This is a genomic window from Microbacterium karelineae (genome assembly GCF_009745985.1).
Taxonomy (GTDB): domain Bacteria; phylum Actinomycetota; class Actinomycetes; order Actinomycetales; family Microbacteriaceae; genus Microbacterium; species Microbacterium karelineae.
This window is the reverse complement of record NZ_WFIX01000178.1, coordinates 1-49682: the sequence shown is the minus strand read 5'-3', so window position 1 is coordinate 49682 and position 49682 is coordinate 1. Positions and strand designations below refer to the sequence as shown.

Annotated in this window: 46 protein-coding genes; 14 read left to right on the top strand and 32 right to left on the bottom strand. The window is 71.0% G+C overall.

Features of this window, described 5'->3' with window-relative positions; genetic code table 11:
• Positions 1-35: 35 nt before the first annotated feature.
• The 5 genes from GB932_RS07930 to GB932_RS07910 form a co-directional block, all read right to left on the bottom strand.
• A complete protein-coding gene (locus GB932_RS07930) occupies positions 36-1169 on the bottom strand; it encodes an IS30 family transposase (RefSeq protein ID WP_156760168.1) in 1134 nt (377 codons plus the stop codon).
• A gap of 324 nt (positions 1170-1493) precedes the next feature.
• Positions 1494-2786: a M50 family metallopeptidase gene (locus tag GB932_RS07925; RefSeq protein ID WP_156760162.1), complete on the bottom strand. Its 1293-nt coding sequence runs from the start codon at positions 2784-2786 to the stop codon at positions 1494-1496.
• 7 nt (positions 2787-2793) lie between these two features.
• Positions 2794-4377, bottom strand: coding sequence for a Mur ligase family protein (locus tag GB932_RS07920; RefSeq protein WP_156760167.1), 1584 nt, complete (start codon positions 4375-4377; stop codon positions 2794-2796).
• 70 nt (positions 4378-4447) lie between these two features.
• Positions 4448-5533 (bottom strand): 1-deoxy-D-xylulose-5-phosphate reductoisomerase, encoded by a 1086-nt coding sequence (locus tag GB932_RS07915; RefSeq protein ID WP_156760161.1) that lies wholly within the window; start codon positions 5531-5533, stop codon positions 4448-4450.
• Positions 5534-5537: 4 nt separating this feature from the next.
• Entirely contained in the window at positions 5538-6500 is a 963-nt protein-coding gene (locus GB932_RS07910) for an FKBP-type peptidyl-prolyl cis-trans isomerase (RefSeq protein WP_156760160.1), read from the bottom strand.
• A 143-nt stretch (positions 6501-6643) separates the two neighbouring features.
• Here GB932_RS07910 and GB932_RS07905 point away from each other — a divergent pair, with 143 nt between their 5' ends.
• Complete coding sequence (locus tag GB932_RS07905) at positions 6644-7396, top strand: lysophospholipid acyltransferase family protein (protein ID WP_156760159.1); 753 nt, start codon at positions 6644-6646, stop codon at positions 7394-7396.
• A gap of 6 nt (positions 7397-7402) precedes the next feature.
• Here GB932_RS07905 and GB932_RS07900 read toward each other — a convergent pair whose 3' ends face one another.
• Positions 7403-7867 carry an OsmC family protein gene (locus GB932_RS07900; protein ID WP_156760158.1) on the bottom strand — a complete coding sequence of 155 codons (465 nt, stop codon included), beginning with the start codon at positions 7865-7867 and terminating at the stop codon, positions 7403-7405.
• A gap of 23 nt (positions 7868-7890) precedes the next feature.
• Between GB932_RS07900 and GB932_RS07895 the strand changes: the two genes are divergently transcribed.
• Complete coding sequence (locus GB932_RS07895) at positions 7891-8889, top strand: asparaginase (protein WP_156760157.1); 999 nt, start codon at positions 7891-7893, stop codon at positions 8887-8889.
• A gap of 4 nt (positions 8890-8893) precedes the next feature.
• Here the strand turns inward: GB932_RS07895 and GB932_RS07890 are convergent, their stop codons facing one another.
• The 17 genes from GB932_RS07890 to prmC form a co-directional block, all read right to left on the bottom strand.
• Positions 8894-11731 (bottom strand): FtsK/SpoIIIE domain-containing protein, encoded by a 2838-nt coding sequence (locus tag GB932_RS07890; RefSeq protein WP_156760156.1) that lies wholly within the window; start codon positions 11729-11731, stop codon positions 8894-8896.
• A 108-nt stretch (positions 11732-11839) separates the two neighbouring features.
• The gene (locus GB932_RS07885; RefSeq protein WP_197517386.1) at positions 11840-12673 is read right to left on the bottom strand and encodes a PP2C family protein-serine/threonine phosphatase; all 834 of its coding nucleotides are present in this window, start codon (positions 12671-12673) and stop codon (positions 11840-11842) included.
• A 144-nt stretch (positions 12674-12817) separates the two neighbouring features.
• Positions 12818-13537 (bottom strand): DUF5684 domain-containing protein, encoded by a 720-nt coding sequence (locus GB932_RS07880; RefSeq protein ID WP_156760155.1) that lies wholly within the window; start codon positions 13535-13537, stop codon positions 12818-12820.
• 109 nt (positions 13538-13646) lie between these two features.
• Entirely contained in the window at positions 13647-14402 is a 756-nt protein-coding gene (locus tag GB932_RS07875; RefSeq protein ID WP_156760154.1) for a YaaA family protein, read from the bottom strand.
• A 77-nt stretch (positions 14403-14479) separates the two neighbouring features.
• On the bottom strand, positions 14480-14743 hold the full coding sequence (locus GB932_RS07870) for a F0F1 ATP synthase subunit epsilon (RefSeq protein WP_156760153.1): 264 nt from the start codon (positions 14741-14743) through the stop codon (positions 14480-14482).
• Between the two features lie 2 nt (positions 14744-14745).
• On the bottom strand, positions 14746-16191 hold the full coding sequence (gene atpD, locus GB932_RS07865; protein WP_156760152.1) for a F0F1 ATP synthase subunit beta: 1446 nt from the start codon (positions 16189-16191) through the stop codon (positions 14746-14748).
• 26 nt (positions 16192-16217) lie between these two features.
• The gene (locus GB932_RS07860; protein WP_156760151.1) at positions 16218-17120 is read right to left on the bottom strand and encodes a F0F1 ATP synthase subunit gamma; all 903 of its coding nucleotides are present in this window, start codon (positions 17118-17120) and stop codon (positions 16218-16220) included.
• Between the two features lie 21 nt (positions 17121-17141).
• Positions 17142-18785: a F0F1 ATP synthase subunit alpha gene (gene atpA / locus GB932_RS07855; RefSeq protein ID WP_156760150.1), complete on the bottom strand. Its 1644-nt coding sequence runs from the start codon at positions 18783-18785 to the stop codon at positions 17142-17144.
• A gap of 55 nt (positions 18786-18840) precedes the next feature.
• On the bottom strand, positions 18841-19623 hold the full coding sequence (locus GB932_RS07850) for a F0F1 ATP synthase subunit delta (RefSeq protein WP_156760149.1): 783 nt from the start codon (positions 19621-19623) through the stop codon (positions 18841-18843).
• Positions 19623-20171 (bottom strand): F0F1 ATP synthase subunit B, encoded by a 549-nt coding sequence (locus tag GB932_RS07845; RefSeq protein WP_156760148.1) that lies wholly within the window; start codon positions 20169-20171, stop codon positions 19623-19625. The genes GB932_RS07850 and GB932_RS07845 overlap by 1 nt, the downstream gene beginning before the upstream one ends.
• 31 nt (positions 20172-20202) lie before the next feature.
• Complete coding sequence (gene atpE / locus GB932_RS07840; protein WP_197517385.1) at positions 20203-20427, bottom strand: ATP synthase F0 subunit C; 225 nt, start codon at positions 20425-20427, stop codon at positions 20203-20205.
• 54 nt (positions 20428-20481) lie between these two features.
• A complete protein-coding gene (gene atpB, locus GB932_RS07835; RefSeq protein ID WP_497755955.1) occupies positions 20482-21288 on the bottom strand; it encodes a F0F1 ATP synthase subunit A in 807 nt (268 codons plus the stop codon).
• A gap of 175 nt (positions 21289-21463) precedes the next feature.
• The gene (locus tag GB932_RS07830) at positions 21464-21958 is read right to left on the bottom strand and encodes a Cg1360 family ATP-synthase-associated protein (protein WP_156760147.1); all 495 of its coding nucleotides are present in this window, start codon (positions 21956-21958) and stop codon (positions 21464-21466) included.
• A 104-nt stretch (positions 21959-22062) separates the two neighbouring features.
• The gene (locus GB932_RS07825; RefSeq protein ID WP_156760146.1) at positions 22063-22476 is read right to left on the bottom strand and encodes a hypothetical protein; all 414 of its coding nucleotides are present in this window, start codon (positions 22474-22476) and stop codon (positions 22063-22065) included.
• A gap of 8 nt (positions 22477-22484) precedes the next feature.
• On the bottom strand, positions 22485-23660 hold the full coding sequence (locus tag GB932_RS07820) for an MraY family glycosyltransferase (RefSeq protein WP_156760145.1): 1176 nt from the start codon (positions 23658-23660) through the stop codon (positions 22485-22487).
• Complete coding sequence (locus GB932_RS07815) at positions 23657-24346, bottom strand: L-threonylcarbamoyladenylate synthase (protein ID WP_156760164.1); 690 nt, start codon at positions 24344-24346, stop codon at positions 23657-23659. Before GB932_RS07815 ends, GB932_RS07820 begins: the two co-directional genes overlap by 4 nt.
• A 67-nt stretch (positions 24347-24413) precedes the next feature.
• Positions 24414-25295 (bottom strand): peptide chain release factor N(5)-glutamine methyltransferase, encoded by an 882-nt coding sequence (gene prmC / locus GB932_RS07810; RefSeq protein ID WP_231916073.1) that lies wholly within the window; start codon positions 25293-25295, stop codon positions 24414-24416.
• Positions 25296-25434: 139 nt separating this feature from the next.
• Here prmC and cysK point away from each other — a divergent pair, with 139 nt between their 5' ends.
• Together cysK and epsC are read left to right on the top strand one after the other, a co-directional pair.
• Positions 25435-26373, top strand: coding sequence for a cysteine synthase A (cysK, locus tag GB932_RS07805; protein ID WP_156760143.1), 939 nt, complete (start codon positions 25435-25437; stop codon positions 26371-26373).
• A gap of 111 nt (positions 26374-26484) precedes the next feature.
• Complete coding sequence (gene epsC, locus GB932_RS07800) at positions 26485-27048, top strand: serine O-acetyltransferase EpsC (protein ID WP_156760142.1); 564 nt, start codon at positions 26485-26487, stop codon at positions 27046-27048.
• Positions 27049-27201: 153 nt separating this feature from the next.
• Here epsC and GB932_RS07795 read toward each other — a convergent pair whose 3' ends face one another.
• Positions 27202-28602 (bottom strand): amidase, encoded by a 1401-nt coding sequence (locus GB932_RS07795; RefSeq protein WP_156760141.1) that lies wholly within the window; start codon positions 28600-28602, stop codon positions 27202-27204.
• Positions 28603-28784: 182 nt separating this feature from the next.
• Between GB932_RS07795 and GB932_RS07790 the strand changes: the two genes are divergently transcribed.
• From GB932_RS07790 to GB932_RS07775, 4 genes are read left to right on the top strand one after another with little or no spacing between them, the layout of a single operon-like run.
• Entirely contained in the window at positions 28785-29114 is a 330-nt protein-coding gene (locus GB932_RS07790) for a PadR family transcriptional regulator (RefSeq protein WP_156760140.1), read from the top strand.
• 2 nt (positions 29115-29116) lie between these two features.
• Positions 29117-29488: a DUF1048 domain-containing protein gene (locus GB932_RS07785; RefSeq protein WP_156760139.1), complete on the top strand. Its 372-nt coding sequence runs from the start codon at positions 29117-29119 to the stop codon at positions 29486-29488.
• The gene (locus GB932_RS07780) at positions 29485-30279 is read left to right on the top strand and encodes an ABC transporter ATP-binding protein (RefSeq protein WP_156760138.1); all 795 of its coding nucleotides are present in this window, start codon (positions 29485-29487) and stop codon (positions 30277-30279) included. Before GB932_RS07785 ends, GB932_RS07780 begins: the two co-directional genes overlap by 4 nt.
• Positions 30276-31040: an ABC transporter permease gene (locus tag GB932_RS07775; protein ID WP_156760137.1), complete on the top strand. Its 765-nt coding sequence runs from the start codon at positions 30276-30278 to the stop codon at positions 31038-31040. Before GB932_RS07780 ends, GB932_RS07775 begins: the two co-directional genes overlap by 4 nt.
• Positions 31041-31113: 73 nt before the next feature.
• Here GB932_RS07775 and thrC read toward each other — a convergent pair whose 3' ends face one another.
• From thrC to argS, 7 genes are all read right to left on the bottom strand, one after another.
• Positions 31114-32517 carry a threonine synthase gene (gene thrC / locus GB932_RS07770; protein WP_156760136.1) on the bottom strand — a complete coding sequence of 468 codons (1404 nt, stop codon included), beginning with the start codon at positions 32515-32517 and terminating at the stop codon, positions 31114-31116.
• 127 nt (positions 32518-32644) lie between these two features.
• On the bottom strand, positions 32645-33718 hold the full coding sequence (prfA, locus tag GB932_RS07765) for a peptide chain release factor 1 (protein ID WP_156760135.1): 1074 nt from the start codon (positions 33716-33718) through the stop codon (positions 32645-32647).
• A gap of 13 nt (positions 33719-33731) precedes the next feature.
• Positions 33732-36029: a transcription termination factor Rho gene (gene rho / locus GB932_RS07760; protein ID WP_438616704.1), complete on the bottom strand. Its 2298-nt coding sequence runs from the start codon at positions 36027-36029 to the stop codon at positions 33732-33734.
• Positions 36030-36183: 154 nt separating this feature from the next.
• Positions 36184-37134, bottom strand: coding sequence for a homoserine kinase (gene thrB, locus GB932_RS07755; protein ID WP_156760134.1), 951 nt, complete (start codon positions 37132-37134; stop codon positions 36184-36186).
• A 2-nt stretch (positions 37135-37136) separates the two neighbouring features.
• Complete coding sequence (locus tag GB932_RS07750) at positions 37137-38453, bottom strand: homoserine dehydrogenase (RefSeq protein WP_156760133.1); 1317 nt, start codon at positions 38451-38453, stop codon at positions 37137-37139.
• Complete coding sequence (gene lysA, locus GB932_RS07745) at positions 38450-39883, bottom strand: diaminopimelate decarboxylase (protein ID WP_156760132.1); 1434 nt, start codon at positions 39881-39883, stop codon at positions 38450-38452. Before lysA ends, GB932_RS07750 begins: the two co-directional genes overlap by 4 nt.
• A gap of 120 nt (positions 39884-40003) precedes the next feature.
• Positions 40004-41659, bottom strand: coding sequence for an arginine--tRNA ligase (gene argS, locus GB932_RS07740; protein ID WP_156760131.1), 1656 nt, complete (start codon positions 41657-41659; stop codon positions 40004-40006).
• A gap of 35 nt (positions 41660-41694) precedes the next feature.
• Here argS and GB932_RS07735 point away from each other — a divergent pair, with 35 nt between their 5' ends.
• Positions 41695-42468, top strand: coding sequence for an SGNH/GDSL hydrolase family protein (locus tag GB932_RS07735; RefSeq protein WP_156760130.1), 774 nt, complete (start codon positions 41695-41697; stop codon positions 42466-42468).
• A 5-nt stretch (positions 42469-42473) separates the two neighbouring features.
• Positions 42474-43253, top strand: coding sequence for an SGNH/GDSL hydrolase family protein (locus GB932_RS07730; protein ID WP_197517384.1), 780 nt, complete (start codon positions 42474-42476; stop codon positions 43251-43253).
• A 7-nt stretch (positions 43254-43260) separates the two neighbouring features.
• On the opposite strand, the gene GB932_RS19410 is transcribed toward GB932_RS07730, so the two are convergent.
• Positions 43261-44865: a tannase/feruloyl esterase family alpha/beta hydrolase gene (locus GB932_RS19410; RefSeq protein ID WP_156760128.1), complete on the bottom strand. Its 1605-nt coding sequence runs from the start codon at positions 44863-44865 to the stop codon at positions 43261-43263.
• A 181-nt stretch (positions 44866-45046) separates the two neighbouring features.
• Between GB932_RS19410 and GB932_RS07720 the strand changes: the two genes are divergently transcribed.
• The 4 genes from GB932_RS07720 to GB932_RS07705 all read left to right on the top strand — a co-directional run.
• Positions 45047-45922: a CPBP family glutamic-type intramembrane protease gene (locus tag GB932_RS07720; RefSeq protein ID WP_231916072.1), complete on the top strand. Its 876-nt coding sequence runs from the start codon at positions 45047-45049 to the stop codon at positions 45920-45922.
• A gap of 117 nt (positions 45923-46039) precedes the next feature.
• On the top strand, positions 46040-47437 hold the full coding sequence (locus GB932_RS07715) for an SNIPE associated domain-containing protein (RefSeq protein ID WP_231916070.1): 1398 nt from the start codon (positions 46040-46042) through the stop codon (positions 47435-47437).
• A 425-nt stretch (positions 47438-47862) separates the two neighbouring features.
• The gene (locus GB932_RS07710; RefSeq protein ID WP_156760126.1) at positions 47863-48087 is read left to right on the top strand and encodes a hypothetical protein; all 225 of its coding nucleotides are present in this window, start codon (positions 47863-47865) and stop codon (positions 48085-48087) included.
• A 66-nt stretch (positions 48088-48153) separates the two neighbouring features.
• Positions 48154-49682: HNH endonuclease signature motif containing protein (locus GB932_RS07705; protein ID WP_156760125.1), on the top strand; the 1529-nt coding region annotated here is incomplete at its 3' end.

Here is a 49682-nt window from a genome sequence, read left to right as displayed (position 1 = left end):
GGCGGATTCCAGTGGTGGTCGCAACACCGGGTGTTTTATACGAGTTGTAGCAGACGCTCGGCTGGGGTGTCCCAACCGAGTGTCTTGCGGGGACGGCCGTTGAGTTTCTGCGCGACGTGCTCGAGATCTTCCGGACCGTGGATCGACAGATCGGTGCCCTTCGGGAAGTACTGCCGCAGCAGCCCGTTGGTGTTCTCGTTCGAGCCGCGTTGCCAGGGCGCGGCGGGATCACAGAAGTAGACCGGGACGTTCGTGGCGATCCGGAATGCCTTGTGGTCGGCCATCTCCGATCCCTGGTCCCAGGTCAGCGACCCGCGCAGATGCGCAGGCAACGAACCGATCAGGGGGACGAGAACATCCCGGACAGCCTCGGCGGTATGGTCGCTAGGCAGATGCCCGAGCATCACGTAACGCGTGGACCGTTCGACGAGGGTGACGATCGCGGACTGGTTGCCCGCCCCGACGATCAGGTCCCCTTCCCAGTGCCCGGGGACGGCGCGGTCTTCGACGTCCGCGGGGCGGTCGCTGATCATGATCATCGGATCGACGAACCGGCTCGTGCGGTGTCCCGGCGATCGGTGCGGCTTACGACGGGTCCGTCCGGTGCGCAGCGCGTCGACGACGGCGCGTTTCAGGCCGCCGCGGGCCTGGACATAGATCGCCTGGTAGATCGTCTCCGTGCTCACCTGCATGCTCTCGTCGCCGGCGTGATCACGCGACAAGACGCCGCTGATCTGCTCCGGAGACCATTGTTGCGCCAACCGGTCCGACACGAACTCCCGCAGCCGTCCCGGCTGGGCGAGCTTCGCTGGCTTCGGGCGCGCCCGTTTCACGGCCGCGTCACGATGCGCGCCATACGGCAGATAGACGCCGCCGGTGGTCCGGGCGTCGAGCTCGCGTTTGATCGTCGATGCCGACCTTCCCAGGTCCCGGCCGATCGCCCGCAACGACCAACCGAGTCGGGTCAGATCCGCGATCTTCTCCCGTTCTGGAAGCGACAGCAGACGAGAACCCGTCTGCTCGGGAACCTGTGATGGTGGTGGAGTCGTCATGGACTCCATCGTGACCTGACCGGTGGAGTAATTCACGCGGCGCCCGTCGGGATGAAACCGCGAGTTCCGCGAGTGATGGACACCGTGGTCCCAGTCCTGGGCGGTGCGTTCGTGGATCCCGACCCGCTGGGCCGCGTCTCGTCGAGACGCTCCCTCTTCCCGGAGCCGCTTGTACTCGCCCTGGCGCGAATCCGGACGCGGCTGGCGGACCGATCGCTTTCCCGCTTTCCGCGCCCAATTGCGGGCGGTGTAGTAGTTCACGCCCAGCTCGCGAGCGGCGATCCCCACGTTGCCGACCTCGTCGAGCAGGACGAGGAACTGTTGACGCTTCTCCGAAAACGACACGATGGCCGCGACCTCCTGAAAGTCAGGGCGTTGCGACCACCGCTAGAACCCAACGCGCACGTTGGGGCGTGTCGTGGCTAGTGGGGATCCCGTTGGCTACCCCCCGAAGAGGTCCACCGGGTTGAAGATGTCCGCCGCGAACAGCAGCGCGCCCATGCCGATCATGAGCACGACGACGACGAGCGTCAGCGGAACGAGGCGGGTCGCGTCGGCGGGCCTCGGCGCGGGGCGGCCCGTGAGCTTCGCGACCGCCCGCTTGATGCCGTCCCACAGCGCGACGACGACGTGGCCGCCGTCGAGCGGCAGCAGCGGGATCAGGTTGAACACCATGAGCGCGATGTTGAGGGATCCGATGAGGCTCAGCATCACGGCGACACGGTCGAGGATGGGCGCCTCGGTCGCCGCGACCTCGCCGGCGATCCTCCCGACGCCGATCACGCTGATCGGGCCGTCGGCGTCGCGCTCGCCGCCCGTGAACAGGTCTACGGCGGTGTCGTAGAGGCGCACGGGCAGCTCGACGATGATCCCGGCGACCGCCGTCGTGTTGTCGATCGCCTGCTCGGCGCCGGTCCAGATCGGCTGCCGCACGCGCTCCGATGTGGGGCCGAAGCCCACGAAGCCCACCTCGTCGGTGACCTGCTCGCCGGCCTCGTCGGTGTACGTGTTCGTCGCGAGCACGGGCGTGATCCGCAGGTTCTGCTCGGATCCGTCGCGGTCGACGACGACGTCGAGCGTCTCGTCGGGGTGCGCCCGGATGATGGCCGAGGCCTCCGCGAAGGTCGACACATCCGTCCCGTCGACGGCGACGATCACATCCCCGGGTGCGAGGCCCGCGGCCGCGGCGGGAGAGGTGGGATCGTCGGCGCCGCACTCGGTCTGCGCGGATCCGGCGGGCAGCACGCACTCGGAGACCGACGCGACCGTCGTCGTCGACTGCTGCATGCCGATGCCGCTGAACAGCACCGAGAAGGTGACGATCGCGAGCACGAGGTTCATGAACGGGCCGCCGAGCATCACGACGACGCGCTTCCACGTCGCCTGCCGGTACAGGGTGCGGTCGCCCGCCTCCGTGATGGTCTCGTCGTTCGCGAGGCGTGCGTCCTGCACGAGCGTCGACCAGATCCGCTTCCGGCGCCCCTCCGTCTCGGGGCTCGGCGGATACATGCCCGCGATCGAGATGAATCCGCCGAGCGGCAGCGCCTTGAATCCGTACTCGGTCTCGCCGATCTGCTTCGACCACAGCGTCGGACCGAAGCCGATCATGTACTGCCCGACGCGCACCCCGAAGGCCTTCGCGGGCAGGATGTGCCCGAGCTCGTGCAGCGCGATCGACACGGCGAGCCCGACGAGCATGACGAGCACGCCCACGAGGAACGCGACGGCGGTCATCGGCAGATCATTCGTCGCCGTACGGGTTCGGCCACACGCGGTCGGGCGCGGGCCAGCCTGCCGCGATGAGGGCGCGGCGCGCCAGCTCGCGCGCCGAGTACCCCCACTGCACGCCCGCGATGTCGCGATAGTTCTGGTGGCCGGGGCCGGCCCAGAGGATCGCGTCGCCGGGGCCGGCGAGGCTCACGGCCCGCACGATCGCCCGCTCGGGCGGCGAGACCTCGTAGACCTCGTGGGTGGGATCCGCGACCGCGGCCCCGTCGAGGAGGGTGCGGCGGATCGATGCCGCGTCCTCGTGGCGCGGATGGTGGTCGGTGATGACGACGACATCGCTGCCCTCGACGGCCGCGCGGGCCATGTCGCGGCGCTTGGTCGCGTCACGGTCGCCGTCGGCGCCGAAGAGCATGATGACGCGGCCCGGCGTGACGCGGCGGACCGCGGCGAGCGTCTTCTCGAACGCGTCGGGCGTGTGCCCGAAGTCGACGTACACGGCGGGCCCCTCGGGGCCCGAGACGAGCTGCGTGCGGCCCGGCACCCAGGCGATGAGGCCGCCGTCGCGCGTGAGGGCGTCGCGGATCCGCTCCCACCCGTATCCCGCCTCGAGCAGCATCACGACGCAGAGGCCCGCGTTCGAGGCCATGTGGGCGCCGATGACGGGGACGGTCGTCTCGAGCGTGCGGCCGCCGCGCCCGGTGAGGCGGAACGACGTGCCGCGCTGCTCCTCCACCGTGACCTCGACGATCCAGTCGGCGGCCTCTGCGGCTGCGCGGTCGGCCGCGATCTCGGGCGTGGCGATGGTCGTCACGGGCACCTCGGCGTCGCGGACGATGCGGGATCCCGCGGCCGAGTCGAGCGAGACCACGGCGCGCTTCGCGTGCGCCGCCGAGAAGAGCGGCGCCTTCGCGGCGTAGTACTCGTCCATGTCGGCGTAGTCGTCGAGGTGATCGTGGCTGAGGTTCGTGAACGACATGACGTCGAAGACGACCCCGTCGACGCGGTGGCGCGTGACGGCCTGCGCGCTCACCTCGATGCCCACCGCCTCGACGCCCGCCTCGCGCATGCGCGCGAGCTGCGCGTGGAACTCGGTGGCCTCGGGGCTCGTGAGCCCCGCGACGACGCGCTCGCCCGCGACGACGCGCTCGGCGGACGTCGATGCCCCGGCGACGGCGCCGATCTGAGTGAGCATCCCCTCGAGGAGGTGGGTGACGCTCGTCTTGCCGTTGGTGCCGGTCGTGCCCAGCAGCAGCGGGAGCTCGTCGCCGGGCGCCGTGCGGTTCACCCATGCGGCGGCGGCGGGCAGCGCGAGGCGCGGATCCGGGACGATGACGATCGGGAGCCCGCTGCGGGAGGCGAGGTCCGCCCCGTCCTCGTCGGTGAGCACCGCGACCGCGCCGCTGTCGGCGGCGGCCGATGCGAATGCCGCCCCGTGGCGGTGGGCGCCGCGGATCCCCACGAAGATCTCCCCCGGCACCAGGTCGCTCGACGACAGGGTGACGCCGATCACGGCCGCGTCGTCGCCCCGCAGCTCGCCCCCGAGGTGCCGCGCGAGGTCGGCGAGGCGCCGCGGCACCGGCCGCTCGGGGCGGAGCATCGTGGGCGCCGTCCGGCGGAGGCGCGGGAGGTGGGTGAGGTCGATCTCGTCGGTCACGTCGTCGATTCTCTCAGCGCGATCCCGAGATCAGCTGATCCGCGGCCCCGCGCGCCCAGCGTTCGGCGTCGGCGAGCGTCTCGAGGCTCAGCTCGCCGGGCGCGTCGTGCAGGTCCACGACGCGCTCGACGGTGTCGACGATGTCGGTGAAGCCGATCGCGCCGTCGTGGAAGGCGTCGACAGCCTGCTCGTTCGCGGCGTTGTATACGGCGGGGAATGTCGCGCCCGCCGCCCCGACCTGGCGCGCGAGGCGCACGGCGGGGAACGCGTCGTCGTCGAGAGGCTCGAACTCCCACGCCTGCGCCGCGGTCCAGTCGATCGGGACGTCGACGTCGTCGAGGCGATCCGGCCAAGAGAGGCCGAGCGCGATCGGCACGAGCATGCGCGGCGGTCCGGCCTGAGCGATCGTGGATCCGTCGCGGAACTCGACCATCGAGTGGATCATCTGCTGGGGGTGCACCACGACGTCGATCGCCGCGAACGGGACGTCGAACAGCAGGTGCGCCTCGATGACCTCGAGTCCCTTGTTGACGAGCGTCGCGGAGTTCGTCGTGATGACCCGCCCCATGGCGAAGTTCGGGTGGCGCAGCGCGTCCGCGGGCGTCACGCGCGCGAGCTCGGTCCGCGTGCGGCCGCGGAACGGGCCGCCCGATGCCGTGACGACGAGGCGGCGCACCTCGTCGCGGCGTCCGGAGCGCAGCGCCTGCGCGATCGCGGAATGCTCCGAGTCGACGGGGACGATCTGCCCGGGCCGCGCGAGCCGTGTGACGAGCGCGCCGCCGACGATGAGTGACTCCTTGTTCGCGAGCGCGAGCGTGCGGCCGGCCTCGAGCGCCGCGAGGGTCGGCCCGAGGCCGACGGATCCCGTGATGCCGTTCAGCACGACATCGGCCTCGACGTCGCGCACCAGCTGCGCCGCCTCGTCCGCGCCGAGGGCCGTCGCGCCGACGCCGAACTCGGCCGCCTGCTCGGCCAGCAGCGGGGCGTTGGAGCCCGTGGCCAGGCCGACGAGGTCGAATCGGTCGGGGTGGCGCCGGATCACGTCGAGCGCCTGCGTCCCGATGGATCCGCTCGACCCGAGGACGATGACCCTGCGCATGTCGTCAGCCCGCGGCGTGCATCGAGTCGAGGATGTCGACGACGAAGACGAGCGTCTCGTCCTGCAGGTCGTGCCCCTCGCTCGCCCCGTAGCCCTCGTCGGCGGGGATCACGGCGATCACCTGCGAGCCGATCTTCTGCCCGACGAGCGCCTTCGTGAAGCCCTCGATGACGGCGTCCGTCGCGAACGAGGTGGGGGCGCCGCGCGACCAGCTCGAGTCGAACTCGGATCCGTCCGAGCCCTGCACGCCGAGATACTGAACGAAGACCGTATCGCCGTCTTCGACGACATCGCCGTCGCCCTCCTTGAGGGTGGCGATCTCGGTCTCATCGGGCGCCGAGAAGTCGTCGGGAAGCGTCACGCTCGGCGTGCCATCGTCTGCGACCTCGACGGCCGGCAGTCCCTCGGGGGCGTCCTGGTCCTCGCCCCACGCGGCGGTCGGCGTCGTCTCGACGAAGTCGAGCACGTAGACCTGACCGGCGGTCGCGGTGCCGTCCTCCGCCGTCTGGCCCGGGTAGGTGAAGGCCACGCGCGTGCCGGGCGTCGCACATCCGAGGACCTGGCCGAAGACGTTCTCGGCCTCGACGGCCGCGGGGAGGGCCGATCCTTCGTCGTAGCCCTCGGTGCCCAGCTTCTCGCCCGTCTCGGCGTCGAAGACCGTCGCGGCGTACTGGACGTATTCGCCCGCCTCGAGCTCGTCGCCCTCTCCCTCGATGATCACCTTGCGCTCGATCTCGGTCGCCTCGAGCGGCGAGTCGAACGTCGCCTTCGCCTCGGCGCCGAAATCGCCCGACACCTCGACGGCATCGATGGCGTCGCCCGCGGAGACCGCCGCCGCGCAGAGGTCGGCGCCGCCCGCGTCCGCGCTGGGATCCGCCGCCTCGTCGGCGCCGTCGGAGGAGCATCCCGCGAGGGCGAGAGCCGCGACGGCGGCGGTGGACAGGATCGCGAGTGAGCGATGACGCACGAGGGGACCTCTCTTCGATGACCGAACTCGCCCATCCTGCCGCATTTCCGCTATGGATGGGCTGACCCGCGCGGCCCGGCATCGCGATCGGTCGCCACCCGGCGGATTCCCGTCACGGCATGTGCGCACCGTATCCTGGAACGATGACCGAACCGGCCTCGGAGCGCCCGCACTCACCGAGCTGGGCGTACACCCTCGGACGCATCATCCTCGCGCCGCTCGCCCGCGCCCTGTATCGCCCCCGTGTGGAGGGCAAGGGCAACATCCCGCGTGAGGGCGCCGTGATCTTCGCGAGCAACCACCTCTCGGTCATCGACTCGTTCGCGATCCCGATCGCCGCCGCCCCGCGCCCCGTCCACTTCCTCGCGAAGTCCGAGTACTTCGAGGGATCCGGATTCGGCGGCTGGCTGTCGAGGACGTTCTTCACCGCCATCGGCGCCGTCTCCGTGCGCCGCGGCGCCGGGCAGGCGGCGATGGACGCGCTCGACCGGCAGAAGGAGATCCTCGCCACCGGCGCGGCCGTCGCCCTGCACCCCGAGGGCACGCGCTCGCGCGACGGGCGCCTCTACAAGGGCCGCACGGGCATCGCGTATCTGGCGCTCGAGACCGGTGCGCCCGTCGTCCCGATCGGCCTCATCGGGACCGACAAGGTCATGCCCGTCGGGGCGAAGATGCCGTCATTCAAGGAACGCGTCGTCGTGAAGTTCGGCGAGCCCCTCGACCTGTCCCACCACGGCCCCGCGACATCCGGACGCGCGCGCCGCACCGCGACGGACGAGATCATGTCGGCCATCCACGCGCTCTCCGGCCAGGAGCTCGCGGGGACCTACAACGAGCTGCCCGCGCAGGGCGCCGTCGAGAAGATCAGGCGCGCGCTCCCCCACGAACGCAAGTAGTGCCGATCAGCCGGCCTCGACGATCGGATCCACCTCGACGGGGAAGCTCACGCTGTTCGCGATGAAGCACCATTCGTGCGCATCGTGATGCGCGTCGAGGCCCGCGTCGATCATCGCCGGATCCGCGACCGTCACGCGCGGCCGCAGCACGACCCGCTCGAAGCGGCCCGCGCTCCCCTCGACGATCAGCGCCCCCTCGGCCGCGTCGACGTACTGCGTGACGACGACGCCGCGGGTCGTGCACGCGTGCAGGTACGACAGCAGGTGGCACTCGCTCAGCGCCGCGAGGAGCATGTCCTCCGGATTCCAGCGCGACGCGTCGCCGCGGAAGGCGCGGTCGGCCGACGCGAGCAGCTCGGGTTTGCCCTCGACGCGGATCGTCACGTCCCTCGCATAGTCGCGATAGGCGCTCGTCCCCGTGCCGCGATCGCCCGTCCACGTGGTCGTCAGCGCGTATCGGTGGCTCGTCATGTCGCCGAGTCTAAAGTGGTCAGGTGACACACGCAGCGACCTTCCCCGCATCCCAGGCCGTCGAGCTCGCCGTCGTCGAGCGCGGCGGCTTCGTCGAGTCGCGACACATCGGATCCGCGATCGCGATCGCGCCCGACGGCGAGATCGTGCAGTCGCACGGCGACCCGTCGGCGCTGATCCTGCCGCGGTCGTCGCTCAAGCCGCTGCAGGCGATCGCCTGCGTCACGGCTGGCGCGAATCTGCAGGGCGAGCGGCTCGCGATCGCGACCGCGAGCCACGACGGCACCGACCGCCACGCCGCTCTCGTGCGCGACATGCTCGCGGAGGTCGGCCTCGGCGAGGACGACCTGCTCTGTCCGCCGTCGTGGCCGGGCAGCTCCGCGACCCGCCACGAGCTCGTGCGCGACGGCTTCGACCAGGCGCGGATCCGGCACAACTGCTCGGGAAAGCACGCCGCGATGCTCACGGCCTGCCGCGTCAACGGATGGGACACGACGACCTACCTCGATCCGTCCCACCCGCTGCAGCTGCACATCCGCGAGGTCGTGGAGCGGCTCACGGGCACGAGGATCGCGGCCACCGTGACCGACGGGTGCGGCGCCCCCGTGCACGCGATGTCGCTCGAGTCGCTCGCCCGCGGGCTGCACCGCGCGGGCGCGTCGTCGGAGCAGTCGCCGTTCGCCCTGCACCGCTCGGCGGCCGCGCTCCTGCGGGCGGTGCGCGAGAACCCGTGGGTCGTCGAGGGCCCCGGCGGCGACGACACCGTCACGGTCGAGCGCTTCGGCGTCTTCTCGAAGAAGGGCGCAGAAGGCGTGCAGGTGATCGTGGCGCCCGATGGCACGACCGTCGCGGTCAAGATGCTCGACGGGTCGAACCGCGCGGGGTCGCTCGTGGCCCTGGCCATCCTGGCCCGCGCCGGCGCCGTGTCGGTGCAGGACGTCGCGGAGGCGGCGGCCGAGCGTCCTGGCCTGCGCGTGCTCGGCGGCGGCGAGCCCGTCGGGCACATCCGCGCCGTCGTCTGACGGATCACGGCAGCACCACGCGCTCGGGCGCGCCGCCCGCCGGCACGAGCCACGCGCGGGCGGCGCGCGGGCGCGCATAGGGCGGCAGCTCGCGCTCGCCGAGCAGCGTGCGCAGCTCGCTCGGGCAGTCGGCGCCGACGACCATGTCCCCCGCGGAGCGCACGCGCTGCAGCAGGGCGTACTGGCGCTGCCAGGCGTCCGCCTCGCCGACGAGCGCAAGGCGAGCCCCGCCGGCGAGCGCCTCGAGGCCCGTGCCCGGCGCGACGTCGTCGACGAGCACGACGCGGACGGCGTCGCCCCAGGCCGCGCGGAGCGATGCCGCACGGCGAGCGGCCGCGCGCAGAACGAGGCCCGTGACGGCGCCGCGCGGTTCCCATCGCTCATCGTCTCCGAGCTCTCGGGGCTCGTCCGCCGGAGCGGGCGGCAGGGCGAGCTGGGTCTCGTATCCGTCGAGCACCGCGCGGCCGGGCGGGCGCCGCGCATCGAACAGCTCGCGATCGGCCCCCGCGGCCGTATGGTCGTGGATGGTCGGGACCGCGAGCACGACTCGTCGGGGCAGGACGTCGGCGATCTTCGACAGCGCACCGGCGAGCCGGGCACAGGTCAGCACGACCATCGTCCCCGTGGATCCGGCGTCGCGGACGATGCCCTCGAGTCGCTCCGCCGCCTCCCGTGCGTAGTCCGCGGGGAAGCGACCGAGCAGCGCGTCGGCGTCGTCGACGACGAACAGCTCGGGCGGGTCCGCCTCGGCGGCCGCGAGCGCGTCCCAGACCCCCTCGCTGTCGCGCGGGACCGCGATCACGCGGCGGCCGCTCTCGCTCGCCGCGCCCGCGATCCGGCGCGCGAGCGACGTCTTCCCCGAGCCGGCGCCGCCGACGACGAGGAGCCCCCTGTCGACCGCGGGCCGCAGGAGCGCGGCGTCCTGGACCTGCTCCGCTGGCCGGTCGCGCAGGCCGAGCACGATCGCGCCGTCGCCGGTCGCGTCCTCGTCGGGACGCCAGGCGTCCGGCAGCGGCGGCAGGAGCGGGCCGCGGGCGGGAGCGACATCGGCATGGGCGCGCGCGATGCGCTCCACGTCCACGGATCGCGTCAGCGCGAATCGCGCCGCCCCCGCCACGGTGTCGCCCGCCCGTCGCACGTATCCGACGCCTCGATGCGACGCGTCGCCCGGGATCCTGGCGGCGTCGTCGGATCCGATGAGCTGCGCGCTCTCGCGCTCCTCGGCGACACGGAGGGCGACGCGCAACGGGCTGTTGGCGAGCAGCGCGTCGCGCAGGATGCCGGACGCCCGCTGCGTGCCGAGCACGAGGTGCATGCCGAGGGCACGCCCGCGCGCCGCGACGTCCGTGAACACGGCGTGCAGGTCGGGGTGCTCCTGCAGGAGGGCCGCGAACTCATCGATCACGATCACGAGCCGCGCGAGGCCGACCCGCGGGTCTCCGACATCACGGGCGCCGGCGCCGGCGATCGCGCGCTCGCGGCGATGGATCTCTGCGCGCAGGCCCTCGACCGCGCGCCGCGCGCCGCCGCCGTCGAGATCCGTGAGCACCCCCGTGACGTGCGGCAGGTCGCGCAGGTGATCGAACGCTGTCCCGCCCTTGAAGTCGCCGAGGAGGAAGACCACGTCGGAGGGCGGCCGCGTCGCCGCGAGGGCCGCGATCCACGTCGTGAGGAACTCGCTCTTGCCCGACCCCGTCGTGCCCACGACGACGGCGTGAGGGCCGTCGGAGACCAGGTCGAGCGCGACGAGGGGCGCCGGCTCGTCGGGTGCGTGCGGCCCGGCGCCGACGACGGCCCGCAGCCCCGACGGCGCCCGGTCGCTGTCGTGCTCGGCCGCCTCCCGCCCGAGCACGTGCGCGAGAGGGATCGGCCCGTCGGGCAGCGCGTCCGCGGCCTGCTGCTCGTGCGCCGCCATCCCGCCCGCGATCTCACGCGCCTGGGCGAGGGAGACGGCCTCGAGGGCGAGCGCGACGTCTCCCCCATCGGCGACGAGCCGGCCGCGGAGGCCCTCATCGACCTCGACGAGAGCATGGCACTCGTGCGGGATCGGCTCGCCGGGGGCCGCGAGCGCGATCACGGCGGTCGCCGGGGCGGGGACGCGGTCGCCCGCGCGGACGACGGCGACGAACGCCGCTTCGGCCGCCACATCCGCCGCCGCGTGCGGGAGTCCCGTGGCCCACCCCTCGCCCAGCGGCGCCCCGACGAGTCGCACTGCGGTCGGCGGGTGGCGCGCGACGAGCTGCGCGACGAGCGCGCGCACGACGGCTCGGCCCGCCACGTCGTCGCCGCGCACGCAGATCCCGCGCTGCCACTCGACGGTCACCGGCGCGTCGGCGAGGACCTCCGCGTCGGCTCGCAGGCGCTCGGCCTCCTCGCCCTCGCCGCCCGTGACGCGGACGATGCTCGCGGCCTCACCGGTTCCCACCACGAGCGGCCCGCGCCGGCGCCACGTCCAGCCATCGTGGGCGACGAGCGCGGCGACATCGGGCGCGGCCGCCCGGCGCAGCCCGCGCTCCTCGTCGTGGCGCCGCTCCACCTCGCCGCGCAGCCGCGCACACGCGGCCCGCAGCTCCTCCTCCGCGCGCCTGCGCTCGCGCCGGGCGCTGCGCGCGCGGTCGAGGATCGACGCGACCGCCATGAACGGCCCGAGCGCGGCGAACCAGAGCATGAACACGGATCCCGTCACCTGCCACATGACGAGCGCGCCGACCACGGGCACGAGCGACGCGAGGATCGGGAAGGGGCGCCGGGAGGGCGCCTCGGGCAGGTCGGGGAGCTCGATCGGCTCCGCGAGGCGCCGGGTGGCGGGCGCCGCGCTGGTCTCGGCGGGGGCGAAGGTCATGCCGCCATGCAAGCGGATCCGCGACGGCCCCGCACCCCGCGGGATGCCGATTGTGGAGGGATTCGCGCGATTCGCCGAATGTGAGCACGCTGCCCGGCGGCGCGCGGGTCAGATCTCGGTCGGCTGCGTCCTCGGCGCCGTCGATGGCGCGCTCACGATGTCGACGACGACGATCGACACGTTGTCGCGACCGCCGTTCTCGAGGGCGGCGACCATCATGGCCGCCGTCGCGTCGGCGGGGTCGTCGTTCGCGTGCAGGAAGTGCAGGATCCCGTAGTCGGTGAGCTCCTTCGTGAGCCCGTCCGAGCAGATCACGTATCGATCGCCCGCCTGCACGTCGATGCGCACGTAGTCGGGTGTGACGGCCTCCGTCGGCCCCACGGCGCGCGTGATGACGTTGCTGTACGGGTGCGTCTCGGCCTCGTCTTCGCTGAGACGCCCCGCCGCGACGAGCTCCTGCACGAGCGAGTGGTCGGTCGTGACCTGCATGAGCTGGTCGCCGCGCTGGAGGTACACGCGGGAGTCGCCGATGTTGAGCGCGACGATCGAGGGCCCGTCGTCGGTGACGTCGAGGTAGATGCCCGTGATCGTCGTCCCGGTGCCCTCGTCGGTCGTGTCCGGGTGATCGGAGATGTCGCTGACGGCGAGCGTCAGCGCCCGATCGATGTCGTGCGGCGACACCGTGCCGTGCTCGGCGAGCTCCTCGAGCCGGTTCACGACGCTCTGGCTGGCGATCTCGCCGCCGATGTGCCCGCCCATGCCGTCGGCGACGACGAACAGCGGGTACGCGGTGAGAAACGAGTCCTGGTTGTTCTCACGCTTGCGCCCGCGGTCGGTGCTACCGGCCCAGCGCACGGAGAGCGAGCCGCCGTCCGCCAACGGGACGTCACGGCTGTGCGTCTCGGGCCGCGGTGTCGTCGCGGGGGTGGTGTCGTCGGTCACGTGGCCGACCTGCCTTTCGGGCCGTTCTGCGCCGCCGGCTGCGCGGAGCACATGCCGACCAGTCTATGGGGAGTTGCGCGCCTCGATGCGCAGGACCCCGGTCGAGGGCTCGACCGGGGTCCTGTGCGAGGCGATGCGCGGGCGTCAGACCTGCGGCGGTCGCGGCTGGTTCGGGTCCGCGGGCGGCTGCGGCGGCTGGTTCGGATCCGCCGGCGGCTGCGGCGGCATGGGCTGTCCGCCAGAGGGCTGCTCCGGCTGCTGCGGCATCTGGGGCGGGTAGCCGGGCTGCGACGGCTGGCCGTACGGGTCCTGGCCGTACGGCGCCTGGCCGTAGCCGGGCGCGGCGTAGCCTGCGGGCGCCGAGGCGGGGATGCCGGCCCACACCTGCTTGTCGCCGATGAAGCCGTTGCCCGACCAGCTCGGCGCGGGCACCTGGTGGTTCCAGCGCGAGGAGTCGAACGCGCAGATGCCGAGCCACACGATCGGGAGGAAGATGTAGAGGACGACCCAGGCGCCCTCCTTCTGCAGCTTGAGGCCCACGCGGTAGGCGGCGATGATGACCATCACGCTGGCGAAGATCGAGCCGATCCAGCCGATGTACGGAATGACGCCCGCGAACGCGAAGAACAGCAGCCACGGGTTCACGTCGCCGAGCTTCATGAACACCATCGTGTTGTAGAACGGGATCCACGCCCGCCACTTGCCCTCGACGCCGGCCTTGTCGAAGACCTTCATGAGGAACCATGCGGTGAGGACGTATCCGCCGATCGCCACGATGAAGATCACCACGCCGAAGATGGCGAGGAACGCCATGACGGCGGCGTATCCTCCCGCGCCGTCCATGTATGAGTAGTCGTCGTACATCAGGATCCTTCCCTCCACCCGGTGGTGTGCGGCATCGGCCGCCCGTTGCCAGCGTAGCGATAGACCCGCTCCGGGCGCACGCGTGGCGCGCGGGGACTCCTCCCCTGCCTCAGCCGTGTGAGACGAGCAGCAGCTCCCCCGCTGCATCGCCCGGCCGCATGTCGACGCCGGCGGATCGCGCCCACGAGACGAGCTCCTCCGTCGAGCGGATCTCCGGCGCCGCGAGCGCGAGCGCCCGGGTGAAGGCGCCCTTCGTCTTCTTGTTGAAGTGGTTCAGCGCGCGCACCGCGCCGTCGGCGCCCGCCTCCACGACCCGCACATAGGCCTGCGGGGTCCCGTCGGGGATCGGCCCGAGGTCGCGATAGGCCTCCGAGCGCAGGTCGACGATCGGACCCGTCGCCGCCGAGAGCGCGTCGCGCGTCGGCGCCGCCCAGTGCCGCTTGAGGGGTGGGATCCCCGGGATCCTCTGACCCGCCGAGAGGCGGAAGGCCGGGACCGGATCGAGCGCTCCGACGGGGCCGAGGAGCGCCGTCTGGACGGCCGCGTGCGCGCCCAGCCAGCGTCGCGCGTCAGCGGGCAGCGTCTCGGCGTCGAGCGCGTCGTACAGCACGCCCGTGAACCGGTCGATCGCGGGCATCGTCGGGGCGGAGCGCACGGCCGCGTTCACCGCGACCTCGCCGCGCTGCCGTTCCGACAGCTTCAGGGCGCGCGACATCGCGTCGGCATCCGCGGCGAGCGAGGTCAGCGCGTCGAGGGCCGCCTCGCGCTGCGGCGCGAGCGCCTCGAAGGCGAGCGACGGCACCGCGAGCGGTGCGCCGGCTCCGCCGGGGCGCTTCGTCTCGGACGGCGGGAGGAGCAGGAGCACGGAGGAATCCCTTCCTGAAGACACGAGACGGGGCGGGGATCACGATGATCCCCGCCCCGCTTCGCTGCTGGTTCGTGTCAGGCCGCGAGCTGCGCCCGTCCCGCCACGATGTTGATGGCGTCGCCGACCTCCATCGAGACGAAGCCATCGCTCGCGTCGGCGATCACCTTCGTGCCGTCGGCCTGGGTGATGCGCACCTGGCCGTCGGCGAGGACCGCGAGCGTGGGCTCGTGACCGGCCATGAAGCCGATCTCGCCCTCGACCGTCTTCGCGACGACGAGCGTGGCCTCACCCGACCAGATCTCCGCCTCGGCGGAGACGAGGTTGACCTGGAGTGCCATGATCAGCCGTTCTCCTTCTGGATCCGCGCCCAGTTCGCCTCGACGTCGCTGATGCCGCCGACGTTGAAGAACGCCTGCTCGGCGACGTGGTCGAACTCGCCCTTGACGATCGCGTCGAACGACTCGATCGTCTCCTTGAGCGGAACCGTCGAGCCCTCGACGCCCGTGAACTTCTTCGCCATGTAGGTGTTCTGCGAGAGGAACTGCTCGATGCGGCGCGCGCGGGCGACGACGATCTTGTCCTCCTCCGACAGCTCGTCGACACCGAGGATCGCGATGATCTCCTGCAGCTCCTTGTTCTTCTGCAGGATCTGCTTCACGCTCGTCGCGACGCGATAGTGGTCCTCGCCGAGGTAGCGGGGGTCCATGATGCGGCTCGTCGAGGTGAGCGGGTCGATCGCGGGGTACAGACCGCGCGACGCGATCTCACGCGACAGCTCGGTCGTCGCATCGAGGTGGGCGAACGTCGTCGCGGGGGCCGGGTCGGTGTAGTCGTCGGCGGGGACGTAGATCGCCTGCATCGACGTGATCGAGTGGCCACGCGTCGACGTGATGCGCTCCTGGAGCACACCCATCTCGTCCGCCAGGTTGGGCTGGTAGCCCACGGCCGAGGGCATGCGGCCCAGCAGGGTCGACACCTCGGAACCGGCCTGCGTGAAGCGGAAGATGTTGTCGATGAAGAGCAGCACGTCCTGCTTCTTGACGTCGCGGAAGTACTCCGCCATCGTCAGCGCCGACAGGGCCACACGCAGGCGCGTCCCCGGCGGCTCGTCCATCTGGCCGAAGACCAGGGCGGTCTTGTCGAAGACGCCCGCCTCGTCCATCTCGTCGATGAGGTCGTTGCCCTCACGGGTGCGCTCGCCGACGCCTGCGAACACCGACACACCGCCGTGGTCCTGCGCGACGCGCTGGATCATCTCCTGGATGAGGACGGTCTTGCCGACGCCCGCGCCGCCGAACAGGCCGATCTTCCCGCCCTGCACGTACGGCGTGAGGAGGTCGATCGATTTGATGCCGGTCTCGAACATCGAGGTCTTGGACTCGAGCTGGTCGAAGTTCGGCGCCTTGCGGTGGATGGGCCACCGCTCGGTGGCCTCGAACGTCTCGCCCTCGCCGAGGTTGAGGACGTCGCCCGTGACGTTGAAGACCTTGCCCTTGGTGACGTCGCCCACGGGGACCGAGATGGCCTCGCCCGTGTCGCGCACCTCCTGGCCGCGGACCATGCCGTCGGTGGGCTTGAGCGAGATGGCGCGGACCATGTCGTCGCCGAGGTGCTGGGCGACCTCGAGGGTGATCTCCGTGGACTGCTCGCCCATCGTGATCGTCGTCTTCAGCGCGTTGTAGATGCCGGGGAGCGAGTCGTGGGGGAACTCGATGTCGACAACGGGGCCCGTGACGCGGGCGACGCGTCCGACGACCGCGGTGGTGGTGTCAACCGTGGTGGTCATGTGTTTCGTCTCTTTCTGCGAGGTTCTTAGGACGCGAGAGCGTCCGCGCCGCCGACGATCTCGGCGATCTGCTGAGTGATCTCGGCCTGGCGCGCGTTGTTGCGCAGGCGGGTGTAGTCGGTGATGAGCTTGTCGGCGTTGTCGCTGGCCGCCTTCATCGCCTTCTGGGTCGCCGCCTGCTTCGCGGCGGCCGACTGCAGAAGCGCGTTGAAGATGCGGCTCTGGATGTACACCGGCAGGAGCGCATCGAGCACCTCGGAGGCCTCGGGCTCGAACTCGTACAGCGGGTACGCCTCTGTGCTCTGGCTCTCGCCCGCCGTCTCATCGGCGTCGACGACCTCGAGCGGAAGCAGGCGGACCGACTCCGGCTCCTGGATCATCATGCTGACGAAGCGGTTGTATACGACGTGGATCTCGTCGACCCCGTCCTCCGTCGCGTCCAGCTCGTAGGCCGAGATGAGCGCGTCGGAGATCTCCTTCGCCGTGTCGAACGAGGGCGTGTCTGCCTCGCCCGTCCACTCGTCCGCGGCCGCCATCTGGCGGAACTGGAAGTAGCCGACGGCCTTGCGGCCGAAGAGGTAGAAGACGACCTCCTTGCCCTCCCCGCGCAGCAGCTCCGCGAGCTCCAGTGCCTCCTTGATGACCTGCGAGTTGAACGCGCCGGCGAGGCCGCGGTCGCTCGTGAGCAGCAGGATCGCCGACCGGGTGACCGTCTCCGGTTCCCGCGTCAGCGGGTGGTCGATCGTCGTGTGCGTCGCGACGGCCGAGACAGCTCGCGTGACCGCGCGGGAGAAGGGCGACGACGCGCGCACGCGCGCCATCGCCTTCTGGATCCGCGAAGCAGCGATGAGCTCCATCGCCTTCGTGATCTTCTTCGTGGTCTGAGCAGAAGAGATCTTCTGCTTGTACTCCCTGAGTTGTGCGCCCATGATGCGTCGTCCTCGCGGGGGTTACGCCTTGCGGCCCTTGACGATTCGCTCCTGGCCGATCTCTTCCTGGTGCGCGGCGGCGTGCTCCTCGTGACCCGGGTCGGTGAGGTGGTGCCCCTCGCCCTTCTGGAACTCGAGGACGAACTTGTCGACTGCCTGCTCCATCTCGGCGAGGACGTCGTCCTCCAGCTTGCCGGAGTCGCGCAGCTTCTCGAGCACCTGCGTGTTGCGACGCACGTAGTCGAGCAGCTCGCGCTCGAAGCGGAGGACGTCCTCGACCTCGATCGTGTCGAGCTTGCCGTTCGTGCCCGCCCAGATCGAGACGACCTGCTCCTCGGCCGAGTACGGCGAGTACTGCGGCTGCTTCAGGAGCTCGGTGAGGCGGGCACCGCGCGCGAGCTGGCGACGCGAGGCCGGGTCGAGGTCGGACGCGAACATCGCGAAGGCCTGCAGCGAACGGTACTGGGCGAGCTCGAGCTTGAGCGTTCCCGAGACCTTCTTGACGTGCTTCTGCTGGGCGTCGCCGCCGACGCGCGAGACCGAGATGCCCACGTCGACCGCGGGGCGCTGGTTCGCGTTGAAGAGGTCGGACTGCAGGAAGATCTGGCCGTCGGTGATCGAGATCACGTTGGTCGGAACGTACGCCGAGACGTCGTTGGCCTTCGTCTCGATGATCGGCAGGCCCGTCATGGAGCCGGCTCCGAGCGCGTCCGAGAGCTTCGCGCAGCGCTCGAGCAGACGGGAGTGCAGGTAGAAGACGTCACCGGGGTACGCCTCGCGTCCCGGCGGACGGCGCAGGAGGAGCGACACGGCGCGGTAGGCCTCGGCCTGCTTCGTGAGGTCGTCGAAGACGATCAGCACGTGCTTGCCCTGGTACATCCAGTGCTGGCCGATGGCCGAGCCCGTGTAGGGAGCGAGGTACTTGAAGCCAGCGGGGTCGGAGGCGGGGGCCGCGACGATCGTCGTGTACTCCATCGCTCCGGCGTCTTCGAGCGCGCCCTTGACGGACGCGATCGTCGAGCCCTTCTGGCCGACCGCGACGTAGATGCAGCGCACCTGCTTGTTGACGTCGCCCGACTCCCAGTTGTCCTTCTGGTTGATGATCGTGTCGATCGCGATCGCCGTCTTGCCGGTCTGGCGGTCGCCGATGATCAGCTGGCGCTGACCGCGGCCGACGGGGATCATCGAGTCGATCGCCTTGATGCCGGTCTGCATCGGCTCGTGGACGCTCTTGCGGTCCATGACGCCGGCGGCCTGCAGCTCGAGCTCGCGGTCGCCCTCGATGCCGGTGATCTCGCCGAGTCCGTCGATGGGGGTGCCGAGCGGGTCGACGACGCGGCCGAGGTAGCCCTCGCCGACCGGGACCGAGAGGACCTTGCCGGTGCGGGTGACCTGCTGTCCCTCCTCGACGCCGGAGAACTCGCCGAGGATGACCGTGCCGATCTCGTGCTCGTCGAGGTTCTGCGCGAGGCCGAGCGTGCCGTCCTCGAAGCGGATGAGCTCGTTCGCCATGACGCCGGGGAGGCCCTCGACGTGGGCGATGCCGTCGGCCGCGTCCGTGACGGTGCCGACCTCGTTCGCGCCAGAACCGGTGGGCTCGTAGGCGGAGACGAAGTCCTTCAGCGCGTCACGGATGACGTCGGGGCTGATGGTGATGTCTGCCATTGTCTTCCTTCGTTGTGCGGGCCCAGCGGCCCCAATTGCTTCCGCAGGGAAGCGTTCAGCCTGCGAGCCTCGACCGGAGATCGGCGAGGCGGGACGAGATGCTGCCGTCGATGACGTCGTCGGCGATCTGCACGCGGATGCCGCCCACGACCTCGGGGTCGATGACCTCGTTGATCGAGACGGGGGTTCCATACGTGCGCGAGAGCGAGTCGGCGAGGCGCTGCCGCTGTGCAGCGGCGAGCGGCTTCGCGGCGTGCACCGTGGCCACGGTGCGCCCGCGCTCCGCGGCCACGACCGAGATCGCGTGCTGCAGCGCGGCGCGCACGCGACGGCCGTGCGGCTGCTGGACGAGCGAGCTGACGATCAGCAGCGTGCCCTCGCTGATCGACGAGCCGAGGATCCGCGCGACGAGGTCGCCCTTCTTCGACGCGTCGCCGAGACGGGCGCCCAGCGCGAGCTCGAGCTCCGGGTTGGTCGCGACCACGCGCGTCACCTGGAACAGCTCGCCCTCGACATCCGCGGCCTCGGCCTTCGCCGTGGCGCGGATCGCGATCTCCTCGATCCCGGAGACGAGGTCGGCGGCGCCGGACCAGCGCTGCTCGGTGATCGTCGTGAGGATCTGCCGCGCGGCGGGCGACAGCGAGCCGAAGACCCGGCCCACGAGCGTCGTGCGCGCGGAGACCTCGGCGGCGTGATCGGCGAGCGCGCCGCTCAGCGCCGGCGAGTCGCCCGTCGCACGCGCGACGGAGAACAGCTCGCGCGCGGTCTCGAGATCGACCTGAGCCGAGGCGAGCGCCGCGGCGCTCGCCTTCAGAGCCTGAGTCGTCGCGCTGCCCACTACTTCGCCGCCTTCTCGGATGCCTCGAGGTCGGCGAGGAAGCGGTCGACGACGCTCTGAGCCTTCTGGTCGTCGCTCACCGACTCTCCGATCACGTTGCCGGCGAGGTCGAGCGCGAGCGTGCCCACATCGCTGCGCAGCGAGACCATGGCCGACTGGCGCTCGGCCTCGATCTGCGCGTGCGCGGTCTGCGCGATGCGGTCGGCCTCGGTCTGCGCCGTGGCCTTCGCCTCGTCGACGATCTTCTTGCCGTCTGCGCGGGCGCCCTCGCGGATCTCGCCCGCCTCGCGGCGAGCGTCGGCGAGCTGCTGCGTGTACTCGGCGAGCGCGGCCTCGGCCTTACGCTGCGCCTCGTCGGCCTTCTCGATGTTCCCCTCGATGGCCGCCGAACGCGCGTCGAGCATGGTCGTCAGGCGCGGCAGAGCGTACTTCCACACCACCAGGAGGATGACGACGAAGCACACCAGCGACCAGACGATGTCGTAGACCGCCGGGAGCAGCGGATTCGGATCCTCTTCCGCGGCAACCGTGACAAGAGCGTTCAGCATCCTGTCTCCTTACGTGTCAGCAGCGAATGAATCAGTATCCGAAGATGAAGCCGGTGGCGATGCCGATGAAGGCGAGCGCCTCGGTGAAGGCGATGCCGATCCACATCAGGACCTGGAGGCGGCCGGCGAGCTCGGGCTGGCGGGCGACCGACTCGATCGTCTTGCCGACGACGATGCCCACACCGATGGCCGGGCCGATGGCGGCGAGACCGTAGCCGACCGTGGCGATCGAACCGTTGACCTCAGCGAGAACCATAGAAGCGTCCACTGGATATTTCCTTTCGTAGGGCGGCGCGCGTGGAGCGAGCCGTCAGTGCTCTTCCGCGACCGCGAGCTGGATGTAGACCGCGGTGAGGATCGTGAAGACGTAGGCCTGGAGGAACGCCACCAGGACCTCGAACAGGGTGAAGGCGAAACCGAACGCGAGCGTGCCCGCGCCGAGGGGGATCCATCCCCCGCCGATTCCGAAGAAGAAGAAGTGCGTCGCCGAGAAGAACAGCACGAGCATGAGGTGCCCGACGATCATGTTCATCAGCAGTCGCAACGTCAGCGTGACGGGCCGGATGATGAAGGTCGAGAGGAACTCGAGCGGCGTCACGATGAGGTAGAGCACCGGCGGGACGCCCGACGGGAACAGCGCGTTCTTGAAGAATCCCGCGGGGCTCTTCTTGATGCCGGCGTAGATGAACGTCACATACGAGATCACGGCGAGGATCAGCGGCACCGCGATGACGCTCGTGCCGGCGATGTTGATGCCGGGGATGATGCCCGTGAGGTTCATGCACAGGATCATGAAGAACATCGTCATGAGCAGCGGGACGAACCGGTCGCCGTCCTTGCGGCCGAGGATGTCGTGCGCGATGCTCACGCGGACGAAGTCCATGCCCATCTCGATGATGCTCTGGAACCGCCCCGGCACGACGCGCATGCGACGCGTGCCGATGACGAGGAGGATCACGAGGATCGCGGTCGCGATGAACTGCGCGAGGTTGATGCGCGTGAACTCGAGCGGCCCGATGTGGAAGAGCGCCGGAGGGAAGAAGTCGAGGATCGACGGCGGGTGGAATGCGCCATCACCGTTCTCGGCAGAGGCGATCAGCGTCACGGCGTGTGTCAACGTGTGGCTCCGGCTTCGTCGCTCCGGCACGTCGGCCGGCTGGGGAAGGAAGTCGCACCTGCCGCGCTCGATGTCACCATCGGCATCCAAGAGGAGGTATTGGCAGGAACGAAGCCCAGCCTATCAAAAGATCTGCGGCTTCTACCACGCGTCGAACTCGCGCGAGCCGCGAGCGTCAGCGCTCGTCCGCGTCGACGCCGCCGTCGGCGGATCCGCTCTTCTCCTCGCCCTCTCCCGGCAGCGTCACATCGGTGTACGGGACGCGCGTGCGGAGCATCGCGATCGCGTCGATCGCGAGCGATGCGACGACGCTCGCGACCACCGCGAGGAAGAAGACCATCGGCACGACCCACGGCTGGCCGCGCAGCACGAGCATCGCGACGATGAACAGCACGAGCTTGACGATCCAGCCGCCGAGCACGATGCCGAAGAAGATCGGGACATAGAGATCGTCGCCGAACCACCGGTTGGCGATGAGGATGCTCACGGCTGTGAGCAGCATCAGCACGGCCGTGATGCCGGCGCCCGCCAGGGCGCTGACCGCGCCGTCCTGCCCGGCGACGGCGTATCCGATGATCCCGCCGATCACCGCGATCGCGGCTGTCGCGACCGCCCCCCAGACGAGGGCCGTGCGCAGAACCGGTGTGCTCGAGAGTGCGGGGCGGGACATCGTGTGGCTCCTGAGGTCGCGCGCCGTGGCGGCGCGGGGCGGGGCATGACCGACGCGGTCATCCCGCGCGATCGTTCGAGCGTATCCTCCCCGCCTGAGCGAGCTCACTCCGCGGAGGGCGCGACGCGGATCCCGTTCGCGAGGACGAGGTCGATCGCGAGCGACACGACGCCCGCGACCGCCAGCGCGCCGTACGCGATCCCGGCGTGCGTCCATCCCGGAGCCAGCAGGAGCAGGAGGCAGGCGACGAACACGACGACCTTCACGAGGAACAGCGCGAGGAAGCTCACCCAGGCGATCGCCGCAAAGTCGGGAGCGGAGAACCGTCGGCGCAGGATCGCGAGCACGACGGCGGTCAGCCCGGGGAAGGCGAGGCCCACGGCGCCGGCCAGCGCGCCCGTTCCCGCGCCCGACGGGCCCGCCACGACGGCGCCGATCAGGGCCGCGACGAGTGCGACCGCCCCGCAGACGGCGGCGCCCGCGAAGACGGCGCGGAGCACGGGGATTCGTCGACTCATGGCGCCCCTCAGCCCGCGGCGCTCTCGGAGTCGCCCGCGCGCGGGCGCGGGGCCGTGGACGGCACGAGGGCGAGCACGAGACACGCCGCGATCCCGACGACGCCGTAGGCGACGGCGAACCAGTATTCGCCGAACCAGTGGCCGCCGAACCAGTTCGCGCCCGTGAACAGGTACATCAGCAGGACCGTCAGGGACGCGATCGCCGTCCAGGCGTAGAAGATGAGCGTCGCGTCGCGATCGGAGTGCCCCATGTCGAGCATCCGGTGGTGGAGGTGCTCGCGGTCGGGCGAGAACGGCGACTTGCCGCGGCTCATCCGCCGGATCACCGCGAGCCCGAAGTCGAGCAGCGGCAGCATCACGACGATGATCGGCAGGAGCACGGGGATGAGCGTGCCGAGGATCTGGGAGCGCCCCGTCACATCCGGCTCGAGTGCGGCAGGCGGGAGCTGCCCCGTGATCGCGATGCCGCTCGTCGCCATCAGCAGGCCGAGCACGAGCGCGCCCGTGTCGCCCATGAACATCTTCGCGGGGTTCCAGTTGATCGGCAGGAACCCGGCGCACGCGCCGATGATGACGGCCGCGATGAACGTGCCGAGGTTCGCGTAGGTCGTCGCCCCGACATCGCGCACGAGGATGTACGAGTAGACGAAGAACACGCCGTTCGCGATGAGGCACACGCCCGCGACGAGCCCGTCGAGGCCGTCGATGAAGTTGACGGCGTTCATCACGATGACGATCGAGAACATCGTGAGGATGATGCTCACCCAGCCGGACCAGATCGTGATGCCGCCGATCGGCAGCGCGTAGATCTGCACGCCGCCGCCGATGGCGATGATGCCGGCAGCGAGGAACTGCGCCCCGAGCTTGATCATCCAGTCGAGGTCCCACAGGTCGTCCGCGATGCCGATGACCGCGATCAGCAGCGTCGCGCCGAGGATCGCCCACACGACGCGCGGCTCGACCCAGAAGATGTCGAAGTAGTCCAGCGTCCGCGAGATGAGGAACGCGACGACGATCCCGAGGAACATCGCGACCCCGCCGAGCCGTGGCGTCGGTCGCGTGTGCACGTCGCGCTCGCGGACGGCGGGATGCAGCCGGTATCGGAGCGCGAGCCGCCAGATGACCCACGACAGGACGAAGGTGATCGCCGCCGTGATGAGGATCGTGAGGAGGTAGAGCCTCACCCCGACGGATCCTCGTCGTGCGGATTCTCGAGGAGATCGCCGAGGACCTCGCGCAGCCGGTCGCGGCGGATCGCCCCCTCGCGCAGCACGCGCACGACGGGGTCGCCGCGCCCGCTCGCGAGCGAGGTCGCGTCGACGATGGTCGAGGCGACGCCCGTCGACACGGGGCCGTCGTCGAGGTAGAGGGCGACCGTCTCGCCGAGCATGCGCTGCGCGGCCGTCACATCGACAGCGGCGGCCTCCCCCGTGCGGTTCGCGCTCGAGACCGCCAGGGGGCCGGTCTCGGCGAGCAGCTCGAGCGCGATCGGGTGGTCCGGCTGCCGCACGGCCACCGTGCCCTGCGTCTCGCCGAGATCCCACGTGAGCGAGGGCTGGGCGGGGAGGATGATCGTGAGGCCGCCGGGCCAGAAGGCCTCGACGAGCTTCGTGACGGCCTCGGGAACGCTCTCGACGAGCGCGTGCAGCGCGTCGGTCGAGCCGACGAGCACGGGCGGCGGCTGCTGGCGCGAGCGCCCCTTCGCGTCGAGGAGCTTCTGCACGGCGGCCGGGCTGAACGCATCGGCCGCGACGCCGTAGACGGTGTCGGTGGGCAGGACGATCACGTCTCCGCGCGCGATCGCCTGGCGCGCCTGGCGCATTCCTGAGAGCATCTGCTCGCGATCGCGGCAGTCGAAGACGGGAGGCATCACGCCGATGATTCTACGGATCCGATCCCCGGGAACCATGGCAGGGCGCGCGCCCGGGGTCGGATGATCACGGGCGGATCGCCGTGGTCGCGCGATCGCGCGTCGTCAGATCCGGGTGGGTCGTCGCGCCGAGCCAGCCGTCGACCTCGAGGATCTCGCGGATCGGCGCGCCCTGCCACTCGCCGTGCTCGAGGACGAGCACGCCGCCCGGCCGGGCGAGGCGCAGCGCGACGCGGCTGATGACGCGCACGACGTCGAGCCCGTCGGCCCCGCCGTAGAGCGCGGCCTCCGGATCGTGCAGACGCACCTCGTCGTCGCGCGGGATCGCGTCGTCCGGCACATACGGAGGGTTCGACGCGACGACGGTGACGCTCCCGTCGAGGTCGCCGAGGGCCTCGGCGAGGTCGCCGTGGCGCAGATCCACGCCGGGCGCGATCTCGGCGACGTTGCGACGGGTCCACGCGATCGCCTCATCGGACCGCTCGACGGCGTGCACGCGCGCGTGCGGCACCTCGGTCGCCATCGCGAGCGCGATCGCACCGCTGCCCGTTCCGAGGTCGACCGCGATGGGGTCCGGATCCGCCGCCGCGGCGAGTGCGTCGATCGCGAGCTGGGCGACGATCTCCGTCTCGGGCCGCGGCACGAAGACGCCGGGACCGACGCGGAGAGCCAGCCGCCGGAAGTGCGCGATGCCCGTGATGTGCTGCAGAGGCTCGCGCGCCGCACGGCGGGCGATCAGGGCGCGGTGCTCCTCGTGGACCGCCGCGTCGAGCGCATCGCCGCGGATGACGCCCGCCTGCACCTCTCCCCTGCTCACGGCCGGGCCGAGAACCCAGGCGAGCAGCAGCTCGGCGTCGACGACGGGATCGGGCACGCCCGCCTGCGCGAGCACGTCCGACGCGCCGCGCAGGGCGTCGCGAAACGGGATCCGGGGAGAGTCGTCTGGCACGGGAGACGACCCTACTCGGCGCGCGCCGATGAAATCCTCCGTCACAGACCTGTCCCGGCCTCCGCACGGCCCCCTAGGCTGATCGGCAGGGCCGCCGGGGTTCCCGACGGTCGCTCGACCCGATCTGAAAGGCATATCGATGTCCGCGATCCACAATGACATCTCCAGCGCATTCGGCAGGACCCCGCTCGTCAAGCTCAACCGCGTGACCGACGGAGCCGGCGCCGAGGTCTACGGCAAGCTCGAGTTCTTCAACCCCGGTTCGAGCGTCAAGGACCGCCTGGGCGTCGCGATCGTCGACGCGGCCGAGGCATCGGGCGAGCTGCCCGCGGGCGGCACGATCGTCGAGGGCACGTCGGGCAACACCGGCATCGCGCTCGCGCTCGTCGGTGCGGCGCGCGGCTACAAGGTCATCCTGACGATGCCGTCGTCGATGTCGAAGGAGCGCCGCGTGTTGCTGCGCGCGTTCGGCGCCGAGCTCGTGCTCACCGACCCCGCGAAGGGCATGAACGGGGCCGTCGAGGAGGCGAAGCGCATCGTCTCGGAGACGCCCGGCGCCGTCCTCGCCCGCCAGTTCGAGAACGAGGCGAACGTCAAGATCCACCGCGAGACGACGGCGGAGGAGATCCTCGCCGACACCGACGGCGACGTCGACATCTTCGTCGCCGGCATCGGCACGGGCGGCACGATCTCGGGCGTCGGCCAGGTGCTCAAGGAGAAGAAGCCCGGCGTGCAGATCGTCGCCGTCGAGCCCGCCGACTCGCCTCTCCTCAGCGAGGGCACGGCGGCGCCGCACAAGATCCAGGGCCTCGGAGCGAACTTCGTCCCGGCGATCCTCGACCGCTCGGTCATCGACGAGATCCTCCCCGCGCCCCTCGACAAGGCCGTCGACACGGCCCGCGACCTCGCCGCGAAGGAGGGCATCCTCGCCGGCATCTCGTCGGGCGCGGCCGTCTGGGCCGCCGTCGAGGTCGCGAAGCGCCCCGAGAACGCGGGCAAGAAGATCGTCGTCATCGTCCCCGACACGGGCGAGCGCTACGTGTCGACGTTCCTCTGGGAGCACCTCCGCGACGACTGATCGCACCCCTCGCGAGCGGCGCAGGTCTCGCCGAGCGACACGGACGTCTCCGTGCCGCCGGCGACATCGTGCGCCGCTCGCGCCGTCTCTACTTCGATTGGTTCGCACTCCATGGGAATCGGCATCCGTGAGGACATCGCCGCGGCACGACGGCGCGACCCGGCGGCCCGAGGGTCGCTCGAGATCGCCCTCCTCTACCCCGGCCTCCACGCCATCTGGGCGCATCGGCTCAGCAACGCCCTGTGGCGGCGAGGCGCGCGCTTCCTCGCCCGCGCGATCTCGCAGCTCATGCGCTGGATCACGGGGATCGAGATCCACCCCGGCGCGACGATCGGCCGCCGATTCTTCATCGACCACGGCATGGGCGTCGTCATCGGCGAGACCGCCGAGGTCGGCGACGACGTCATGCTCTACCACGGCGTGACGCTGGGCGGCACATCGCTGAACAAGGGCAAGCGCCACCCCACGCTCGGCGACGGTGTCGTCGTCGGATCCGGCGCCAAGGTCCTCGGCCCCGTGACGATCGGCGCGCACAGTGCGGTCGGGGCCAACGCCGTCGTCACGCGCGACGCGCCCGCCGACAGCATCGTCGTGGGCGTGCCCGCCAAGGCCCGCGCCCGCCAGTCACACGACCGCGTCCGCGACATCCTCACCGCGCCCGAGTACCTCATCTGACGGCGCGGCCCGCTTCGAGACGAGGCAAGATCGCCGAGAACCCCTCCTGAGGTCGGAATCCGCCTCATCTCGGAGCTTCGGCCTCTCCTCGGGCCCACCCGTGGCCGCAAGGCCGCGCCCCAGCAACCGACATCGCCCCGAAGCGCCTCTCCGTCAGTGCCGCGGCGCCGGCCACGGGAGGTCGCCGCGTGCATCCTCCAGCTGGGCGGCGAGCTGCAGGATCGCGGCCTCTCCCCCGGGGCGGCCGACGAGCTGCACGCTCCACGGGCGCTCGCCCGCCTCGGACGTGATGGGAACCGTGATCGCAGGCAGCCCCGCGACGTTCACGAAGCTCGTGTGCGGTGCGTAGCTGCACTGCCGCGCGAAGTTCTCCTCCGGGTCCGCGGATGAGAACCATCCGACCGCCTGCGGCGACAGCGCGAGCGCGGGCGTGAGGACGGCGTCGAACGGCGCGAACGCCGCGATCGTCCGCCTTTCGAACGCCGCCGCCGCCTGGTAGGCGCCGATCACGCGTTCCGCGCTCAGCGCGCGACCTTCGCGCGCGAGCCACGCCGTGAGCGATTCGACACGGTCGAGATCGCGATCGGCGACGGGGATCCGCGCGGCCGACGCGCGCCACAGCGTCGCGAACATCTCGGGATACCCCTCGGGCCGCCAGTCCGCCTCATCGAGGGCGTGCCCGGCGGAGCCGAGGATCGCCGCGGCGCGCTCGTAGGCGGCGCGCGCCCGCGGGTCGAGCGTCGTGTCGGTCCACCCGTCCCACGGCGTGACGAGCGTCGCCCCGATCCGGAGCCGGCCCGGATCGCGGCGCAGGGCGGCGGTGAACGCTTCGTCCCCCGGCGCCCTGGTCGCGTAGTGGTGCGGCGCGGATCCCACGAGCGCATCGAGGAGATGGGCCGCGTCCTCGACCGAGCGGGCGATGGGCCCGGCCGTCGACAGGCCGCCGGGAGACTCGAGGCCGTTCGCGAAGGGCAGCCGCCCCCGCGAGGGCTTGAGGCCGACGACGCCGACCGTCGCGGCGGGGATCCGGATCGAGCCGCCGCCGTCCGACGCGGGCGCGGCCGGGAGCAGCCCGGCGGCCACGGCCACGGCGGCTCCGCCGCTCGAGCCGCCCGCGCCTGTGCCCGGCTCCCACGGGTTGCGGGCCGCCGGCGCGACCGCGCTCTCGGTGTAGCCCGTGAGGCCGAACTCGGGGGTGTTCGTCTTGCCGAGGCTGACGGATCCCAGGCGGTCGAGCGCGAGGGCGAGCGGATCCGATTCCGTCGGCACGAAGTCGGCGTTCGCGCGCGAGCCGTAGCGGGTCGGCACGCCCGCGCGGGCGACGAGGTCCTTGTCGGCGAGCGGGACGCCCCACAGCGGCGGGGCATCGGCGGGCAGATCGCCGAGGCCCGTCGCCTGGGCGAGCGCGCGCTCGGCGGTCACCTCGACGAACGCGCCGAGATCGGCCGCCGCCTCGATCCGCGCCAGGAAGTGCCGCACAACCTCGATGGGCGACACCTCGGCTCGGCCCAGCCCGTCGACGATCCGCACCAGCCCCTGTTCGAACAGCTCCATCACTCCATCCTGCCGCGCCTGTCGTTCGCGGGTGCGCATCAGCCCCTCTCCGCGCGCGACGAGGCCGAACGGCACTCGGAAGCCGCCACGCGACACGCCGACTCACTATTCAGTATTGCCAAGTAGTGGTACTCAGCGTTACTGTGTAGTAGTACTCAGCAACACTGACTATCGGAGGAACCATGAGCAGACAGGAGACCGAGCTCCTCAAGGGGGTGCTCGAGGGAGTGATCCTCGAGCTCCTGCGCGGACGGGCGTGGCACGGCTACGACCTGACCGCGCGGCTGCAGGAACTCGGGTTCCAGGACGTCGTGGAGGGCACCGTGTACGCCCTCCTCGTCCGCATCGAACGACGCGGACTCGTCGACGTCGAGAAGGTCCCGTCCCCCAAGGGCCCTCCCCGCAAGGTGTACACGCTCAACGACGCCGGCACCGATCGGCTCGAGGAATTCTGGACCGCCTGGGGCGCCATCGCCGGCCGCCTCGACGATCTCCGCAACGGAAGGAAGTGACCATGGCCGCGAAATGGATCGAGCTCGTCACGGGCTCGCTGGATGAGAAGAAGGCCTACCGCCAGCTGAAGGAGCGGCAGAAGCGGCTCCCCTCGCCGTACCTCGAGACGGCTGGCGCCATCGAGCGATACCTGATGTCCGTCGGAGGCGTCGCCGAGAGCAAGGCGCTGCTCGACATGTACCGCGACCTGATCGAGCTCATGGAGCAGTCGGCCGCCGACGCCACGCCCGTCCGGGACATCGTCGGCGACGATCCGGTCGAGTTCGTCGAGACGTTCATCGCCAGCTACACGGGGAAGACCTGGATGGACAAGGAGCGCATGCGCCTGCGCGACGCCATCGACCGCGCCGACACGCAGGGAGGGACATCATGACCGCCGCCGCACCCGCCATCCGCGTGGACGGCATCGAGAAGTCGTTCGCGGACCTCCCGGTCCTGCGCGGCGTGAGCTTCGACGTCGCGAAGGGCAGCGTCTTCGCGCTTCTCGGGGCGAACGGCGCCGGGAAGACGACCCTCGTGCGGATCCTCGCGACGCTCTCGCGGGCCGACGCCGGATCCGCGCAGGTCGCCGGTCTCGACGTCCGCACGCAGGCGGCGGAGGTGCGCGACGCGATCAGCCTCACGGGGCAGTTCGCCGCCGTCGACGAGGTGCTCACCGGGCGCGAGAACCTCATGCTCGTCGCCCGCCTGCGTCACGTCGGCGACCCGAAGGGCGTCGCCGACGCCCTCCTCGCCCGATTCTCGCTCTCGGACGCCGCCGACCGGCGCTCCGGCACCTACTCGGGCGGCATGCGTCGGCGCCTCGACATCGCGATGAGCCTCATCGGGGATCCGCCGGTCATCTTCCTCGACGAACCGACGACCGGCCTCGACCCGCACGCGCGACAGGAGGTATGGGGTGTCGTCGAGGAGCTCTCCTCGGGCGGCACGACGGTCCTGCTGACGACGCAGTACCTCGACGAGGCCGAGCGCCTCGCCGACCGCATCGCCATCCTCGGCGACGGGAAGATCATCGCCGAGGGCACCCTCGGCGAGCTGAAGCGGCTCTTCCCGCCCGCGAAGGTGGAGTACGTCGAGAAGCAGCCGAGCCTCGAGGACATCTTCCTCGCGATCACGGGTCGCCCGCAGAGCGCGCCGACCGACGCCGACAAGGAGGCAGCATGAGCACGTCACACGCCCTCGGCGACACCCTCACGCTCACGAAGCGATCGCTGACGCACATCCTGCGCAGCCCCGACACGATCGTGACGACCGCGCTCATGCCGATCGCCTTCCTGCTGCTGTTCGTCTTCGTGTTCGGCAGCGCGATCGATGTCGGCGGCGCCAACTACGTCGACTACCTGCTGCCGGGGATCCTCCTGATCACGGTCGCCTCCGGCGTCGCCTACACGGCGTATCGGCTGTTCCTCGATATGCAGGGCGGGCTGAACGAGCGCTTCCGCTCCATGCCGATCACCCGCTCCGCGGCGCTGTGGGCGCACGTGCTCACGTCGCTCGTCGCGAACCTCATCGCGCTCGCGATCGTGACGGGCGTCGCGGTGCTCATGGGATTCCGCACCGGCGCGAGCGTCGGCGCGTGGCTCGCCGTCGCCGGGATCCTCGTGCTCTTCACGCTCGCCCTCACGTGGCTCGCGGTCGTCTCGGGCCTCGCGGCGAAGTCGATCGACGGGGCGAGCGCGTTCAGCTACCCGCTGATCTTCCTGCCGTTCCTCAGCTCGGCTTTCGTGCCGACCGAGGGGATGCCGGGCCCCGTGCGCTGGTTCGCGGAGCACCAGCCCGTCACCCCCATCGTCGAGACGCTTCGCGCCCTGTTCGCCGGAACGCCCGTGGGATCCGAGATCTGGATCGCGCTCGCCTGGTGCGTCGGGATCCTCGCGATCGCGTGGTTCGCCGCCGCGGCGATCTCCCGGAGACGCTTCGGGTGATTCCCGAGTGCGACCGCGACCGTCAGCGCGCTTCCGAGGGCCGAACGGCACTCGGGGGCGCGCGCCGGGTGGGTCAGCGCAGCGCGTGCTCCTCGATGAAGGCTCGGAGGGCGGCCGGGTCGTCCGGCAGCTCCGTGACGTGCTGGGGCGCGTCGAGCATCGTCTGCAGCTCCGCCGAGTACTCGACGTCGACGCCGATCGCCTCATGGATCGTCTCGGCGAACTTCTGCGGCTTCGCCGTCTCGAGCACGAGCATCGGCACGCCGGACTCGACGTGCTCGCGGGCCACCTTCACGCCGTCGGCCGTGTGCGGGTCGATCATCTCGCCCGCCGACGCGTGCACGTCGCGGATCGTCCGGAGCCGGTCGGCGTGCGTCGAGGATCCGCTGACGATGCCGAACTCGTCCGCGAAGCGCGGGCGCTCGGAGGCGAAGTCGAAGAAGCCCTGCGCGTCGAGATCGCGCCAGGCCTGCGCGAGCCGTTCGGCGTCGCGCCCGACGAGCTCGAAGATGAAGCGCTCGAGGTTCGACGCCTTCGAGATGTCCATCGACGGGCTCGAGGTGGCGAGGGTCTCGGCGGCGGCGCGGGGGCGGTACGCGCCCGTGCGGAAGAACTCGTCGAGGACGTTGTTCTCGTTCGTCGCGAGAACGAGTCGGCGCACGGGCAGGCCCATCTGCTTCGCGTAGAAGCCCGAGAGGATGTTGCCGAAGTTGCCCGACGGCACCGTGAACGACACCTCGGCCCAGCCGCCGGCATCGGTCGCGCGCAGCCACGCCCAGAAGTAGTAGACGACCTGCGCCGTGATGCGGGCGAGGTTGATCGAGTTGACGGCGCCGAGGCGCTGCGCGCGCTTGAAGTCGAGGTCGCCGGCCAGCTGCTTGACGAGGTTCTGGCAGTCGTCGAACACGCCGTCGACGGCGATGTTGTGCACGTTCTCGTCGCCGATCGAGAACATCTGCGCCCGCTGGAACGCGCTCATCCGCCCCTGCGGCGACAGCATGAACACCGAGATGCGCTCCTTGCCGCGCAGCGCGTGCTCCGCGGCGGATCCGGTGTCGCCCGACGTCGCGCCGAGCACGTTGAGGACGGACCCCGTGCGCTCGAGGGCGTACTCGACGACCTGGCCCAGGAACTGCATCGCCATGTCCTTGAAGGCGAGCGTCGGCCCCTCGGAGAGGCCGACGAGCGTGATGCCCTCGCCGATCGAGCGCAGCGGCACCACCTCGTCGGGGAACGACGCGTAGGCGTCGGCCGTCATCCGGGCGAGGTCCTCGCGAGGGATGTCCGTCGCGAACAGGCCCAGCACCTCGGTCGCGAGATCCGGGTAGCTCAGCGCGCGCCACGCCTCGAGCGTCTCACCGTCGACCTGCGGCATCTGCTCAGGAACGGCGAGGCCGCCATCCGGTGCGAGCCCTTCGAGCAGCGTCTCGCAGTACGACAGCGGCTCGGCGCCGCCTCGGGTCGAGATATAGCGCACGCAGGTCTCCAGAGTCTCAGGACGGCACGGGATTCCCATTATCGCAGGTCCGCGCCGTCACTCGATTCGGTGCGTGCGCGGGCAGGTCCACGAAGCGATGAGCGAAGCGGAGCCGCCCCGCCGAAGATCACTCGCCCAGGTGCTCGAGGCGTTCGGCCTCGTCGGCGGCGATGCAGCTCGCGATCACGGGATCGAGCGCGCCGTCCATGACGGCGTCGAGGTTGTAGGCCTTGAAGCCCGTGCGGTGATCGGCGATGCGGTTCTCGGGGAAGTTGTACGTGCGGATCCGCTCCGAACGATCCATGCCGCGGATCTGGCTCCTGCGGGCGTCGGCCGCCTGCGCCGCCAGCTCCTCCTGCTGCTTCGCGAGCAGGCGCGCACGCAGCACGCGCATCGCCGCCTCTCGGTTCTGCAGCTGCGACTTCTCGTTCTGCATCGACACGACGATGCCGGTCGGCACGTGCGTGATGCGCACGGCCGAGTCGGTCGTGTTGACCGACTGCCCGCCGGGCCCCGACGAGCGGTACACGTCGATCTTGAGGTCGTTCTGGTCGATCGCGAGCTCCTCCGGCTCGTCGACCTCGGGGAAGACGAGCACCCCCGTCGTCGACGTATGGATCCGCCCCTGCGACTCGGTCGCCGGCACTCGCTGCACGCGGTGCACGCCGCCCTCGAACTTCAGGTGCGCCCACACGCCCTGGGCGGGGTCGCTCGAGGAGCCCTTGAACGCCACCTGCACGTTCTTGTACCCGCCGAGGTCGGACGGATCCGACTCGATGATCTCGGTCTTCCACCCGCGTGCGCTCGCGTACTGCGCGTACATGCGCAGCAGGTCGGCGGCGAACAGCGCGCTCTCGGCGCCGCCCTCCCCCGCCTTGATCTCCATGATCACGTCGCGCGCGTCATCGGGATCACGCGGGATGAGCAGGCGCCGCAGACGCTCCTGCGCCTCGGCGAGCTGCTCCTCGAGGCCCGGGATCTCCTCCGCGAACGCGTCGTCCTCGGCCGCGAGCTCGCGCGCGGCAGCGAGGTCGTCCGTCGCCTGCGTCCACTCCTCGTGGGCGCGCACGATGCGCGACAGCTCGGAGAAGCGCCGGTTGACGCGCCTCGCGCGCGCGGCGTCGGCGTGCACCGCCGGGTCGGAGAGCTCCTCCTGGACCCGACGGTGCTCGTCGATCAGCAGCTGAACGGACTCGAACACGTCGCTCGGGCGATCAGCGGATCTCGGAGTCCTGGCCGGAGCCGCGGCCCCCGCCGTTCAGGGCGCTCTTCTGCATCTGCACCAGGAACTCGACGTTGGACTCGGTCTCCTTGAGCTTCTCGAGGATCACGCCGAGCGCGTGCTGCTGGTCCATGCCGGCGAGCGCGCGACGCAGCTTCCACGTGATCTTCACCTCGTCCGGGCTGAGCAGCATCTCCTCGCGACGGGTGGACGACGCGTTGACGTCGACCGCCGGGAAGATGCGCTTGTCGGCGAGCTGGCGGCTCAGGCGCAGCTCCATGTTGCCGGTGCCCTTGAACTCCTCGAAGATGACGTCGTCCATCTTGGATCCGGTCTCGACGAGCGCCGTCGCGAGGATCGTGAGCGATCCGCCGTTCTCGATGTTGCGCGCCGCGCCGAAGAACTTCTTCGGCGGGTACAGCGCCGAGGCATCGACACCGCCCGAGAGGACGCGGCCCGACGCGGGCGCCGAGACGTTGTACGCGCGGCCGAGGCGCGTGATCGAGTCGAGCAGCACGACCACGTCGCGGCCGAGCTCGACGAGGCGCTTCGCACGCTCGATCGCGAGCTCCGCGACCGTCGTGTGGTCCTCGGCGGGGCGGTCGAACGTCGAGGCGACGACCTCGCCGTTGACCGAGCGCTGCATGTCGGTGACCTCTTCGGGACGCTCGTCCACGAGCACGACCATGAGGTGCGCCTCGGGGTTGTTCTGCGCGATCGCGTTCGCGATCTGCTGCAGGACGATCGTCTTGCCCGCCTTCGGGGGCGCGACGATGAGGCCGCGCTGACCCTTGCCGATCGGGGCGATGAGATCGATGATGCGCTGAGTGAGCTTCTCGGGGGCCGTCTCGAGGCGCAGGCGGTCCTGAGGGTAGAGCGGCGTGAGGCTCGAGAACTCGACGCGACCGGCGGCGTCCTCGACCGAGAGGCCGTTGACGGAGTCGACCTTGACGAGCGCGTTGTACTTCTGGCGCCCGTTCTGCTCGCCCTCACGGGGCTGCTTGATCGCGCCGACGACCGCGTCGCCCTTGCGCAGGTTGTACTTCTTCACCTGGCCGAGCGAGACGTAGACGTCCTGCTGGCCGGGGAGGTACCCCGTCGTTCGCACGAAGGCGTAGTTGTCGAGGACGTCGAGGATGCCGGCGATCGGGATGAGGACGTCGTCATCGTTGATCTCGGGATCGAACTCGTCCTGGCCGCGACCGCGTCCGCGCTTGCCGCGACCGCGACCCTGCGCGTTCTCGTTCGCGTTCTGCTTCTGCTCCTGGGGGCGCTGCGGGCCGTTGTTCCGCTGGCCGCCCTGGCGATCGTCGGTCTGCTCGCCGTCCTGGTCGGATCCGCCCTTCTTGCGGCGGTTGCGGCTGCGACCGCGACGACCGCGCCCCGTGCCCTCCTGCTCGTCGCCCTCGGAGCGGTCGCCCGACTCGGTCGCGTCGCTCTCGCCGTCGGCCTGCTCGGCGTCGGGCAGCTGCGCGGGGACGACCACTGGGGCGTCCTGGCGCGGGGCATCGGAGGCGCTCTCAGCCGCCTCCGACTGCTCCGCCGTCGTCTCGGCGGCGTCGGCAGCCGGCGCTGACGCTGCGGGCTTCTTGCGCGAGCGGCTCGCGCGGGCGGGCTTCTCCGCCGGGGCCTTCGCCTCGTCGGATGCCTCGTCGGCCGCCGCGGCGTCCGTCGCGGGTGCCACGGCCTCCGTCGCGGCCTCGTCGGCCGCGGGCGCCGCCTTCTTCGCGCGCGAACGCGTGGCGCGGGCGGGCTTCTCCGCGACCGCGGCCTCGCCGCCATCGGCCTGCGCGGCGTCCGCCGTCGGCTCCTCGGCCGGGGCGGCCTTCTTGGCGCGCGAGCGCGTGGCGCGGGCGGGCTTCTCCGCGGCGGCGTCTGCCGTCTCGGTCGCCGGCTCCTCGGCCGGGGCCGCCTTCTTGGCACGCGAACGCGTCGCACGGGCGGGCTTCTCCGCCGGCGCCTCGGCGTCGGTCGCGTCGGCGGCCGCGGCCTCCGCGGCGGCCTTGTCGGCCTCGATCTGCGCCTTCGTGCGGCGCGGCGCGCGCTTGCGGGGCGCCTTCGGCGCCTCCTCGGCGGGCGCGGCCTCCGCAGCCTGTGCCGCCTCGGCGCCCGCGGGGGCGTCGGCGGTCGCCGCCGCCGCGACGCCGGATGACGATGCGCGGCGCGGCGCGCGCTTGCGCGTCGTCGTCTTCGTCTCGTTCGTCGCCTCGTCCGCGGCCGCGATGGCCCGATCGATCTGCGACTGGTCGGCGGCGCTGTCGCCGCCCGGGTTCTCAGTGGTGGATGCCACGAGTGCTCCTTGGTTCGGGATGTGTCAGAGCCGATCCGCACGCGGAAGTTCGTCGCGCCAGCGCGATGATGCCTCCGTTGCTCCGCGTGAACGTGACGTTCGCGCAGGAGGAGTCGAGGGTCCGTGCGGGGCTTCGCAGAGTTGCGACGGAGGTTCAGAGTTCGTGCGCTGAGGCACCCTCCGCTGGTTCTCTCACTGTACCACCCATGAAGTCGACGGCGAGCATGAGCGCCTGCCACGACCCGCGGGTGTGCTCCTCCGCCACGGCGGCCGCCTCGAGCCGGCGTCCGGGGCCGTCGGCGAGCACGAGGACGCTCGGCCCGGCCCCCGAGACGACGGCTGCGAAGCCGCGCGCCCGGAGCGCGCGCACGAGGGCGTCGGTCTCCGGCATCGCCTCGGCGCGGCGGTCCTGGTGCAGGCGATCCTCCGTCGCGGCGAGCAGCAGATCCGGGCTCTGCGTGAGCGCCGCGATCAGCAGCGCGGAGCGCGACACGTTGAAGACGGCGTCCTCACGCGACACGGCCGGATCCAGCACGCTGCGCGCCGTGGATGTCGACATCGTGCCCTCCGGCACGAAGACGACAGGGGCGACGCCGCGATGCACGAGCAGCTTCTTGTGCTGCGGACTCTCCGCGTCGGTCCACGCGATGGTGAGCCCGCCGAACAGGGCCGGCGCGACGTTGTCGGGGTGCCCTTCGAGCTCGGTGGCGAGGCGGAGCAGGTCGGTGTCGGACAGCTCGGCGCGCCCCTCGAGCAGGCCCTTCGCCGCGAGAAGTCCCGCGACGACGGCGGCGCCGGAGGATCCGAGGCCGCGCCCGTGCGGGATGCCGTTGCGCGCCGCGATGCGCAGGCCGGGTGCGACCAGGCCGACCGACTCGTAGGCGTAGCGGATGGTGCGGGCGATGAGGTTCGACGCGTCGGTGGGGATCTCCGCCGCGCCCGTGCCCTCGACCGAGATCTCGAGGGCGTCCGAGTCGAGCGCCGAGACGGTGAGCTCGTCGTACACGCTGAGCGCGAGGCCGAGTGTGTCGAAGCCCGGCCCGAGGTTCGCGCTCGTGGCGGGCACCCGCACCTCGACGGTGCGGGTGGCGACGCTGCCCGGCATGCTCAGTCGCCCTCCACGCGAAGGACCGTGACGACGCGCTCGACGACGTCGCTCGCGGCGAGACGCTCGACCGTGTCGCTCAGCGCCTGCTCGCGCGCCTTGTGGGTGCCGATGACGAGGCGCGCGCGGCTGACGCCGTCCGCGTCCTCCGACACCGTCTGCTCGACGGTCGCGAGCGAGACGCCGCCGTCGCTGAGGATGTTGGCGACCGTGGCGAGCACGCCCTGCTCGTCGCTGACGTCGAGCGTGATCTGATAGCGCGTCGTGATGCGGCCGATCGGGGCGATGGGGGCCTCGCCGCGCGCGGACTCGCCGACGCCGACGCCGCCCGCGATGTGGCGGCGCGCGGCCGAGACGACGTCGCCGAGGATCGCCGAGGCGGTCTCGACGCCGCCGGCGCCCGCGCCGTAGAACATGAGGGGGCCCGCGGCCTCGGCCTCGACGTAGACGGCGTTGTTGCCGCCGTGCACGCTCGCGAGGGGGTGCTCACGGTCGACGAGCGCGGGGTACACGCGCACCGAGATCGCCTCGGCGTCGTCGCCGTCCGCGGCGAGTCGCTCGCACGTGGCGAGCAGCTTGATGACGAAGCCGGCCTTGCGGGCGTTGTCGATCGCGGCGGAGTCGATCGCGGTGATCCCCTCGCAGTGCACCTCCTCGATCGGCACGTTCGTGTGGAAGGCGAGGCTCGCGAGGATCGCGGCCTTCTGCGCCGCGTCGTGCCCGCCGACGTCCGCCGTCGGATCCGCCTCGGCGTAGCCGAGCGCCTGCGCATCGGCGAGGACGGCGTCGAAGTCGGCGCCCTCCTTGTCCATGCGGTCGAGGATGTAGTTCGTCGTGCCGTTGACGATGCCGAAGATGCGCGTGACGCGGTCGCCCGCCAGCGAGTCCTTCAGCGGGCGGATGATCGGGATCGCGGCCGCGACCGCCGCCTCGTACGACACGGAGGCGCCGACCTGATCTGCCGTGTCGAAGATCTCGGCGCCGTGCGTCGCAAGGAGGGCCTTGTTGCCCGTCACGACGTCGGCCCCGGATCCGAGCGCGTCGAGGATGTGCGTGCGGGCCGGCTCGATGCCGCCCATCAGCTCGATCACGATGTCGCTGCCGACGATGAGCTCGTGTGCGTCAGTCGTCAGCAGCTCACGCGGAAGCTCGACATCGCGCTTCGCATCGACATCGCGCACCGCGATCCCCGCGAGCTCCAGGCGCGCGCCCGCGCGCTCTTCGAGCTCGTCGGCGTGGTCGAGCAGCAGGCGCGCGACCTGCGAACCGACGGATCCGGCTCCCAGAAGCGCGACGCGCAGAGTTCGGTGATCGATCATCTCTCTCCCTCGGTATGTGCGGGGTGGAGGCCCGTGTCGCGGGCGAGCAGATCGTCGATCGTCTCGCCGCGCAGGATCACGCGCGCCTCTCCGCCGCGCACCGCCACGACGGGCGGGCGCGGGACGTGGTTGTAGTTGCTCGACATGGCCGCCGAGTAGGCGCCCGTCGAGGCGACCGCGACGAGGTCGCCTGGCGCGACGTCGTCCGGCAGGAACTCGTGGTCGACGACGACGTCGCCCGACTCGCAGTGCATCCCGACGACGCGCACGAGCGCGGGGGCGCCGTCGCCCGCGCGCGAGGCGAGGCGAGCCGAGTACTGCGCCCCGTAGAGGGCGGGGCGCACATTGTCGCTCATGCCGCCGTCGACGGCCACGTACAGGCGCTGGGCGGATCCGTCTGGAATCTCGACCGCGACGGGCTTCGTCGTCCCGACGGTGTAGACCGTGAGCCCCGCGGGGCCGATGACGGAGCGGCCCGGCTCGAACGCGAGCGTCGGCATCGCGATGCCCCGCGCGGCGCACTCGGAGGCGACTGCGTCGACGATGCCGTCGGCGAGATCCTCGATGGGGGCGGGATCGTCGGCGCGCGTGTAGGCGATGCCGAACCCGCCTCCGAGGTTGAGGAGCGGCACGTCGCCGCCAGCGAGCAGGCGCTCGTGCAGGGCGAGCACGCGCGCGGCCGACTCGCGGAAGCCGTCGACGCCGAAGATCTGCGATCCGATGTGGCAGTGCAGGCCGACGAAGGAGGTGGACGCGAGCGCACGGATCCGCGCGACGGCGCGCTCGGCCTCGTCGAGCGAGAAGCCGAACTTCTGGTCTTCGTGGGCGGTCGCGAGGAACTCGTGCGTGTCGGCGTGCACGCCGCTGCGCACGCGGACCAGCACGCGCTGGCACGCACCGAGGCGCTCGGCGATCGCGCCGATCCGCTCGATCTCGATGTCGGAGTCGACGATGATCGTGCCGATGCCCGCGCCGATCGCGCGCTCGAGCTCACCCGCGCTCTTGTTGTTCCCGTGGAAGCCGATGCGCTCGGCCGGCACGCCGGCGGCGAGCGCCGTCTCGAGCTCGCCGCGCGAGCAGACGTCGACGTTCAGCCCCGCGTCGAGCATCCAGCGGGCGACCTCGGACGTCAGGAACGCCTTGCCCGCGTAGTAGACCCGCGCGCTCCCGCCGTGCCGTGCCGTCGCGGCGTCGAACGCGGCGCGGGTGCGCGCGGCGCGGTCGCGGACATCCTGCTCGTCGAGGACGAGCACGGGGGTGCCGAAGCGCTCCGCCAGGTCGGTCGCGCGGGCGCCGCCGACGACGAGCGCGCCGTCGCCTGCGCGATGCGCCGACGCGGGCCACACGAGGTCGGCGAGGTCGTTCGCATCGCCGGGGGTCGCGAGCCACGCGGGCGCGAGCGGGTGTGCGGTGTCGGGCACGGAGACCATCGAGCGGAGCGGACCTTACGAGTCGGGCGACGTGGGAATCCGGCCCGCGTCGAGCGCCGAACGGCCGGTTCCAGAGAGTCTACTGGGAAGGCGTCATCGCCGGATCCGTGTGACCTCGCGTCACATCCGCTCGGGCGCGCTCACCCCGAGCAGGCCGAGGCCGTTGCGCAGCACCTGACCCGTCGCGTCGTTGAGCCAGAGGCGCGTGCCGTGCACGGCCTCGATCGGCTCATCGCCCTTGGGCGTGACCCGGCAGCTGTCGTACCACCGGTGGTAGAGCCCCGCGAGCTCCTCCAGGTAGCGGGCGACGCGGTGGGGTTCGCGCACTTCGGCGGCGAAGCCGACGATGCGCGGGAACTCCTGCAGAGCGCCGAGCAGCGCCGACTCGGTCCCGTGGCCGAGAAGCTCCGGCTGGAACGCCTCGCGCGTGACCCCCGCGTCGACGGCGTTCTTCGCGACGTTGACCGTGCGGGCGTGCGCGTACTGCACGTAGAAGACGGGGTTGTCGTTCGTGCGCTTCTTCAGCAGCTCGGGGTCGAGCGAGAGGGGCGAATCGGCCGGGTAGCGCTCGAGCGAGTACCGCAGCGCATCGGTGCCGATCCAGTCGCGCAGGTCGTCGAGCTCGATGATGTTGCCCGCCCGCTTCGACAGGCGCGCGCCGTTGACCGAGACGAGCTGACCGATGAGCACCTCGACGTCCTTCTCGGGGTCGTCGCCCGCCGCGCCCGCGAGCGCCTTGAGGCGGTGCACGTAGCCGTGGTGGTCGGCCCCCAGCAGGTAGATCTTGTGCCGGTACCCGCGGTCGCCCTTGTTGAGGTAGTAGGCGGCGTCGGCGGCGAAGTAGGTGTACACGCCGTTGCCGCGGCGGATCACGCGGTCCTTGTCGTCGCCGAAGTCGGTCGTCTTCACCCACACGGCCTCGTCGGCGTCGTACACGTGCCCCTGCTCCCGCAGGCGGTCGACGGCCTGGTCGATGAGGCTCGGTGATCCGTCGTGCAGCTCGCGCTCGGAGAACCACACATCGAAGTGCACGTTGAACTTCGCGAGCGACTCCTGGATCTCGCCGAGCTGCAGCTCGTAGGCGGCCTCGCGCACGGCGCCCTCGCGCTCGCCCTCCGGCAGGTCGAGGATCCCGGGATGCGCAGCGCGGACGCGCTCGCCGAGCGCCTCGATGTACGCGCCCTTGTAGCCGTCCTCGGGCGCCGGCGCCCCCGTCATCGCGGCCAACACGCTCGCGCCGAAGCGCTCCATCTGCGCGCCGGCGTCGTTGATGTAGTACTCGCGGGCGACGTTCGCACCGCTCGCCTCGAGCAGGCGCCCCATCGCGTCGCCGAGCGCCGCCCAGCGGGTGTGACCGATGTGGAGCGGCCCCGTGGGGTTGCCGCTCACGAACTCGAGATTGATGCTGTTTCCGGCCTGCGAATCGTTCCGGCCGTAGGACTCCCCCGCGTCGACGATCGTCTTCGCGAGCTGGCCCGCCGCCGCCGCATCGAGGCGGATGTTGATGAACCCGGGCCCCGCGACCTCGACCGACGCGACGCCGTCGACGCCCGCGAGGCCGTCGGCGATCTCCTGCGCGAGCTCGCGCGGGTTCGTGCCGAGGCACTTCGCGAACTTCATCGCCGTGTTCGTCGACCAGTCGCCGTGGTCGCGGTTCTTCGGCCGCTCGACCGTGATGTCGGACGCCGACGCCCCCAGCGGCTGCTCCGGGCGTCGCCTGACCGCGACGGCGTCGAGAACGGCGAGGAGAGCGGAGGCGAGGGCATCGGGATTCATAGGGTTCCAATCTTACGAGGACATATTCTGTGTCCATGCCCCGCGTTCGCCGTCTGCTCGCCGCCGCCTGCGCCATCGCGCTCGGATCCGCGACCCTCGGCGCCTGCGCGAGCGAGCCGCACGGGGTCGACCTGTCCGGCAGCTGGCCGACCGTCGCGGGCCCGGAGGACGCCGCGACCGACGCGGATCCCTCGCTCCTCGTCTTCGGCGACTCGTGGACCGTCGGCCTCGCGTCGTCGACGCCGACGGGCGGATACGCGTATCTCACGGGCGAGCTGCTCGGGTGGGACACGACGGTCGACGGCGAGAACGGCAGCGGCTACCTGCGCCCCGGCGAGTTCGGCGGCCTGTACGGCTCGCGCGTCGTGCAGCTCGACCCCGACCTCGACCCTGAGATCGTCGTCGTGCAGGGATCGATCAACGACCGCGGCGAGAACCTCGACCGGCTCTCGGGCGCCGCCCAGAGCGTGTGGCGAGCGCTCGAGGCGCTCTACCCCGACGCCGAGCTCGTCGTACTGGGGCCGGCGCCGAGCACGATTCCCGTCGCGGACACCGTCGGCCGCATCGACAGGGTCCTCAGCCGCCTGGCGGAGCGGGAGGGCGTCACGTACATCTCCCCTGTGCAGGATGAGTGGATCACGTCTGCGAACTACGATGACGTCATCGACACGTCGAGCTCGGGCCACAACCACCCGAGCGACGACGGGCACGCGTTCCTCGCGGAGGCGCTCGCAGATCACCTCCGCGATCTGGAGCCCGACGAATCAGCGGTCACGGCCCAGGACGACGACGCGGCCGACAGCGAGTGACGCGCGTGCGCATTCGGGCGATCGCCTCGGCCGCGGCCATCGCGTGCGCGTGCGCGCTCGCCGCATGCGCACCGGCCGGCCCTCAGATCGCGGCGCCCGGCGGCTCCGCCCCGGCCGCGACGTCCGCGGACCCGCTGGTCTCGCTGCCGGTCGAACCGTCGCTCCTCATCTTCGGAGACTCGTGGACGTGGGGACGTGCGGCGACGGATCCCGAGACGCTCGGATACGCCGCGCGCGTCGGCGATCAGCTCGGATGGCCGACCGCCGTCGACGGAGAACGCGCGAGCGGCTATCTCCGGTCCGGATTCGAGGGCGGCACCTACATCTCGCGGATCCGCGCGCTCGACCACGACGCCGCCCCCGATCTCGTCGTCATCCAGGGATCCATCAACGACCGGCGGGAGGACCTGTCGCTCCTCCGGGCCGCGGCGGAGGACGCGTGGGACGCGCTGGCCGCCGCATATCCCGACGCCTCGCTCGTCGTCTTCGGCCCGGCGCCGCAGGTGCTCCCCATCGAGCCCGCGACGCGGATGATCGACGAGATCCTGCGCCGAGCGGCCGCGGACCGCGGCGTGCCGTACGTGTCCCCGATCGCCGAGGAATGGATCACGACGGCGAACTACGACACCCTCATCGACACGTCGCCCGAGGGCAACGATCACCCGTCCGACGCGGGCCATGCCTACCTCGCCGACCGCCTCGTCGCGGCACTCGGCGCGGTCGCCGTCCGCGAGGAGTCGGTCGTCGCCCTCGAGGAGACGCCGGCCCCTGCCGAGCTGGGCTGACGCGCCCTCACCCGGCGACGCAGCGGAAAGCGCCCGCGTCGTCCGGGGATCCCTCACCGTCGTACTCCGGCCACGCCGGGTACTCGCACATCGGCCGCGTGCGGTCGGCGCCCGCGTTGCCGTCGGACGCGACGAGGCCCGCGGGCTCCGTGCCGTCCTCGACCCAGTCGACGATCGCCCCGAGCCCGTCGTACTGGGCCTGGAACGCCCCCTGCCCGTGGCCCCAGCCCGGCACCATGTAGAACTTCATGAATCCGCCCAGCCGGTGACGGAACTGCTCCTGCTGCCGCTCGTAATACTGCACCGTGTTGTGCGGGGTGATGAAGTCGTCGATCGTGCCGTGCGTGAGGATGACCTTCCCTCCGTACGCGCGGAACCTGTTCAGCGAGACGTCGGTGACGTCCATGATCTCGCCGAGCTCCTGGATCCGCTCGGTGTGGTCCGCCGGGTCGAAGGCGAACGTGTCGTGATCGGGGTCACCGTCCGAGACGCCGTAGCGGGACGTCGCGTCGAGCACCTGGAACTGCAGGCCCTGATCGTATGGTCCCGTCCCGAAGCCAGCGAAGCCCTGGTAGAAGGCTCCCTGCAGGAGCGCGCTCTTCGCGAAGATGCTGTTGCCCTCGATCTCGAAGCCGAGGTCGTCGTCGGTCGTCATGGCGCGCACCGCCCGCAGCTGCGCGTCGGAGAGACAGTCATCGCCCGTGTCGACGCCGCCCTCGCAGCGGACGTTCGCGAGCTCGAAGGTCTCGTCGCAGCCCACGACGTTCGAGACGATGCCGTCCGCGACGCCGTCGAGCTCGTCGCACGCCGCATAGACAGCGTCGGTCAGGGTCTGGGTCTTCGCGGGGCTCAGCCAGCCGGCGCCGTCGTCGATCAGGAGCGCGTCGCGGAAGGTCACGGCGCCGATGTGCATCATCGCGACGTTGTACGCCGGATAGTTCGCGACGACCCCGTCGTAGTCCTTCGGGTACCGCGCGGCCGCGTCGAGGGCCTCGTGTCCGCCCTGCGATCCGCCGATGAAGTACGACCACGTCGGTTCCGCGCCGTATGCCGCGTCGATGACGTGCCAGGCCGCATCGTGCGCTTTCTTCACCGACCACTGGCCGTAGTTCATGAGCAGCTCGGGGTCGGTCTGGAACCGACCGTCGAACCCGGCATCGCCCTGGTGACCGCCGTCGCTGCCGAGCGTCACCCAGCCTGAGTCGAGCGCCGTCGGCGTGCCGTTCGGCTGGGCCGTGTAGGTGCCCGTGGCGGTGACAAGGGATCCGTCGAACCCGCCGCCGCCGAACTGCAGCGCGCGCCCGTTCCACGCGGCGGGCAGGTTCACCTGGAACTGCATGTCCTGCGGCGCGGAGACGGCGCGGATCCATCCCGTGACCTCGCAGTGGTCGTCGGCCCACTCGGCCGTCTCGACGCTCGCGCCTCCGGTGGGCAGGTCGATGGCGCGCTCGGGGATCTCGTGCCCGACGAGCGCGGCGCACGCATCGGGCGTCAGGGATCCGGGCTCATGGGGCGGGCCGCCGGGCTTCGCGGTGGCCGCGGATCCCGCTCCCACCACGAGGGCGAGCGCGCTCGCGATCCCCATCAGGGCGCGTCCGATCGAAGGCTTCATCCTGTGCTCCCTTGCCTCTCGCGCCGCGAGACCGACGCGCGGATCCGGCGTCTCCGCCGAGACGGCGTCTTCGCCGTCCGGCGTCAGGGTAGTGGCCACGGGGGCGGCCCCGAGGAGGTCTTCCGTTGAAGGGAAGTCGCCTGTGGATGCGCCGCGCCGGATTCCCCGAGAGGATGGGGACGTGATCCAGCACCCAGGCACCGCACCGCGCGGCCCCCTCTCGCCTTGGGCCGCGCTCGCGCCCGCGCTGGCCGTGTGCCTCGCGGCGCCCGCCTTCTTCGTCCTCGAGAGCGCGTGGCTCGGGTCTGCTCTGTCTGCCGTCGGGCTCGCGCTCGCGTGGATCCTCGAATCGCGCGCGCGGCGTGCTGTGGCCGCCTCGGGTGCCGATCGCGGCCCCAGCCTCCTGCGCGATCTCGCGCTCATCTCCCTGGGGCTGCTGATCGTGAGCGTCATCCCGCTCGCGGCAGAGCTCGATGACGCGGCGATGCTGCGCTTCACGCTCGCCCTCGGCGGGGCCGTCGCCGTGCCCTATCTCGTGTCGCGGTTCGCGTTCCGCGACCGCGCGATCGCCTTCCCCTGGCGTGCCGGCGGGCGCTGGCACCCCGCACAGTGGGTCTGGCTCGTCGCGGTCATCGTGCTGGGGTGGCTGATCCTGCCGTACTACTTCATCACGAGCGGGGTGTACCGCAACTGGCCCGTCGTCGACAGCCCAGACCTCATCGCGCGGCTGTTCGTCGGCGTCGGCGCCGTCGGGATCTGGGACGAGCTGTTCTTCATCTGCACGGTGTTCGCCCTGCTGCGACGGCACTTCCCCGCGTGGGCCGCGAACCTCCTGCAGACGATCGTGTTCGTGTCGTTCCTCTGGGAGCTCGGCTACCGAGAATGGGGCCCCGTCCTCACGATCCCCTTCGCGCTGCTGCAGGGCGTGATCTTCCTGCGCACGCGCTCCCTCGGATACGTCGTGACCGTGCACCTGCTGTTCGACGCCGTCGTCTTCGCCGTACTGGTCCACGCCCACAACCCGGGGATGTGGGGCGGCCTGTTCCTCGTGGGGTGAGGGACGGGGGCATTCGTCGATCGCGCGTGTCGCGGCGAGTCTGTCGTACGCTCATCTCGACTATCCGGGGGCTCCCCGGGTATGAGGACCCCGACCGTCGCGCGAGCAGGAGCACTCATGTCCGAGATCCCCTCCGGCTGGTACCCGACCGACGCGCAGGGCACGCTGCGTTGGTGGAATGGCACGCAGTGGACGGAGCACACGGCGCCGGCATCCGGTGCGGAGCCCGCGCAGAGCCTTCGGTCGACGCGCCGGGACCGCCGCGCTCACTCCGCTGAGAAGGCGATCGAGAAGCTCTCGAAGTCCGCTGCGCGAGCCCGCGCCGCCGATCTGCAGGCGATCGTCAATAGATTCAATGCCCACGAGTTCGACGATGTCGACAAGTACCGTGCACATGTCGAAGCCGAGCTCGCGACCACGCGCGACGCGCATCGAGACGAGATGGAACGGCTGACGAGCGAGATCGCACGACTCCGAGATGAGCGCGACACGCTGTTCGCCGCGCGTGAGCGCCTCAAGGGGGCGCTCGTGGATCTTCGATGGGCGAGCGCCATGCAGGAGGCGGGCTTGTTCGACTACGAGCACGCCGCCGAGCACTCGGCGACGCTGTCCGCCGATCTCGAGGCCCTCCGCGCGAAGATCAAGACGATGGTCCGCGAGAAGCGCGCCACGACGTCCACCAGCGGCTTCACCTTCAACAACTCGACCGCAAAGGGGAACAAGTTCGTCAACGACATGTCGAAGATCCTTCTGCGCGCGTTCAACGCCGAAGCGGAGAACTGCGTCAAGACCATGCGCGCCGGGAATCTCGAGGCCGCGCAGAAGCGATTGACGAAGGTGGCCGAGCAGATCGCCAAGCAGGGCGACATGATCGACCTCCGCATCACGCACGAATACCTCCATGCGCGTCTTCAGGAACTCTCTCTCGCTGCCCGCCACCTGCAGGCGGTGCAGGCGGAGAAAGAAGCCGAGCGAGAGAGACGCGCCGAGCTGCGGGAGCAGAAGAAGGCCGAAGCGGAACTCGCGCGGGAACACGAACGACTCGACAAAGAGCGCGCGAAGTACATCCTCGCACTCGAGGCGCTCGAAGCGAGCGGTGATGACGAAGGCGTCGCGCGGATGCGGGAGCGTCTCGAGGACGTCGACAAGGCGATCGAGGATGTCGACTATCGCGCGGCGAATATGCGCGCGGGCTACGTGTATGTCATCTCGAACGTCGGCTCCTTCGGGCCCGGCATCGTCAAGATCGGGATGACTCGACGGCTCGACCCGATGGACCGTGTACGGGAGCTCGGGGATGCTTCCGTCCCGTTCCGGTTCGACGTGCACGCGCTGTTCTTCACCGACGACGCGGTCGACGTCGAGTCCATGCTCCATCGGACGTTCGCCGAACAGCGACTCAACAAGGTGAACACGCGACGCGAGTACTTCCGGGTCACCCCTTGGACGTGTGCTCGACGTCCTCAACGCACACCAAGTCGAAGTCCTCGAGTTCACCACCGAGCCGTCCGCTGAGGAGTTCCGCCTCAGCGGCGGCGAGATCGCGACGCCAACGGCCTCATGACGAGCGTTCGCCATCGGCACCGAAGTCGACGATGGCGCACAGATCTCGCGTCATCCGCTCAGGATCTCCTGGACGTGGCGGGTTCTCGTCCATCGGGCAGGAACTCTGCATTGCGCGGCAACTGCGCAGGCTGCTGCCTGCCGCGGGGCCGCGCACAGCGAAACCTCGCGTGTGACGGAGGGGCGGCGTTCAAGAGGGGCCACCGGTGGCCTGCGGACGCCGGATAGCGGTCCTTCTCCGGAAGGCAGAGGGTCTCCTTCTCTGCGTCCGTGGGGGGGGCACGGAGAGGAATGGCTCATATCACCGCGGCGGGCCGACCTTGCTGAGCTGCTGGACGGCCGCGGGCGCCCGGGGCCGCGGCGTGATGACTCGCGCGGTGCGCGCCGTCGCCTGGCTGCGGATCGTCGAATTCGCCTTTGAGCGGGTCGAGCTGCACCTCGCTCGCGGCAGTGCGCCATCGCTACCGATTTCGGACCGGGCCGGCGTCGTGCGCGAGGGGACGGCGCAGAATACGGGGTTCACGGACGCGGGGCGCGTGGACCTCGTCGTGTACTCGCTGATCCGGGCGGACGTGGCGGGGGCGCACGTCAGCGGGAAGTGAGGGATGGCGGAGCCGACATCTTCCGTGTCCGCTTCGTTTGTCGGTGGTCCCTCGTAGCCTCGGGTCATGGACGAGGAACGGCACGAGACGCGGCTCGAGAGGCTGGGGCTGACCCCGGCCGAGCAGGCGCGCGTGCGCGGCCTCGTCGAACAGGTCGTTGAGCGGGACCGGACGATCGCGCGGGCCGAGGGTGAGAAGGCCGAGCTGCTGGCCCAGCTCGCGGAGATCGCGGACGCGGAGGGCCGGCGGTCGGTGGCGTCGGACGGCCCGGAGTATGCGCGGCGGGCGATGGCCGCCGAGGTCGCGGCCGCGACACGGGTCCACCCGTCGGCGGCGAAGAACCGGATCGAGCAGGCCGAACGCCTCACAAGCGACTACCCCGTCACGCACGAAGCGCTGAAGTCGGGGCGGATCTCGAAGCGGCACGCCGACGTCATCGCCGCCACCGGGGCGGGTCTCGACCCGGGCGCGCGGGCGTCGCTGGATGCCCTGGCGGTGCCGTTCGCCGAGACCCGGACACCGCGGGAGCTGGAGAAGATCACGCAGAAGCAGGCCGCGGTCCTCGCCCCGACATCCCTGCGGGAACGGCACCAGGCCGCGCGGGAGGAGCGTCGGGTCGTCGTGACCGATCGTGAGGACGGGATGAGCGAGCTGTGGGCGTATCTGCCCACGTTCGAGGCGCGCGCCATCTACGACCGCGCCACCGAGATGGCGAAGATCATCAAGACCGACCGGCGGCGAGCCCGCCGCGCGTTCGACCGCGACCACGGGTTCGCGCCCGAAGACGGATGGGCCGCCCCGGTGACCGGCACACTCGACGGCACCGACCCGGTCGCCGTCGCGGCGAGTGACAGGCGGACGATGGATCAGCTGCGGGCCGACCTGATCGCCGATGTCCTGCTGTCCGCGGAGCCGACCGGGCACGAGCTGCACGCCTCCGGCACCGGGGCGACCCTGACGGGGATCGCGGCAACGGTGCAGGTGACGATCCCGGTCACGCAGATCCTCGACCCGGACGAGGGAACGGCCTGGGCCGATGACGGCGGGCTCGTCTCGCCCGACACGGCCCGCATCGTCGCCGGGAGCGCGGCCGGGTGGGAGAGGCTGTTCGTGAGACCCGAGACGGGCGAGATCGTCGCGGTCGACCGGTATCGACCCTCGGAGGCGCAGCGGCGGGCGTTGATCGGGCGAGATATGACCTGCCGGTTCCCGGGATGCACGACCCCGGCGCGGAAGGCCGACCTGGATCACTCGCGGGAGTATGCCCGCGGCGGGCCGACCACGATCGAGAACCTGGCCGCGCTGTGTGAGCCACACCACATGATGAAGCATCACTCCGGGTGGCGGCTGCGGCAGGTCGGGGGCGGGGTGATCGAGTGGACGAGCCCTGCCGGGATGGTCTATACCGACGAGCCGGTGTCCCGGGTGTTCTTCCAGGAGACCCCGGAAGCCGCGGAGGACGAGGCGCGGGAGGAGCGGCGCGAGGCCGAGGAGGCGCGATGTGAGGAGCGGGCACGCGAGCGGCGGGAGATCGAGCGGGCGAGCATCGCGCGGGCGCTGGACCGGATCGAGGCCGAGCACGAGGCGCGGGAGCA

Bases quoted from the DNA above. Each gene is read 5' to 3' on its own strand.
- GB932_RS07925 (WP_156760162.1), bottom strand. From the start codon at position 2,786: ATGACCGCCGTCGCGTTCCTCGTGGGCGTGCTCGTCATGCTCGTCGGG.
- GB932_RS07920 (WP_156760167.1), bottom strand. From the start codon at position 4,377: ATGCTCCGCCCCGAGCGGCCGGTGCCGCGGCGCCTCGCCGACCTCGCG.
- GB932_RS07915 (WP_156760161.1), bottom strand. From the start codon at position 5,533: ATGCGCAGGGTCATCGTCCTCGGGTCGAGCGGATCCATCGGGACGCAG.
- GB932_RS07905 (WP_156760159.1), top strand. From the start codon at position 6,644: ATGACCGAACCGGCCTCGGAGCGCCCGCACTCACCGAGCTGGGCGTAC.
- GB932_RS07900 (WP_156760158.1), bottom strand. From the start codon at position 7,867: ATGACGAGCCACCGATACGCGCTGACGACCACGTGGACGGGCGATCGC.
- GB932_RS07890 (WP_156760156.1), bottom strand. From the start codon at position 11,731: ATGACCTTCGCCCCCGCCGAGACCAGCGCGGCGCCCGCCACCCGGCGC.
- GB932_RS07880 (WP_156760155.1), bottom strand. From the start codon at position 13,537: ATGTACGACGACTACTCATACATGGACGGCGCGGGAGGATACGCCGCC.
- GB932_RS07870 (WP_156760153.1), bottom strand. From the start codon at position 14,743: ATGGCACTCCAGGTCAACCTCGTCTCCGCCGAGGCGGAGATCTGGTCG.
- atpD (WP_156760152.1), bottom strand. From the start codon at position 16,191: ATGACCACCACGGTTGACACCACCACCGCGGTCGTCGGACGCGTCGCC.
- GB932_RS07860 (WP_156760151.1), bottom strand. From the start codon at position 17,120: ATGGGCGCACAACTCAGGGAGTACAAGCAGAAGATCTCTTCTGCTCAG.
- atpA (WP_156760150.1), bottom strand. From the start codon at position 18,785: ATGGCAGACATCACCATCAGCCCCGACGTCATCCGTGACGCGCTGAAG.
- GB932_RS07845 (WP_156760148.1), bottom strand. From the start codon at position 20,171: ATGCTGAACGCTCTTGTCACGGTTGCCGCGGAAGAGGATCCGAATCCG.
- atpE (WP_197517385.1), bottom strand. From the start codon at position 20,427: ATGGTTCTCGCTGAGGTCAACGGTTCGATCGCCACGGTCGGCTACGGT.
- GB932_RS07830 (WP_156760147.1), bottom strand. From the start codon at position 21,958: ATGTCCCGCCCCGCACTCTCGAGCACACCGGTTCTGCGCACGGCCCTC.
- GB932_RS07825 (WP_156760146.1), bottom strand. From the start codon at position 22,476: ATGAGTCGACGAATCCCCGTGCTCCGCGCCGTCTTCGCGGGCGCCGCC.
- GB932_RS07815 (WP_156760164.1), bottom strand. From the start codon at position 24,346: ATGCCTCCCGTCTTCGACTGCCGCGATCGCGAGCAGATGCTCTCAGGA.
- cysK (WP_156760143.1), top strand. From the start codon at position 25,435: ATGTCCGCGATCCACAATGACATCTCCAGCGCATTCGGCAGGACCCCG.
- epsC (WP_156760142.1), top strand. From the start codon at position 26,485: ATGGGAATCGGCATCCGTGAGGACATCGCCGCGGCACGACGGCGCGAC.
- GB932_RS07795 (WP_156760141.1), bottom strand. From the start codon at position 28,602: ATGGAGCTGTTCGAACAGGGGCTGGTGCGGATCGTCGACGGGCTGGGC.
- GB932_RS07790 (WP_156760140.1), top strand. From the start codon at position 28,785: ATGAGCAGACAGGAGACCGAGCTCCTCAAGGGGGTGCTCGAGGGAGTG.
- GB932_RS07785 (WP_156760139.1), top strand. From the start codon at position 29,117: ATGGCCGCGAAATGGATCGAGCTCGTCACGGGCTCGCTGGATGAGAAG.
- GB932_RS07780 (WP_156760138.1), top strand. From the start codon at position 29,485: ATGACCGCCGCCGCACCCGCCATCCGCGTGGACGGCATCGAGAAGTCG.
- GB932_RS07775 (WP_156760137.1), top strand. From the start codon at position 30,276: ATGAGCACGTCACACGCCCTCGGCGACACCCTCACGCTCACGAAGCGA.
- thrB (WP_156760134.1), bottom strand. From the start codon at position 37,134: ATGCCGGGCAGCGTCGCCACCCGCACCGTCGAGGTGCGGGTGCCCGCC.
- GB932_RS07750 (WP_156760133.1), bottom strand. From the start codon at position 38,453: ATGATCGATCACCGAACTCTGCGCGTCGCGCTTCTGGGAGCCGGATCC.
- lysA (WP_156760132.1), bottom strand. From the start codon at position 39,883: ATGGTCTCCGTGCCCGACACCGCACACCCGCTCGCGCCCGCGTGGCTC.
- argS (WP_156760131.1), bottom strand. From the start codon at position 41,659: ATGAATCCCGATGCCCTCGCCTCCGCTCTCCTCGCCGTTCTCGACGCC.
- GB932_RS07735 (WP_156760130.1), top strand. From the start codon at position 41,695: ATGCCCCGCGTTCGCCGTCTGCTCGCCGCCGCCTGCGCCATCGCGCTC.
- GB932_RS19410 (WP_156760128.1), bottom strand. From the start codon at position 44,865: ATGAAGCCTTCGATCGGACGCGCCCTGATGGGGATCGCGAGCGCGCTC.
- GB932_RS07715 (WP_231916070.1), top strand. From the start codon at position 46,040: ATGTCCGAGATCCCCTCCGGCTGGTACCCGACCGACGCGCAGGGCACG.